This window comes from Frisingicoccus sp. (genome assembly GCF_048388605.1).
GTDB lineage: Bacteria > Bacillota > Clostridia > Lachnospirales > Lachnospiraceae > Frisingicoccus.
On record NZ_DBGCTU010000021.1, the window covers coordinates 57,672 to 100,531 of the forward strand.

Genomic DNA, 42,860 nt, shown 5'->3' on the forward strand with positions numbered 1-42,860 from the left:
CGTATCCGGAAAGATTACAGCAAAGCTGCCGGATCCGGGAACTCCTTTGGCAGGGAAGAAGACGGAAGATGAGGCAGAGAATTATAAATACGGCGTCGGCGGATTATTCGGCTATGCGGATCTGACAAGCGGCGCAAAAATCCGGCAGTGCGAAAACCATGCGGATGTGTCGTCAAATCTTTTTGCGGGCGGTATTGCAGGCCACGTGTACGGTTCTTTTCTTGCGTCAAAATATGATTATAATCATCCTGACCTCATGTCCAATCTTATAAATTGCAGAAATTATGGCCTTATTTTATGCACCATCGGCCATGGGGATAATGAGAATCGGATTGAGGGCCGGTATTTTGGCGGTATTATCGGTTATGCCAATAAAGTTTTGATTTATGAGGCCTCCAGCGCTTCAGGGCGTGCGTCAGGCTTTGAATATTCAAAAAATGAGTATCAAAATCTGCTCAAGGGCCAGTACGTGGGCGGTATTCTTGGGTTTGGCTCGGACTGCCTGCTGCTTGAATGCAGCACGGAGAGTAAGGGCTACATTCTCGGCTCAGATTATGTGGGCGGCATCGTGGGCGGATTGACACGGCATGCGAACAGCTTCAGCCGAATCGGCGGCGGTATCAGCGTTACGACCAATGCCGGTTATGTGATCGGTTATAATTATGTGGGCGGCATTATCGGAAAAAACGACGGCAGCAACAAGGTGGAAAACTGCGTCAATAACGGTGTGGCGGCGGGCTACACGTCCTATATCGGCGGCATTGTCGGCTATAATGGTGAAAAGGCGACGATCAGCAACTGTGTCAGCTATATCTCTGATCACAGCGGCGGGATTTTTGATCAGATCGTCAATACATGGGAGGCCACCGGAAGTTATGCGGGCGGCATTGCCGGCTATAATAACGGAACGGTAGAATTTAAAGGCACAAATGGTCAGATCACTGTAAAATCCGTGTCCGGCATCGTTGTCGGCCAGGATTATGTGGGCGGCGTTGTCGGTTTTAATGATACAAATGGTTATCTGGATGTGAATTACACGTTGATCGGCGGACGCATTTATGCCTATGGTGACTGTGTGGGCGGTTATATCGGTTTAAACGCATCAACAAAAATATTAACGGATGATATTGAAATCAAGCCTACCAGTGTGCGCGGCAGATACTGTGTGGGCGGCTGCATCGGCGCCAATGTGGTCGAATTAAAAGAGGATGCCACGATGGGCGGTTTCCATACAAACAATAGACTTGGAAGTTTGACGGCAAAGGCATTTGCCGGCGGTGTCATCGGTTATCAGAGGACTTATACGGCCGAACAGCTTTCAAATGGGGGAAGTATGCTTGCCTATATGCAGCAGAACCGGGGGAATATTTTGCCTCGGCTGGACGAAAAAAATCTGCCGACGGCAGTTGTGGCGTCAGAGAATACATATCGATTGATTTTGACGGATAAGAACAATAATGAGAATTCTCTGTCCTCAGTCCTTAACAATTTGTCTATTTCTGCCCGGATGTATGTGGGCGGCGTATTGGGCTATTGTGAGAGCAGCAGTAAATTGACAATAGTGAATTGTAAAAATGGCGGAGCGATTTCTAAAGTTTCCGATGCAGAGTTTGGGAAAGGCGCGGATGGCGTGGGTGTTGCCCAGTATCTGGAATACAGCGGTTCGGCGGTATCGAATGTCGATTCGGATATCAAAACAGATATGGCCGGCGGCATTATCGGGGCAAACCTTACAAATCAGGTGATTGACCACTGTGCGAATTCGGAAAGTCTTACCGGTTTCACCTGTCTGGGCGGTGTGGTCGGTTTTAATGGCGGCGGCGTTTTCAACTGTGAGCTGGCCGGAAACTTCGGCAGTGCCAGTCAGGATTATGTGGGTGGTATTGCGGGACTGAATATTAAAACATCCTCGATTCCGCTGAATTATAAAGATGTGAAAGAAAAAGAATGGAACAGTTATGTTCCGGGGACGATTGGGGCCTGCCGGGTCAATAGCGGCGTAACGGTCACCGGGCGGAATACGGTGGGCGGTATTGCGGCTTATAACCTTTCCGGCGGCGTGATTCAGGACAGCTTCTGCATTGGCAATATAACAGCCCGTGGAAATTATGCCGGAGGCATTGCCGGGCGTAATAACGGAGCAGTGCTTGTCGCAGAGGATAATCATACGGAAAAACGTACAATTTCCGGTCGGAACGGCCAGGGTATCGGCGGCCTTGTGGGCTGCAATGAGGCATCCGGCAGTATTCAGGTATCCGGAAAAGGCGACGTCACCGCGGTAGGCAGCGGCGTGACGGTTATCGGCGGAATGAATGTGGGCGGTTTGATCGGCGAGAATAACGGAAGTTTTGGAACGGATGAAGGAATCCTTATATGTAAAGCGGCGGACGTTCATGCACTGCAGGGAAATGCGGGCGGTATTGCGGGAATTTCCTCAAATGATATTCTAAATGCTAAAAATGCTTCCGGGCAGGTGACAGCGGATAACGGCCTGGCGGGCGGCATTGTAGCTTCCAATCCGGCCGGTGGAAAAATTGTATCCTGCGTCAATGAAGGAAATGTAAACAGTAATCTCGGTTATGCCGGAGGTATTGCGGCGGAAAACTGGGGAACCATTCAGGGATGTTCTGTGGGAACAGCGGCTCAGAGGATTACTGTCCGAAGCCGGGGTACGACCGAGGCCGGAGCTGTGTGTGCAGTGAATCATGCGGAGGCCGTGATTGACAACAGTTCTCTGGTTTCAGAAGCTAATGTAACGCTTGATGGCGACGGAAAGGTTTATGGCGGCATAACTGGCCTGAATGAGGGAACTGTGAAAACGATAACTCTTACGGTTATGCCGGACATTGAAGCTAACGGCGCGACTGGGCTCTCCGTTGGCGGCGCAGCCGGAGTTAATCAGAATTATATTGAGAATATTACGGGAAAGGGAAATTTTGAAAAATTCAGTAATTATCGCTATGTGGGCGGTATTGCGGGAGAAAACAGAGTTGGCGCTGAAATTATCAATAGCAGCTATGCCGGCGCGATGACGGAAAGTTCGGGGGCTTCCGCGGGCAATTGCTACGGCGGGATCGCCGGAATTAATGCCGGAGAGGTTTCAGCTTGCAAGACAGAAAATCTCACGATGAATATTCAGGGCGCTTATAGGGCCACGCCGACAAGCACGGCAGAAGAAAAGGAAGTTTTGGCTTCCCATACGGGCGGTATTGTCGGCAAAAATGAGACGGATGCCATTGTCAGGAATTGTTCTGTGAATCCGACTGGCGGCAAAATCACGGTGGCAAACGGTATGGCCGGCGGCGTGGCAGGCTATAATAAGGGAACCATCATCCGCTGCGGCGATGAGGATACCGTGAATAAGATGAGCGGTTATACAGGCAGTGGAAGTGTCGATGCTTTATGTGCAGGTATGAATATCACAGCCCATGGCGGCTATGTCAGCTGGGGGGATAATAAAAATATAGAAGACCTTACATATAGTAACATGGATTCTGTTTCAGGAAAAAGAACAAGCCTGATTCTTTCCACAAAAGGCAGTCTGGGCGGTATCACTGCCTATAACGGGCCGACGGGAAAACTGGAGTACTGTGCCACTGGCGACTGGTTTTTAAACAATAAGTCGGGGGATATCGGCGTGGGTACCGGCGGCGTGATCGGAATGAATGAATCTGAGGAGGATATGAAGTATCTGGTGAATCGGGCGTTCGTGGGGCGGCAGCTTCAAAAAGCGGATACGAACCGGTTTGCCGGCGGCATTATCGGCAATCAGAGCAATTCCACCACGGAAGGTTGGATATTGTCCCATTGTGTGAATTATGGAATGGTTTATGGATATAATTCCCATTATTGCGGCGGCATTATCGGCCAGTGGACCGGCACCGGCGGCAATATTGAAGAGTGCCGGAATTACGGCGGGCTGCAGACAACCTATGCGACTGCCTGGGTTGGCGCTTCGGCGGGCATCGTGGCACAGCTTTATCATGCCTATGATGGAAATACCTATAATATTATCGGCTGCGGGAATTTTGGAAGTATTTATGGGAAACAAGGATACTCTTACACAGATTTGGATAATAATGTTGCGGCGGCAAATGACAGCGCGGGAATTCTCGGAAATGTAACAACTTATCGAAGGGCTGCCGAACAGGCGCAGAATTTTACGATTCAGGTATTGGATTGTGTCAACGGGCCGGGAGTAAAAATCTATTCCGCTTCTATGGCGTCGGGCATAGTGGGGTTTTTCTCTACAGATAATCCGGATGAATCTGGTGTCACGAATTCCACAGGGAATGTTCAGCTTCGGATTGAGCGGTGTCGGAATTTTGCCTCCGGATTGTATGCGCTGCGGTATGCGGCGGGTATATTTGGTGATCGGTATGGACAAGCTGGAGGCCGCAGTACAACGATATATGATTGCTATTCGGTAAATGATGCGGAAAGATCGAATTTTCCGATTGTATCACTTACAAGAAGTGGTATAAGCTTCCCAAATCTCACGGACAGTCGGAATAACTATTTCTTTGATGATTTGGATGGTGCAAGCAGTTATCAGATATCATTTTCTCTGGCAGAAGGAAAAGAAAACGCAGTGCAGAGCAGCGGTAATATTTCGCGGTGGGCATATACCAATGGAAATGCAGATTTGTGGCGTGCAGGCGGTGACCGGGTCTATATTATGCGTAATCAGAAAAGCGGCAGATATTTTGTGGCTTATCTGATGAAGGCAGGCAAAACCGGCAAAGATATTGAAGGCAAGGACTGCTATATTGACCCGAAGGACGGAGGCATTTATAATTCGAACACCAATGAGAAAATTGCCAAAATCTTATTTGAACTTCCAGCGGGTGCGGCGAAATATACAAAAACAAATGAGTTGGTTACTTCCGGCGATCTATTTTACACCTATGTCCGCGAAGGCTGGCGCACATTGGAGGGTGCGGCCGATGATGGAAACGGCGGAAAGAAGCTGACAGCGCCGCAAGGGGTTAAAGCGGAGATTGTTAACGGCAAGATTGCGCTTGAAATAACCCCGGATACAAATCCGGATAGTTGGGCAGAAGCGGGCAGCAAATGTGACCCGTTTAAATATGAGGTGGCCATTTATGTCGGTGGAAATCTTGTCGGCACCGAATATCTTTATACGGAAACAGGAAGTGTCCCGATACCGGCAAGCTCCGGAGGCGCAGTTTTTGTTCAGGTTCGGGCGGTGAGCATGTTTGGGGATGTAGACCCATCCGATTATACGGCAGCGGGAAATATTGATGAAAAAACCTTACTGCCGACACCGGATATTCGTGCGGAGATTGTTTGGAATCAATCCCTGAATGATTATCGGTATGAGATATCGCTGAATAATCTGGAGGACTATCATACGCGGGCCGGGGACAATTGGATTGTAACTGCTGAAGTGTCCGGCAAGAAAATTGAATTGTCAAAAGATAAAACGACAGTGCAGGTAACAGGAGATGCAAATCAGCAGCAGATTACTGCCCAGGCGGTGCCGCGTGGGACGACAGAGTACATTGCATCGGCCAAGGTGTCAGTAGCGGCATTTATGCCGGCAAGTTATAAGCCGGATACGCCGCTGAAAAGTTGGGATGCATCAGATCCTAATGAGCCGGAGGCTACGCCGTCTGTCAGAGTGGAGGGAACTACTCTGGATAACTTGAATGTTACAGTTTCCTTGACGCATTCCGGACGGGCATTGACCACACCGCCGATTTACCGGGCGGATCTGCTGGGTACATGGAAGAAGGGCACGACGGAGGAAAAAGAAAATGTTGTTTTTGCCAGTCAGGATATCCTGGTGGCTTCAAAAGGAACAGCCTCTGTAAGTTTTACGAATCTTCCGGAGTATATGAAATATGTATCCGATCTGCGGGTGCGTATCTGGTTTGCGGAAACGGGCCTCGGGCCGGTTTACGGCTGGCATAAAGTGGATACTGAAGCCGATGCAAATGTTGTTCAGATGACAGGGTTGGATAAAAGCGATAAGCCGGTTTATGAGTATGTATATTCGGAAATTCTTGAAAAGGAAAAGAATGATTATTTTAAAGATTATCGTTATCTTTCTGCGGACGCAATCCTCACCTGGCTTCCGGCGCCGGAGCTTTGCGGCGTGACGGATGGCGATGGCGGTGAGCTTGCGCCGGAATATGACGGCGATGGTAATCTGCAGTACACCTTCTATTGGGATGCGGATAGGGCTTTTGGTGAGGATGCCAAATATGAAATCGCTCTTATGGGCATCGATGAAAAGGGCCACTCAGTCTTGATTGATACGTCGGCCTGCCAGCCGGTGAAAGGAAGCTATGAGGGTGAAAATGCATGGGCCCTTACTGTTCCGGCGGAAGATTGGAACTTTAGGGAAGTCAAATTGGTGGTTACCCGGGTGGGCGATGCGGCAAAACAGGAAATCGGACTTTCCTCGGAAGCCTCTTATAAGGTGCGTCAGCGTCTGCCGGAACCGGAGCAGCCGGTCATCCGCATCATCAGTGTGGATGAATTGGATTACACGGTCACATGGCCGGCCATTACGCCGGAAACGGGCTGCGGTTCCTACCAGCTCTATGGGCAGATTTATAATGAAACAAAACACAGCTATGATACGCCGTTCAAACTGGGAGATGCAGTCGCTGTGAATGGCGGATCAGAATATACGAAACAACCGGTGAACCTTGAAGTTTATGCGGGAGAGCAGATGCGTTTCTATGTGGTGGCTCAGGCAGCAGCGGATTCCACGGATTATGTGGACAGCGCGGCGGGCATCACCACTGATTTAACTGTGCCGGAACGTATCGCAGCGCCGAAAGTTGATTGGACGACTTCATGGACTTATGACAGAAATCAACCGTTGACTATTCATAATTTTGAATCGGGGGATACCCAGAATGGTTTGACGGTAAAATTGAAGGCACAGGATAGCGCAAGTATTCCGCCGGGCGGCAGCGCTTATCTGATGCGGGCTTATATTTATGAGACGGAGGATGCGGCAAAAGCGGCGATTCAGGCGGCATCCGGCGGCAACTCAGAGCTGACCGGTTATATGACCGGTTATCCGGCGGTAGAGGATGTTATTTCACCGGTAGAAATGGAAAAAGCCGAATCGGATATGGATTACCGGCATACGATGCAGGGACTGGCCGCGGCCTATGCGGGAAAATGGGTTGTATTCCAGGCAAGAATCTCTTCGGGCAGCGGTAATGTCAGCTCTCATTGGGTGACTGCCGAGACGCCGAAACAGCTTCCATATGTCAAACTGGATACGGCGCAGATACAGTCTGAGCGGATATGGAATTCGCTTACGGCGAAGGTCAGCGAGAATCCGAATATTCCGCCGAGTGAGGTTCCATGGAGCGCTGAGCAGACGGCATTTTACTGGAAGAGTCAGGACTATGCGGATGTATGCTATGTGGATATTACGGAAAAAACAACCGATGGTACAGGCATTTTGCATCAGTATCGGATATATGAAATCCAGGCGGATGATGGAAGCCCGATGGTGACCGTATCCGAGTGGGGCGATGACGGCAATGGGAATATTCAGTGGAATGGAGTAGCCGGACAGAGTATTCAGGCCGGACAGTATATTTATCCGCTGACCGGATATGCGCAGCCGGGAACCAATCCGGACGGCACCCGGAAGATGGCCGGAGGCTATCAGAAAACGGTGGATGGTTATTATACCTTTAATGATGTGTCATCTCATTATGAGTTGACGACTTACGCTTATATTCAGGCGAATCTGCAGGCGGACGGCAGTTTCCGCTATACACTGGTATTGCCGGATACAACCTCAGTAAAGGCTTCCGCGAAGGAAGATGTGGCCGGTTATATTTTGCCGGGAAGTGAATGGAAATACAGCAGCAAGGTTGCATTTCGGATGGACGTTCTCGCCAATGAGGCAGAGGACGCAAATAAGAGCCCGGCCTATGTGGGCTCGGATGAAAATTCGGTTGAATTGAATTAAATTCGGAATGAGAAAGGAGGGAGAGAATGTGCTGAGGCATGGATTTGAAAAGCTGAAAGAGAATAAGAAGCAAGGCCTTTCTCTCCCTTTTGTGGCATGTGCCGGCGCATTTCTTCTTGCCTTTGCTCTGGCGTTGGTTTATACGGCGGGGGTGATGCTTTCCAATGCAAATCACAAACTGGCCGAAGAACGCTGCTATCAGTTGGCGAAAAGTTTTGCCGGGGTCGTTGGGCAGGAATTGCAGAAACCGGCAAGTGAGAGCAGTTTCCGCCAATTTGCAGATAAATTTCTGAATAGTTCTTCCTATAATGTCTACAATCCGGATTACCCGGAAACGGTTTACCATTATATATTGAAGTCCGGGGAAGATGCCGATTATGGAGAAATATCTCTTCGGCTCCGCAAAGAGATCAATGATAATGATTCGAAGTCTCTGGCGAGTACCATCGAGCCTCCGGAACCTGGCAGTGGGACAAATTATACGAAGAGAATTAAAGAACTGGAGCAAATAAAATTTCAGCGGTATATTTTTACGGTGGAAGTGGTTGCCGCCTATGAAGGGCTGACCTATAATTATGTCACCGAGTATTTCAGGGAAGACCAGTATCCTATTACATTCCGTTATAATAATGAGACTATAACATGGGATAAAAGTGACAATCAATGGGAAATCGGTAATAATACGTCCGGTGTACCTTGTAACTTTGATGCCGATCCGGATGCGGAGATTACCTATACTTATGATACAGAGCATCCTCAAAGCACCCGATTCCTTCCGGTGCATAAGGAAGGAGGTGCTTCCTCATGAGAAGACGGCGAATAAACAGTCGTTCCGGCGAAACTATTGTGGAAGTGATGGTCAGCGTTCTTATATTTTTGATGCTCATGGCGGTTCTGCAGGGGGCAATCATGTTTTGCAATTCTGCCCAGAAAAAGAGTCAACAGATTCGGCAGGATACGGCGGAAATTTGTGAGAAATTGCAGTTGGCCACCGCTGAGGGTAACGGTTCCGCAAACTTTGATTTTTATGCCACATCGGCGGATGAGAGTGTCATCGGTGATAATGTATTTTCAATTTCTGCACCGAAGCAGAAGAAAACCGTATCTTATGGCGCTGCCGGGGAAACGTCGTCAACCATCTTTTATATGTATGGGGGGACGGCGCCATGAAAAAAATAAGACGCAGAAGAGAAGGCATGACGCTGGTGGAACTCATTGTATCTCTGGCGCTTTTGAGTATCCTGATGGTGATGGTTGTGGGGGTGGTAAGCCCGGCGGCCAAAACCTTTGCCCGGATGCAGCAGCTCCAGTTTGCCCAGCTTGTGCTGGATAATGTGGAGGATGAGATCAAATCCCAGCTCCAGGATGCGGCGGGCAATATTAAGATTTATAATATATCCGATGATGAAAACCCGGTGAGTGTACCGGGTTCAGCCAGCGGCGCTGTGCTCGAATATGTGAACACGGACAGTTATGTGGTGCTGATGTCGGCGGGTGGCTGCGAAGAAACGACTCTGATGCGGGGCGGACAGGCCACCGGGACAGAGTCGGCGGCGGCAGGACGGCTGCTCCTGCGTTATTACTGGCAGAAGGTGGCCGGTTCCGAGACAACCGCTTATAAATATAATTATATCGAGGGCAGTAAGCCTGTGGCCCGGGCAGTTCAGCAGGTTTTTGCCGATAAATACTATATGAAAAGCTATCTGAAGCTGACATTTTCTTTCCCGAATAGTGTGGGCGAGAAGGATGAAGTGAGGTATATCAATGTACATGCGGAGCTGTACCGGGATGAAGGAGACCTTCTGGCATCGGAGGATTTCGTTGCGGATCTTCGGTATAAGGCTACACGCATCGATGATGTGACGGCTACCGAAGAATAAAAGAATATGAATGAGGCAACGCACTGTCTCATTTATAGATAAATGAAATCATAAAAGAGAGGAGATAAAAACATGTTAAAAAAATTATGGAACAAGAAAAATGACAAAAAAGGTTTTACCCTTGTAGAGCTGATTGTTGTGCTGATCATTCTTGCAATTCTGGCCGCATTGTTGATCCCTGCTCTGACAGGCTATATCGATAAGGAAAAAGAAAAACAGATTATCGCTGAAACACGGCAGGCGGTTATGGCGGCACAGACATTGGCAGATGAAGAGTATGCAAAGGGAAGTAGTACTATAACATTTAATGATACTGCAGTCACACTTCCTGATCCTAAAACAGCAGGTACAGTATATGAGTGTGAGGTTAAGACGCTTGGTGAAGTGAAAGGTGAGATTACTGGTGTAACCATTGCGGGAGGAAAGATAACTGCTTTGACCTATACGAAAGCGGATAAGAAATGTGCATATACCAACGGCGCTACAGTAGAATATAATGTTTCTAATACCACCCCGTAACTATTTCTAACAAAACATAAAAAAGGAGAGCGCACTGATGCCAGACAACCGGTCCGAGGGGACGATACATAAGACAACTAAATATGTTTTTACCGTCCGCGTGCTGGAAGTGCTGGTGATCGTGCTGCTCGCCGTGATTGCGGTCATACCCGGAGTGCTGCACATTATGTACCGTGCGGATGCTCAGGTAGCTCTGGGAAATGCGAGGCTGGTGCGTACAGCGCTCGATATGACCGGGTTGGAAGCTTATGCGGACAACCGTCCTCTCAGTAATCCCGCTTCAAAAAGCGGGATTACTGAGGAGGCTTATCAAAATGTGCTTCTGACAAGCAAAATACCTGGGGATTTTTGGGTGACGCAGGTGGATGAAAGCGGATATGAGGTGCTTCGTTTTATTTACCGGGAGGGCGATTATATCGTTATATGCCAGGCAGACCCGGTGTCCTATGAAGTTCTGCGCGCCGAGACTTATATTGATACAAGGTCAAATGAGGAATAGCAAATGATTGCATGTCTGGAATTTATTTTATGGGTGTTCCGTTTTTTTATGGGCGCCTGTGTTTTTAGTTTTATCAATGTAGTGATCTGCCGTCTGCCCCGCGGCGAGAGTGTGGTAAAGGGGCGCAGCCACTGTATGGAATGTGGGCATGAGCTGGCTGCGGTAGAATTAATCCCACTGGTGAGTTATATTGGACTGAAAGGAAGATGCCGTCAATGCGGCGTGCATATTCCAATCCGAGATTTTATGGTAGAATGTACAGGCGGCGCGGCATTTGTGCTGTGCGCTGCTTTTTATGGTATAGGAAAGACGGGAATCATCTCTCTTCGGGGATTGGTTGTTTTTCTGTTTTTGGCGGTTTTGATGGCGGTGGCAGTTATTGACTGGGATACCCGCATCATTTATGACAGGTTTCATTTAGTGATAGGCATACTTGGGGCGGCAGCAATATGGCTGTTCCCGGAGATTTCATTGATCAGCCGGTTGATCGGCTTGCTGATCATCTCTGTGCCGATGCTGGTGCTGGCCATGGCGATTCCCGGCGCTTTCGGCGGCGGAGATATCAAGCTGATGGCAGTCTGCGGATGGCTGCTTGGCTGGAAAGCCAATGTATTCGCCATGTTTGCCGGGCTTCTGACGGCCGGGCTTTACTGCGGCGTCATGCTGGCAAAAAAGAAGTTAGGGCGGAAGGACCATTTCGCCTTCGGTCCCTTTCTGGCGATCGGCCTGGCAATAGCCGCTTTTTGCGGTGAATGGATAGGAAATTTGTATTTATCTCTTTTATAGGGAAGGAGTGTAGACATAGATGGCGCAATTTCGATATAAAGCGAAAAATATGGAAGGCAAAATGCGCCGCGGGGTGATGGAGGCCGTGAGCGAGAAGGCATTGCAGCAGGACCTTAAAGAGCAGGGCTTCTATCTCATTTCAGCGAAGAAAGCAGGGGGCTTAAGAGGACGTAAAAAGTTCACCTCCAGACAGCTGGCGGAATTTAACCGGGAGCTTTCCAGCCTTCTGACGGCGGGCGTCAGCCTGGTACGGGCCCTGGATATCATTTCGGAAGAGGAGGGCGTACCGGCCTTTGCGAAGGAAGTTTACGGGGAAATGCTTTCCGATATTAAAAAGGGTATCAGCCTGTCGGATGCGATGGAAAATCGGAATTGTTTTCCGGGTCTTATGCGGGGAATGATCCGCTCCGGCGAGGGCAGCGGTAATCTGGATGAGGTTACGGCGCGGTTGGCCGTTCATTATGAAAAAGAAGCGATTTTGAATCAGCAGGTGCGCTCGGCGATGATGTATCCGATGGTACTGCTGGTGATGTGTGTTGTAATCGTGTTGATCATCGTCACCTTTGTACTGCCCCAGTTTGAAGAATTATTCTCCCAGATGGAGAGTCTTCCGCTGCCGACGGAGATGGTCATGGCCTTTTCCCATTTGCTTGTGGAGCGATGGTACGTGGTGCTTGTGGCGGTGCTCATCATTATTGCGGTGAGCCGGGTTATTCTCGGTTTTCCGAGGATAAAAAGAGGAATGGACTATATCAAGGTACATGCGCCGATATTCGGGAGGCTGAACAAGGTCATTTATACGGCCCGGTTTGCCCGGACGCTCAGCAGCCTTTATTCCAGCGGAATGTCGGTCGTCAATTCGCTGAAGCTGGCGGCGGAGACCATCGGCAATCAATATGTGGAGGAACAGTTTGCCCAGGTATCGGTGAAGGTGCGGAGCGGCGTGCCTCTGTCGGAGGCGCTGCAGGATGTGGATGGGCTGATGAAGAAGCTTGCTTCGACGATATTGGTCGGCGAGGAGAGCGGACGGCTGGATACCATGTTGGATTCCATTGCCCAGTCGATGGAAATGGAGGCCCAGGAGGCAACCAAACGGATGGTGACCCTTTTGGAGCCATTGATGATCTGTGTGATGGCCTTGCTTGTTGGATTTGTGGTGGTTGCGGTCATGCTGCCGATCTATGAATCCTATGGAGCGATTGAAAATGCAAGATAGAGAAAGGAGGATGGGGTTCGATGAGTCAGACAGTGATTATATTTCAGGATGAGAGTATCCTGGCGGTCGATGGCAAAGAAGGATTAAAACCCCAGATCCAGCGTACATATAAGATAGAACTCAGCGGGTATGGCGACCCTTTTGCAAGATGGCGAAATGGATTGGAACAGTTGAAGGCGAAAGCGAAGGACCTAAAAAAAGTCCGGTTGGTGCTGCCTTCCAGCATGTGCCAGGTAAAATCCATGCGGCTTCCTTATGCGAAGGGGAAGGAACTGGATGCTATGGTAAAGCGGGAAATGCAGGAGAGTTTCCGCAGCGAGATTTTTGATTATTCCATTATTCAGAGTAGTCCGGGGCAGGGCGTATCTCTGGTGGGCGCCAGTGTGGAGAAGGATGTGCTGAAACAGTTTATGGATATGTGCCGGGACCTTCAGATTGAGGTTATCGGCGCGGCGGCGCCGATGGAGGCTATTCAGCGAATTCTTTCAGAGCAGAAGGCGGGCAGCGGGCGCACGGCCATTTACCTTTTCTTTGAGGAAGAGGGGCTGACCAGCATCCTTATGGAAAATGGACAATATAAATATTCCGGTCGGAGCCGTCTTTTTGCGGAGCCGGGGACTCTGGATTTCGGCACAGAGATCATGAGGAACGTATCAGGAATCCTTCAGTTTCAGACGGCGTCGAAAAGTGAAGCGGTGGTGACGGATCTCTATTATGCGGGATGTGAGGAAGCGGATTTTGAGGTCAGCATTGAGGATCTTCACACATTAAATCTGACGGTACATGCCTTTGGAGAGATTGACGGCGTGCATATGCCTGTAGGACATAGGACTTCGGATTGGCTGCTCTGTATCGGGGCAATGATGAACGGAGTGCGGGGCCGCCGCAGCATGAATCTGGCGGCATTTTATCAAAATGAAGACGCCGGCGATACGGAAGGCGGAAAAAGTATATTACGGCAGCTTCTTCCGGTGGCAGTCGTATTTATTCTCTGCGCTGTCATCTTTGGCGTGGTGCAGGTTCGAAAAATCTCTCTGGAAAATAAGCTTCAGGAGAAGGAAAACTGGATCGCGGAAATGTCGGTTTCCGAAGAGTATCGGGAAGCGCTGGCTTCTGAACGGCAGGTATGGCAGATCGCGCAGACGATCCGGGAGATTGAACAGCTTCAGGAAAATCTGGCGACCTATCCGAAATTTGATGCGGAAACCCTGGCCGAAATTGAGGGCGCGGGCAGCGGCCTTGATCTGAAGATACGATCTTATGATGCAGAGAGCGGAGAGTTGAATTTCGACGCCAACAGTTCGGATGTTATAGATATTCCGGGATATATTATGAATCTGGAGCGGACGAATCTTTTTTATAAAGTAGATTATACGGGTTACACGTATCAGGACGGCGTTTATACGCTGTCGCTGGTCTGCACCATGGACAGTCCGCAGACGGGAGGGGCAGAATGAAGATGAAGATAAGTTCGAAAGATATGAAATTACTGGTCGTTGCCCTTTCTGCGCTGATCGTGGTGCTTATGTTCCGGCTGGCGATTTTTCCGGCGATGGATGCCTATGAGGCCGGGAAGATTGAATATGAAGAAAAAAACGCTCAGGCGGAGGAGATACAACGGATTCTCGATGCGAAACCGTCCAATGAAGCTAAAATTACTGAAGGATTGGGCAGACTGGATGAAATGTCGGATGATTGTTATGAAATGATGGAGAACCGGCAGATTGATGAGCTGGTGACAGGGGCGGCCCTGGATCATTCCCTTTTCCCGTCTTATTTGTCCATTTCGGAGCAGACGGTGGCGGTGGCTCCGGCCTATCTTTACAGCGCCGACGGCCAGACGGTATCGGATGCGGCGGCCGATGATGGTGCGCTGACCGCAGCGGAGGCAACGGCAGCCCTTTCCGAGGGAGAGACAGAAGGCAACGGTACGGATAATATGGAGACAGAAAACGGTCAGACAGAAGGCGTAGGTGCAGAGGCGGCTATAGGCATGGCTGAGGGCGCCGTGCGGAAGGTTGAGGCATCGATTTCCATGAATGGAAGCGAAAGCAACATGAAGGCTTTTTTGAATGATATAGAGAAAAATTATCCGGCGGTTCATGTGAAGTCATTTGAAATGTCTGAGAGCCTGTATATGAGTACAGAGCTTCGGCCGATCACAGAGACACAGATGAATGTCGTGCTTGAAATTTATATGTACAGCAGACCGGTGGAATAACAGGAGGCAGAACGTTTTGAAAAAGAATCTCAGAATCGGAGAGATATTAACGGAGCTCGGTTATGTAACTGAGGAACAAATGAGAGAGGCGCTGGCCTATCAGCGGGAGCACCGGGATAAACGTGTCGGACAGATTTTGGTGGAGCTTGGATTTGTCACGGAGTATCAGGTGCTGGAAGCCATGGCATCCAGGCTTGAGCTGGAGATTGTCGATGTATCGGCGCTGGAGATTGATCTGGCGGCGGTTGCCATGATCAGCAAGGATCTGGCGGAGAAGAATCTGCTTCTTCCTGTCCAGGTGAAGAGCGGCGTCCTGCAGCTGGTGACCAACGATCCTATCAACTATTTTGCCCTTGAGGAAGTACGTCAGCAGACAGGATGTTATCTGAAGATCATGCTGAGTGAAGAAAAACCGCTGCGTCAGGCTGTTTCCTATTATTTTGCGGAGGCCGGCGCCAGAGAGGCGGCCAAACAGGCCAATGCCGGTTTCGGCGCGGAGGAATTGGAAGATATCGATCTGACCGAGCTGGGCGACGATGAGGAAGTGCCGATCATCCACCTTCTTAACAGTTTGGTGGAACGGGCGATTAAGAGTAATGCCAGTGATATTCATATTGAGCCTTTTGAGCGGGAGACAAAGGTTCGAATGAGGATTGACGGGGTGATTCTTGAGTATGTGACCTTGCAGAGAAACGTCCATCAGTCGCTGATCGCCCGCATTAAGATTATGGCGAATCTGGACATTGCGGAGAAACGGATTCCCCAGGACGGTCATTTCCGTGTGCGGACGGAAGAGGGCTATGTGAATATCCGTGTGTCGCTTATGCCGACGGTGTACGGAGAGAAGGCTGTGCTTCGTGTGCTGGCATCTTCGGTGCCGTTGGATTATGCGGGCCAGTTTGGAATGGATGATTACAGCTACCGCCAGTTCCTTCCGGTACTGAGCAGTTCCAACGGGATCATTTATATTACCGGCCCTACGGGCAGCGGCAAGTCCACGACCCTTTATATGATTTTGGAGTATCTGTCCTCACGGATGGTCAATGTGTCGACGATTGAGGATCCGGTGGAGAAAAATGTACCGGGAGTTAATCAGACCCAGGTGAATAATGTGGCGGGGCTTACTTTTGATGTGGGTCTTCGGGCGCTGCTCCGGCAGGATCCGGATATTATCATGGTCGGAGAGACCCGTGACGGCGAAACAGCGGGAACTTCCGTGCGTGCGGCCATCACAGGTCATATGGTTTTGTCCACGCTTCATACAAATGATGCGGTTTCCAGCATCGTGCGTCTGGCGGATATGGGTGTGGAGACCTATTTGATCGCCAATTCGCTGACAGCCCTGGTGGCGCAGCGGCTTGTGCGGAAGGTCTGCCCGAACTGTGCGGGAAAGATGGAGACGACCGAGGAAGAACGAAAGATTTTGGGCGAAGATGTGCATACGGTATGGCGGGGCATGGGCTGCCATCAGTGCAATCATACCGGTTATAAAGGAAGAACGGCCGTCCATGAGATTCTTACCATAGATGCAAATATCCGCCGGATGATCAGCAATCATGCGACAGTGGAAGAGATTACCCAATATGCGGTGGAGCATCAGGGGATGCGGACTATCCGGCAGAGTACGCTGGAGCTGGTGAAGGCCGGTGTGACGACGCCGGAGGAAATGTTGAAGATAACTTATGAATAGCAGACGCAGAGGGAGATGCAGGCTATGTATACGATGGAAGATATTATTTTACTTGCGAGAAAAGCTCAGGCTTCGGATATCCATATATCCGAGGGCATGCCTCTTTTGTTCCGGATTCACGGAGTGCTGACCCCGGCGCCTATCCAGCCGGAGGCCGGTGAGACGGCGGAGATTTTGTACGGCCTGCTCAGTGAGGCCCAGAAGAATTCACTGCTGGAAGGTTATGATAAGGATTTTGCCCTTCAGACTTCCGACGGAGGACGGCAGAGAGTGAATATCTTCCGCCAGAAAGGAAAAGTGGCGGGAACAATCCGGCTTTTGAATGACCATATTCCAACGCTGGAAGAACTGATGCTTCCCGATAAGCTGTACGATCTGGCGGCACAGCCGAGGGGCCTTGTGCTGGTGACCGGCCCTACGGGCAGCGGCAAATCCACGACTCTGGCTGCTATGGTGGAATATATCAATCGGACGCGGAGCGCCCATATTATAACCATTGAGGATCCGATTGAATATGTCTATGAAGGAAAGAAGGCCCTGATTCATCAGCGGGAGACGGGCAGTGACGTGGTAAGCTTTGCGGCGGCGCTGCGGAGTGCCCTGCGTGAAGATCCGGATATTATACTGGTGGGAGAGATGCGGGATTATGAAACCATTTCCGCAGCTCTGACCGCGGCAGAAACCGGCCATCTTGTCCTTTCAACGCTGCATACGACCGGTGCGGCTCAAACCATAGACCGTATCATTGACGCCTGCCCGGCGGAGGTACAAAATCAGGTTCGCATCCAGTTGGCGGGCGTCCTTAAAGGCATTGTGACTCAGTGCCTGTTGCCGCGTTCCGACGGGCGTTCCAGAATCGTGGCGACGGAGCTGCTCCTTGGAACAGATGCGGCCCTCAACCTCATGCGGGAAGGCAAGACCCATCAGCTCGGCAATGTTATGCACAGCGGCGGTGTCATGCACACCCTGAACATGGATCTGGCAAGACTGATGCAGCAGGGCTATATCACCCGGCAGACGGCAGAAGAATATACAAATGATAAGAGAGAACTGATGCAGTATTAGCAGAAGAATATTGGATGTGAAAAAGAGAGTATCTCCAAAACTGGAAAAGAATCGGGAGAACTCTCTTTCTTATTCAACGGGGGTGTGGGATTTCTGGTTGAAAATAGCAAAATAATATAGTAGAATGATAATGCTGTTTAGGCAGATGGTCATTCGGAGGTGTTATCTTATGGGATTATTTAATTTTTTTAAAAAAGAGAAAACGGATGTGGAGCAGTATTATGAAGAGAGAGCAAAACGGGAAGATGTGAATGGGACTGCTGGTCCATATTCCGGTTTTCGGATTACGGTAGAAGATGTGTTTACGATTACCGGCCGGGGGACAGTTATCACCGGCAAGGTGGAGTCGGGAAAAATTGCGGTTGGAGATGAGGTAACACTTCAGAGGGTTGACGGAAGCAGCCGGAGGGTTGTTATTATTGGCATTGAACAGTTTCGGAAAATGATGGATACAGCAGTCGCCGGAGATAATGTGGGGATTCTTCTTCGCGGGCTGTCGAGAAGTGATATTGGTAGGGGAGATATTTTATATGATTAAAATGGGCGGCGAGACCGTGCTTTTATATAATCTGAATAATGAAAAGGGCCGGAAGATTCGTTTTCTTCTGGTGCGCATGGGGATGAGGATACGGGTTGTTGAGAAAGAAGATTACGGAAAACCCATCGGTCTTCTGGCGGGAATGAAGGATGTGACTCTGGAGGATGAAAATGCGCCGGTGGAGGATTTTGAGGATGAAATGATGATTCTTCGGGGATTCTCGGATAAGCGGCTGGACATGTTTTTAAAGGGAATGCGCCGGGAAGGCATTGAACGGGTGGATCTGAAGGCAATTCTGACGCCGACAAACTGCCGTTGGAATTCATGGCAGCTTTATAAGGAGATCCGGGAAGAGCATGAGACGATGAATGGCGCAAAATGATTGAAATATTGAAATAACCGGCAGACAAACGGGCCGTGATATGATAAAATCAATAGTTAGGAATTAACAGGAGGCAGATGTTATGGAAGAAAAAGAAGTGGTATCTAAAAACTTTATAGAGCAGATCATCGATAAGGATTTGGCGGAAGGCCATACGCGTGTTGTGGCGACCCGTTTTCCGCCGGAGCCGAACGGTTATCTGCATATCGGACATGCAAAATCCATTTTATTAAATTATGGATTGGCACAGAAATACCATGGACATTTCAATCTCCGTTTTGATGATACGAATCCGACAAAGGAGAAAACGGAATTTGTGGAATCGATCATCAAGGATGTCGAGTGGCTAGGCGCAAAGTATGACGGCGAGGTGCGTTTCGCATCGAATTATTTTCAGGAAATGTATGAAGCGGCGATTAAGCTCATTAAAAAGGGAAAGGCTTATGTATGTGATCTGAGCGCCGAGCAGATTCGGGAATATCGAGGAACTTTAAAAGAACCCGGAAAAGAAAGCCCATACCGAAACCGTACTATTGAAGAAAATCTTGCCCTTTTTGAGGGAATGAAAAACGGCGAGTTCCCGGATGGCTCAAAAGTTCTCCGGGCAAAAATCGACATGGCTTCGCCGAATATGAATATGAGAGACCCGGTGCTCTATCGTGTGGCCCGGATGAGCCATCACAACACGGGAGATGCCTGGTGCATTTATCCGATGTATGATTTCGCCCATCCGATTGAAGATGCGATCGAGGGCATCACCCATTCCATCTGCACGTTGGAATTTGAGGATCATCGTCCGCTTTATGACTGGGTTGTCCGTGAACTTGAATATGAAGAACCGCCAAAGCAGATCGAGTTTGCCAAGATGTATCTGACAAATGTGGTTACAGGCAAACGTTATATCAAGCGATTAGTGGAAGAAGGTATTGTGGACGGTTGGGATGATCCGCGCCTTGTAACGATCGCCGCGCTGCGGCGCCGTGGATTTACGCCGGAATCCATTCGGAATTTTATGGAGCTGGTGGGCGTATCCAAGGGCAACAGTTCGGTGGATTATGCGATGCTGGAATATTGTATCCGGGAAGATCTGAAGATGAAACGTCCTCGGGTGATGGCCGTTCTCGACCCGGTCAAATTAATTATCGATAATTATCCGGAAGATCAGATCGAATACATGGATGTGATGAACAATCAGGAAAATGAAGCTATGGGGACGCGGCAGGTGCCGTTTTGCCGTGAACTTTATATTGAAAGAGACGATTTCATGGAGGAGCCGCCGAAGAAGTATTTCCGTCTTTATCCCGGCAATGAAGTGCGCCTGATGAATGGCTATTTTGTCAAATGCGTGGATTACAAAAAGGATGAAAATGGAAATGTCACAGAGATTCATTGCACCTATGATCCGGAAACCCGCAGCGGCAGCGGCTTTACGGGCCGTAAGGTCAAAGGCACCATTCACTGGGTGGCTGCGCCGACGGCGGTGAAGGCGACGGTACGGCTTTATGAAAACCTTGTTGATGAGGAAAAGGGCGTTTATAATGAGGATGGTTCTCTGAATTTGAATCCGAATTCATTAAAGGTTTTGGAAAACTGTTATTTGGAGCCGTCATTGGGCAAGGCAGAAAGCGGCGAAAGCTTCCAGTTTGTCCGCAATGGTTATTTCTGTGTGGATGAAAAAGACAGCACTCCGGAAGCATTGGTATTTAACCGAATTGTTTCGTTAAAGAGTTCTTATAAACCCGGAAAATAGGCATACGGGCAGAGAGTAGATAACGGAGAGTAAATATACGACAGAAAAGGGATGTGAAGCGGGGAGCTGACATCCTTTTTTTGATGGAAAGGGCCGACACAGATAAAATAAATTAAAAAAGAGAGATTTCAAGAGAAAAGAAGAGATAATTAAAGATATACGAGAATATACTTAAAAATATGGGACTTTTACAGGTTGCATATTGGCGCATAATAAAATATTATATATCCAGTGGTTAGCACTCGAAGAAAGTGAGTGCTAATAAAGCAAAAACGCATTGTCAGGAGGAATTTAGATATGAAATTAGTACCATTGGGCGACAGAGTCGTATTAAAACAGCTTGTAGCAGAAGAGACAACAAAATCCGGTATCGTTTTAACCGGTCAGGCTAAAGAAAAACCGCAGGAAGCAGAAGTTATCGCTGTGGGTCCGGGCGGAGTTGTTGACGGCAAAGAAGTAAAGATGGAAGTTTCTGTCGGACAGAAAGTTATTTATTCCAAATATGCCGGAACAGAAGTAAAACTTGAAGGTGAAGAATTTATTATTGTCAGACAGTCAGATATTTTAGCTGTTGTAGAATAATTTTATTTTATATTGGATTATATTGGAGGTAGACAGATATGGCAAAAGAAATTAAATATGGCGCAGAGGCAAGAAAAGCTCTGGAAGCCGGTGTAAATCAGTTGGCAGATACAGTTCGTGTAACATTGGGACCAAAAGGAAGAAACGTTGTTTTGGATAAATCCTTTGGAACTCCGTTGATCACAAATGATGGTGTAACGATTGCAAAAGATATTGAGCTGGATGACGCATTTGAAAATATGGGCGCTCAGATTGTCAAAGAAGTTGCAACAAAAACAAATGATGTTGCCGGTGACGGTACAACAACAGCGACAGTTCTTGCACAGGCGATGATCAACGAAGGTATGAAGAACCTGGCTGCCGGCGCAAACCCGATCATTCTCAGAAAAGGTATGCAGAAAGCAACTGAGTGTGCGGTAGAGGCCATTAAAGATATGAGTTCCACTATCGACGGCAAAAATCAGATTGCCAAAGTTGCAGCAATTTCCGCAAGTGACGAACATGTGGGCGAAATGGTTGCCGAAGCTATGGAAAAGGTATCTACCAATGGTGTTATTACGATTGAAGAGTCCAAGACAATGCAGACCGAACTGGAATTAGTTGAAGGTATGCAGTTTGACCGTGGATATCTGTCCGCATATATGGCGACCGATATGGATAAGATGGTTGCCGAACTGGATAATCCATATATTCTTATTACAGATAAGAAAATCTCCAATATTCAGGAGATCCTTCCTGTTCTGGAGCAGATCGTACAGACAGGCTCCAAACTTGTGATCATCGCTGAAGATGTTGAGGGCGAAGCTCTGGCAACACTTGTTGTGAATAAATTAAAAGGTGTATTCTCTGTGGTTGCCGTGAAAGCACCTGGCTTTGGCGACAGAAGAAAAGCTATGCTTCAGGATATCGCTATCCTCACAGGCGGTACAGTGATCTCTGAGGAACTCGGCTATGAATTAAAGGATGCCACAATGGATATGCTCGGACGTGCAAAATCCGTTAAAGTTGAAAAAGAAAACACGATCATCGTTGACGGAATGGGTGATCCGGAAGCTATTAAATCCAGATGCAGCCAGATTCAGACTCAGGCCAGCGAGACAACATCTGAATTTGATAAAGAAAAATTGCTTGAAAGACTTGCAAAACTTTCCGGCGGCGTAGGCGTGATCAAAGTCGGCGCTGCAACGGAAACAGAAATGAAAGAAAAGAAACTTCGTATGGAAGATGCCCTGGCAGCTACCCGTGCAGCCGTTGAAGAGGGTATTATCTGCGGCGGCGGTTCCGCATATATTCACGCTTCCAAGAAGGTTGCCGAACTGGCTGCCAAACTCAGCGGAGATGAAAAGACAGGCGCTAATGTGGTTCTTAAAGCGCTTGAAGCGCCATTGTTCCATATCGCGGCAAATGCCGGCCTTGAAGGCGCTGTGATCATCAATAAAGTTCGCGAGAGTGAACCGGGTATCGGTTTCGACGCACTGAAAGAAGAATATGTAAATATGATCGATGCGGGCATTATCGACCCTGCAAAAGTAACACGAAGCGCGCTTCAGAATGCTACAAGCGTTGCTTCCACATTACTCACAACAGAATCCGTTGTCGCAGAGATCAAATCCGATAATCCGATGCCGGCAATGCCACAGGGCGGCATGGGAATGATGTAAATCCATCGACCATTTGTGTAAGCATAAAAAAATAAAATCGGGGAGACACTCTAAACATCCATTGGGACGGCCGGAGCGTCTCCCTTTTTCAGATCCCTATTAGCAGAACTTAAGAAAGAGTTTAGTAATTATTATGATAACCTTATGTTGACTTTTGTCGGAAGAGTTGATATACTTTAGAAACCTATAAAATAGTGAGAAAGAGAGGATGATAAGAATGGGTACAATTATCGGTGAAGGCATTACCTTTGACGACGTGCTTCTTGTTCCGGCGTATTCGGAAGTAATTCCAAATCAGGTAAACATTCAGACACATTTAACTAAGAAGATTGTTCTGAATGTGCCATTAATGAGTGCAGGTATGGATACTGTAACAGAACATCGTATGGCGATCGCGATGGCCAGACAGGGCGGTATCGGTATTATTCATAAAAATATGTCTATTGCGGCACAGGCAGAAGAGGTTGATAAGGTAAAACGTTCAGAGAACGGTGTTATTTCCGACCCATTTTCATTATCTTCCGAACATACATTGGGAGACGCGGACATGCTGATGGCCAAATTCCGTATTTCCGGTGTTCCAATCACGGACAATGGCAAGCTGGTCGGCATTATCACAAATCGTGATCTGAAGTTTGAAACAGATTTTTCCAAAAAGATTTCCGAGTGCATGACTTCAAAAAATCTGATCACGGCGAAGGAAGGCGTAACGCTTGAGGAAGCGAAGGCGATCCTGGCAAAGGCCCGTGTCGAAAAACTCCCTATTGTGGATGATAATTTCAATTTAAAAGGTTTAATTACAATTAAAGATATTGAAAAGCAGATTAAATATCCGTTATCCGCGAAGGATTCTCAGGGCCGTCTGCTCTGCGGCGCCGCTTTGGGCGTTACCCAGAATATTCTGGAGCGGGCGGAAGCTTTAGTGAAAGCCAAAGTGGATGTGGTCGTTATCGACTCCGCCCACGGACATTCCGCCAATGTGCTCAACTGCGTTCGTATGCTGAAGGAGGCTTTTCCTGATCTGCAGGTGATCGCCGGTAATGTGGCAACGGCAGATGCGACCCGGGCTTTGATCGAAGCCGGTGTTGACGCTGTAAAGGTTGGTATCGGACCGGGTTCTATTTGTACGACCCGTGTAGTATCCGGTATCGGTGTGCCTCAGATTTCCGCGGTTATGGATTGCTATTCTGTGGCTAAAGAATATGGTATTCCGCTGATCGCTGACGGCGGTATCAAATATTCCGGCGATGTGACGAAAGCGATTGCAGCCGGAGCTGATGTCTGCATGATGGGCAGCATGTTTGCGGGCTGTGATGAGAGCCCTGGAGATTTCGAACTTTATCAGGGAAGAAAATATAAAGTATACCGCGGCATGGGTTCCATTGCCGCCATGGAAAACGGCAGCAAAGACCGCTATTTCCAGGCGGATGCCAAGAAGTTAGTACCGGAGGGCGTTGAGGGCCGTGTGGCTTATAAGGGCCTTGTTGAAGATACCGTATTCCAGTTGATCGGCGGTCTGCGGGCAGGTATGGGCTACTGCGGTACAAAGAATATTGAGGAACTGAAAAATAATGGCCGTTTCATTAAGATCAGCGCGGCATCCCTGAAAGAAAGTCATCCGCATGACATTCAGATCACAAAAGAAGCTCCGAACTACAGTGTGGATTAATTGACGCTGCTGCATAGTATAAAATAAGAATGAATTTAAGGTGTTGTCAATCGGCAGCACCTTATTTTTCTTACGGAGAAGATTTATTGAAAAGTCAAATTATATGGTATAAAATGGGATGTAGAATTTTGTCGCTGAAGGAGAGAGGGTGGATGACATCAGGAATAAAAAGAAAAAAATAAGAAAGATAAAGCGTGTAAATGAGGAAAAACTGCGTTTGTTTGCGATTTTAGGATGTCTGTTACTGATTATCCTCATTATATTCGGATTGATCTTCAGGGCATGTCATCGGGATGACCGGGTAAGCCCTTATGGAACGCCGGATCCGGCCTATGATGACGGGCGGCCGTATATTGATGTGCAGCTTTTGACTCCGAATGAGTATTCAAGGCCGTGTATACCATCCGATGGTGTGCGGGGCATTGTCATTCACTATGTGGGTAATCCGGGAAGCAGCGCTCAGTCGAACAGGGATTATTTTGAGGGATTAAAAGACAGCGGGGAAACCTATGCCAGCAGTAATTTTATTGTCGGACTTGAGGGCGAGGTCATCCAGTGTATTCCTACGAATGAAATTGCCTATTGCTCAAACGAACGCAATTCAGATACGGTTTCCATAGAAGTCTGCCACGAAACAGCGGACGGTAAATTTAATGATCATACATATAGTACGCTGGTCAATCTGACAGGGTGGCTCTGCATGTATCTGGATGTTTCGCCGAAAAATGTTATCCGGCATTATGATGTGACGGGAAAGATCTGTCCGAAATATTATGTGGAGCATGAGGAAGCCTGGGACACTTTTATTGACGATGTGAAGGTGTGGATCCGAACTGAGAAAAGCCGTCAGTGATCCGGTTGTATAAATCATGGGAATATGGTACAGTTTATATAATAAATGGAGGTTGATGTATGAATCAGACAGTGAAAATACCAGAAACATATTCGATTCTGGAAAGGACATATATTGAGGAACTAAAGTCCGAAGCATGGCTTTTGAAACACAAAAAGAGCGGGGCCCGCGTGGCTGTATTGTCCAACGAGGATATCAATAAGGTATTCCATGTGGCTTTCCGCACGCCGCCAAAGGACAGTACAGGCGTGGCTCATATTTTAGAACATTCGGTACTTTGCGGTTCGGAGGAGTTTCCGGTGAAGGACCCTTTTGTGGAACTGGTGAAGGGCTCTTTAAATACCTTTTTAAATGCCATGACTTATTCGGATAAGACGGTTTACCCGGTGGCAAGCTGCAATGATACGGATTTTCAGAATCTGATGCATGTTTATCTGGATGCGGTATTCCGTCCGAATATTTATCAGCATAAAGAGATTTTTCTTCAGGAGGGCTGGCATTATGAGCTGGAAAGTGTGGACAGTCCTTTAAAATATAACGGCGTTGTATACAATGAAATGAAAGGCGCATTTTCCTCGCCGGAGCAGGTGCTTTTCCGCAAGATCAGTCAGACGCTTTATCCGGATACGACCTACGGCGTGGAATCCGGCGGCGACCCGGTCAATATTCCGGATTTGAGTTATGAACAGTTTCTGGATTTCCACAGACAATATTATCATCCGTCCAATGCCTGGTTCTATCTTTACGGCGATATGGATGTGGAAGAAAAATTGCGTTTTATTGATGAGCACTATTTGAGTCATTATGACAATATTACCGTGGATTCGGCCATAAGGATGCAGCAGCCTTTTGAGAAGATGCGGGAAGTACGGGCTTCCTTTGCCGTCAGCGATGATGGGGAGCTGAGAGAAAATACCTATTTAAGTTACAATGTGGTTGTCGGCACAAGTTTGGACAGAGAATTGTATCTGGCTATGCAGGTACTGGAGTATGTGCTCATGTCCTCGCCGGGGGCGGTGCTGAAAAAAGCCCTTTTGGAGAGCGGCATCGGCAAGGATGTTTTTGGGGAACTGGACAACGGCGTTTTGCAGCCGTATATGTGCATTATTGTAAAAAATGCGGAGGCAGAGCAGAAAGAGGCTTTTCTTAAGATCATCCGGGAGACATTGACGGGCCTTGTTGAAAAAGGCATTAACCGGAAATCTCTGATGGCGGCGATTAATTATTATGAGTTTAAGTATCGGGAGGGCGACTTCGGGCGGTATCCGGCCGGACTTATGTACGGCCTTCAGATGATGGACAGCTGGCTTTATGATGAAACAAAGCCGTTTATCCATATTCAGGCCGGCGATACCTTTGAAAAATTAAAGGAAAATGTGGATAAGGGCTATTTTGAACAGTTGATCCAAACATATCTTCTGGATAATGATCACAGTTCTCTGCTTATTCTGGCGCCGGAAAAGGGACTTACTGAAAAAACAGAGGCGGAGACGGAAGAAAAGCTGGCTGCATATAAAGCCGGTTTATCGGAAGCTGAGCTGGAAGCTATGGTGCGGCAGACGAAGGATTTAAAACGATATCAGGAGGAACCTTCTCCGGCAGAGGATCTGGCAAAGATACCGATTCTTGAGATTAAGGATATTGAGCCGAAGCCGCAGCCGTTTTATAATCAGTATAAAGAAATTCAGGGCTTCCCGGTGCTCTGCCATGATGTGGAGAGCCGCGGGATCGCCTATGTCAAATGGGTATTTGATACAGGCTGTGTGCCTTTTGAAAAGATACCGTATATCGGCCTTTTATCTTCGGTTTTCGGCAATGTGGATACGGAAAAGCACAATTATACGGAGCTGGCCGATGAGATCAACATTCATACCGGCGGAATACGGGTAAATACGAATATTTACACCGAGCAGGGTAGCACCGATATTTTATATCCGAAAATGGAAGTCGTTATGAAGGCGCTTGTCCCTGAGTTTTCGGACGGTATAGAATTGATGGCGGAGATTATGTCGGAGAGCAGGCTGTCGGATACGAAGCGGCTGAAGGAAATTATCGGCCAGCTGAGATCCCGGCTTGAAATGATGATGAACGGCAACGGCCATATGGTGGCCGTGAACCGGGCAACCGGCTTTATATCTCTGGCGGGAATGTACAGGGAATATGAAGAAGGACTGGCTTATTACCGGTTTATAGAGGAACTGGATAAGCATTTTGATGAGCGAAAAGAAGGAATTGTCGGGGCTCTGAAAGAGACGGCGATGCTCATTTTCCGAAAAGAAAATCTTTTGATGGATATTACCTGCTCCGGGGTTTCCTTTGAAGCTCTGGCCGGGGAGATGGCGGCGCTTCTCCATCCGATTTTAGATGAAATGAGCGGACGAATGTCTGAGTCAGACGGACAGAAGTCTGCAGTGAACGATCGGGTGTCCGGCGCGGATAATAACGATCTGAAAAAAGAGGACGGCATATCGGCGGAGGTAAAATCCGCATTGCGCCGGTCGATGGAGGGAATTCAAGCGGAAGCCTATACAACCGCGGGTATGGTGCAGTATGACGCCTGCGCCGGAGATTTTTCCAAAGCGGGTTATGCCTACCACGGCGCTTTAAATGTCTTAAAAGTGATGATGAATTATGATTATCTCTGGATCCGGCTGAGAGTTCAGGGCGGAGCCTATGGCTGTATGTGCGGTTTTTCGCCGAACGGTACCGGTTATTTTACATCCTATAGGGACCCGAATCTGCGGGAAACCTATGAGGTTTATGAGGGCGCTGCGGATTATGTGAAAAACTTTGAAGCGGATGAACGGACAATGCGGAAATTTATCATCGGCGCGGTCAGCGGAATCGATATTCCATTGGGCGCTTCGGATAAGGGGGCGCGTTCTCTGGGCGCATGGCTTTCCCATACTTCCTATGAAAAGCTGGAAAAGCATCGCTATGAACTGCTTCATGCGGATGTGGAGACGATCCGCAGCCTTCATGGGATCGTGGACGCCGTGGTTCGCGCAAATCTTCGGTGCGTTGTGGGAAATGGGTCAAAAATACAGGAAAATAAAGACATGTTCCAGAAAATAGAACCTTTGGCTGGAGCCTGATAAGGAGAGTACGCAATGATAGAAAAAAAGCATTTTAAATCCGGCTTTGTCACGCTGATCGGGCGCCCGAATGTGGGCAAATCCACGCTGATGAATCAGCTGATCGGACAGAAGATAGCCATTACATCCAATAAGCCTCAGACAACGAGAAACCGGATTCAAACCGTCTACACAAGTGAGGAGGGACAGATTGTCTTTCTTGATACGCCCGGAATCCATAAGGCGAAAAATAAATTAGGCGAATATATGGTGACGGTGGCTGAACGGACGCTGAATGAAGTGGACGTGGTATTATGGCTTGTGGAGCCGTCCACCTTCGTGGGGGCCGGAGAGCAGCATATTATTGAACAGCTTAAAAAAACAAAAACACCGATTCTTTTGATCATCAATAAAATGGATATGGTAAAAAAAGAAGAATTGTTTGAAGTGATGAAGGTATACGGCGGTTTGATGGACTTTGCGGAAATTATTCCATGCTGCGCCTTTACCGGTGAAAATTGTAAGGACGTTATTGCTTCAATTATGAAATATCTGCCGGAAGGGCCGAAGTTTTATGATGATGATGTGGTGACGGATCAGCCGGAGCGGCAGATCGTGGCCGAACTGATCCGTGAGAAGGTACTGCGGCTGATGGATGCGGAAGTACCCCACGGCATTGCCGTTTCCATAGAATCCATGAAGATGCGGCGCCACGGACATATTATGGATATTCATGCGACGATTGTCTGCGAGAAGGATTCTCACAAGGGCATGATCATCGGAAAGCAGGGGCGGATGCTTCAGCAGATCGGGCAGAACGCCCGGTTTGAGATTGAAAACCTGCTGGACACAAAGGTCAATCTGCAGCTTTGGGTGAAGGTGAAGAAGGACTGGCGGGACAGTGATTTTTTGATAAAAAATTTCGGTTATGATAAAAATGAGTATTAGGTGATAGGATGATAGAATCGACGGCGGTCACCGGGATGGTGATCGGGACTTCTCCGGTAAATGAATATGACAGGCGGGTAGTGTTGCTGACGAAGGAGCGGGGAAAGATTACAGCCTTTGCCCGCGGGGCCAGACGCCAGTACAGCGCCATGCTGGCCGGAACACAGCTTTTTGCCTTCGGCACTTTTCGGGTGATTGAAGGCAGAAATGCCTATACCCTTGTGTCCGCGGAAATTTCAAATTATTTTGAGGCCATTCCCAGAGAACCGCTGAGGGCCTGTTATGCGTCCTATTTTCTGGAAATGGCCGGATATTATGCGCGGGAAAACAACAATGAAGTCGAGCTGTTAAAGCTTCTCTATCAGACACTGCGGATCTTGTGCAGAGATTCGGTGCCTCCGGCGTTGATCCGGGTCATTTACGAGCTGAGGATCTTTGTTGTTAATGGGGAATATCCCGAGTGCTTTCACTGTATATGCTGCGGGACGGAGAAGGGACTGGAACATTTCAGCCCGGGAAGGAACGGCGTTGTCTGCGATAAATGTCTCCCGGAGGCCGGGCAGGTGCTGCCCTTAAATCCATCGGCCCTCTATGCGGCCCAGTATATTATTACAGCGCCGATTGAAAAGCTGTATACGTTTAATGTTTCATCGGAGGTTCTGCATCAGCTTCAAAAAATGATGGAGCATTACATAAGGGAGCATATTGACAAAATATTTAAATCCCTGGAAATTTTGAATATTATGGAAAATGTCGGGGGATTTTGAAGGAAATCAATTTTGGGCAGCTTGTTCCCATAAAAAATCTTGAAAAAAGAATGGATAAAGGATACAATAAAACAAGCGAAAAGAATTGAGTGAGGTATAAACATTATGGAAAAGACAATGGAAAAAATTGTTGCTTTGGCAAAGGCAAGAGGATTTGTATATCCGGGCTCTGAGATTTACGGCGGTCTTGCCAATACATGGGATTACGGCAATCTCGGCGTGGAGTTAAAAAATAATGTAAAACGTGCATGGTGGCAGAAATTTATTCAGGAGAATCCATATAATGTCGGCGTTGACTGTGCGATTCTTATGAATCCTCAGACATGGGTAGCTTCCGGCCATCTTGGCGGATTCTCAGATCCGCTGATGGACTGTAAAGAGTGCCACGAACGTTTCCGTGCCGATAAGATCATCGAAGATTTCAGCGCTGAGAATGGGATCGAGCTGACAACCTCCGTGGATGGATGGTCCAATGAGGAAATGCAGAATTTTATTGCAGAACATAAGATTCCATGTCCGACCTGCGGCGCCCATAATTTTACTGAGATCCGTCAGTTCAATCTGATGTTTAAGACCTTCCAGGGTGTTACGGAAGATGCAAAAAATACAGTTTATCTGAGACCTGAGACAGCCCAGGGGATTTTTGTAAACTTTAAAAATGTACAGAGAACATCCCGTAAGAAAATTCCTTTCGGTATCGGGCAGATCGGTAAATCCTTCAGAAATGAAATCACACCGGGCAACTTTACGTTCCGTACCCGCGAATTTGAGCAGATGGAACTGGAATTCTTCTGTGAACCGGATACGGATCTGGAATGGTTCGCATACTGGAAAGATTTCTGTATCAACTGGCTCAAATCTCTCGGCATGAAAGAAGAAGAGATGCGTGTTCGGGATCATGATAAAGAAGAATTATCCTTCTACAGCAAGGCGACTTCCGATATCGAGTTCCTCTTCCCGTTTGGATGGGGCGAGCTTTGGGGTATTGCGGACAGAACAGATTATGATCTGACACAGCATCAGAATGTATCCAATGTGGATCTGACTTATTTTGATGATCAGAAAAAAGAAAAATATATTCCATATGTGATCGAACCGTCATTGGGAGCGGACCGTGTTGTTCTGGCTTTCCTTTGCGGCGCTTATGATGAAGAAGAACTTGAGGGCGGCGATATGCGTACAGTTCTTCATTTCCATCCGGCGCTGGCACCGGTGAAGGTTGGCGTCCTGCCGTTATCCAAAAAATTAAATGCGGGCGCTGAGAAAGTATTTGAAATGCTCAGCAAAAAATATAACTGTGAGTATGATGACAGAGGGAATATCGGCAAGCGTTATCGCCGTCAGGATGAGATCGGTACGCCATATTGTGTGACCTATGATTTCGAGTCCGAGGAGGACGGCTGCGTGACTGTCAGAGACAGGGACAGCATGGCGCAGGAGCGTATTAAGATTGAGGAGCTGACAGCATATTTTGAAGAAAAGATGCAGTTCTAATCCTTGACTAAAACGGGGTTATGTTATAAGATTAACATATAAATTGTATTTAATAAAATACAAAATACAAAATAAAATAATCATTTAGGAGGAATGACCGATGAACAAATGGGTCTATATGTTTACCGAGGGTAATGCCAACATGCGCGAACTCCTTGGCGGTAAAGGCGCAAACCTTGCTGAAATGACAAACCTTGGACTTCCGGTTCCGCAGGGTTTCACAATTACAACAGAAGCTTGTACACAGTATTATGAGGATGGACAGGCTATTAATGATGAGATCATGGGACAGATTATGGAAGCCATCACTAAGATGGAAGCCATCACGGGCAAGAAATTTGGCGATAAAGAAAATCCATTGCTTGTTTCTGTTCGTTCCGGCGCAAGAGCATCTATGCCGGGTATGATGGATACGATTCTGAATCTTGGTTTAAATGAAGAAGTTGTTGAAGTTTTATCCGCAAAATCCGGAAACCCACGTTGGGCATGGGACTGCTACAGAAGATTCATCCAGATGTACTCTGATGTAGTTATGGAAGTAGGTAAAAAATATTTTGAAGAACTGATTGATAAGATGAAAGAAGAAAAAGGCGTAACGCAGGACGTTGAACTGAATGCGGACGATCTCCATGAACTTGCAAATCAGTTTAAAGCAGAATATAAAGAAAAAATCGGCGTTGATTTCCCAACAGATCCGAAGGAGCAGTTGATGGGCGCGATCAAAGCCGTATTCCGTTCCTGGGATAACCCGCGTGCAAACGTATATCGTCGTGATAATGATATCCCTTATTCCTGGGGTACAGCCGTTAATGTACAGATGATGGCTTTTGGTAACATGGGTGAGACATCCGGTACCGGTGTTGCGTTTACCCGTGATCCTGCGACCGGTGAAAAACATCTGATGGGTGAATTCCTTATGAACGCTCAGGGCGAAGACGTTGTTGCCGGCGTTCGTACACCGCAGAAGATCGATCAGTTAAAGGAAGTTATGCCGGAAGTTTACGAACAGTTCGTAGGCATCTGCCATACTCTGGAAGATCATTACAGAGATATGCAGGATATGGAATTTACCATTGAAGACAGACATCTCTATATGCTGCAGACACGTAATGGCAAGAGAACAGCTCAGGCTGCTTTAAAGATTGCGTGTGACCTTGTTGATGAGGGCATGATCACAGAAGAAAAAGCGGTAGCAATGATCGACCCTCGTAACCTGGATACACTTTTGCATCCTCAGTTTGATCAGGCTGCATTGAAAGCGGCTGTTCCTGTAGGAAAAGCCCTCGGCGCTTCTCCGGGAGCTGCCTGCGGTAAGATTGTTTTCTCCGCGGATGATGCCAAAGAATGGGCTGCAAGAGGCGAAAAGGTTGTTCTTGTCCGTCTTGAGACATCACCGGAAGATATCGAAGGTATGAAAGCTGCTCAGGGTATTCTGACAGTCCGCGGCGGTATGACATCCCATGCAGCGGTTGTTGCCCGTGGTATGGGTACATGCTGCGTATCCGGATGCGGCGATATCGTTATGGATGAAGCGAATAAGAGATTCACACTGGCCGGAAAAGAATACCATGAAGGCGATGAAATCTCCATTGACGGTACAACAGGTAATATTTATGCCGGTATCATCCCTACAGTGGATGCTACGATCGCCGGAGAATTCGGTCGTATCATGGGATGGGCCGATAAATACAGAGTACTGAAAGTTCGTACAAATGCAGATACACCGGCTGACGCTAAAAAGGCCCGCGAGCTTGGCGCAGAAGGTATCGGCCTCTGCCGTACAGAGCATATGTTCTTCGGCGAAGGCAGAATTGATGCTTTCCGTGAAATGATCTGCTCTGAAACCGTTGAGGAAAGAGAAGCAGCTCTTGCAAAGATTCTCCCGTATCAGCAGGGCGATTTTGAAAAATTATACGAAGCTCTTGAGGGAACTCCGGTTACTATCCGTTTCCTGGATCCGCCGCTTCATGAATTCGTTCCTACAGAGGAAGAAGACATTGAGAAACTGGCTGCTGCTCAGGGCAAGAGCGTTGAGACAATTAAAGGTATCATTCAGGGTCTCCATGAATTCAACCCTATGATGGGACATCGTGGATGCCGTCTGCCTGTAACATATCCTGAAATTGCCGTAATGCAGACAAGAGCAGTTATCCGTGCAGCGATCAATGTTCAGAAGGCTCATCCGGATTGGACAATTGTTCCGGAGATCATGATTCCGCTGGTTGGCGAAATTAAAGAATTAAAATATGTAAAGAAATTTGTTGTTGAGACAGCCGATGCTGAAATTGCTGCATCCGGTATCGACCTGAAATATGAAGTTGGTACGATGATTGAGATTCCAAGAGCTTGTCTGACCGCCGATGAGATTGCTACAGAAGCTGATTTCTTCTGCTTCGGTACAAACGATCTGACTCAGATGTGCTTCGGTTTCTCCCGTGATGATGCCGGCAAGTTCCTTGATGCTTATTATGAAGCTAAGATCCTTGAGAGCGATCCGTTTGCTAAGCTCGACCAGAAGGGTGTCGGCAAGTTAATGGATATGGCTATCCAGTTAGGAAAACCGGTAAATCCAAATCTTCATATCGGTATCTGCGGCGAACACGGCGGAGACCCATCTTCCGTAGAATTCTGCCATAAGATTGGTTTGGACTATGTTTCCTGTTCACCATTCCGTGTGCCGATCGCAAGACTGGCCGCAGCACAGGCAGCAATCGCAGATAAATAGGATAATGGAATAATGTTAAAGGGCAGCACAGTTTAGCCAAAAAAACTTGCCCTAAAATATGAAATAAAGACCTTGTACAAGTGGTTTACCATTGTATGAGGTCTTATTTTTATTCATATTGCAAGACGGGAAAACTTAACATCAATAGTTTTTCTGGCTTATTATTAAAACAGGTGTTATAATGTGGCATGAGAATGGAGAACCGGGCAGTAACATTTCCGCAGACCAGGACGATATTGGACGGGGTGAACGTGCCAGGCATACAGCTTGATGATATCCAGGCGATTTTGAATATGAGGGATGCATGGAAGTATCTTTTAAATACAATAAAGGAACCGCTGACGTTTGAATATTGGTGCAAACTCAATGAGTTTATTGCCAGAAATGAAGCCCTTGAATGGGGAAAGCTGCGCACAGGAAATATTGGCATATCAGGGACAGAGTACCTCCCCCCAATTCCCAAAAAGCAGGATACGGAACAAGAACTGCAGGCTATCTTGCGGGATGATACAACTGCTACAGAGAAGGCGCTAAACGCATTTACATGGGGAACAAGAGGACAGTTCTTCTGGGATGGAAATAAACGGACAAGTCTTATGCTTGCAAACAAGATTTTGATAATGGCGGGAGCAGGGATATTGACAATTACAGATAAGTATATAGAACAGTTTAATATTCTTTTATTGGAGTATTATAACACGGGTAAAAAGGATGAACTGAAAGATTTTTTGTATGAAAATGCGATACACGGGATTACTGAAAACGTATAATGCAGAATCTATTGTTAAATTTTCACAAAAAGCATACATGTAAATGCAGTATTATTGACAAAAATATCAAAGAGTGATAGCATAATATTAATGAACGAATAGAAAAAACAAAAAAGGAGTGGTAATAATGCCATATTTAGCAATGCAGGACTATGCAAAAATGTATTATGAGATTCATGGAGAGGGGCAGCCGATTATATTTATGCACGGGTGGTCCGGATCGACACAGCATTTGAAACCGATCATCGATATTTTGAAAAAGGATTATCAGTGTATTTGTTATGATCAGAGGGGCCATGGCGCGTCGTCCAGGCCGACAAAGGGTCTGACCCTTCCGCAGTTGGGTCGTGACCTGCGGGAGCTGATCGAGTATTTGGATTTGCATGATGTTATTTTGGTCGGCCACTCCATGGGCGGTGCGACCATTTACAGTTATGTGCAGCAGTTCGGCTGTGATCGAATCAAAAAGGCCGTTGTTATTGATATGAGTCCGAAGCTTTTGAGTGACGATGAATGGAAGGGCGGCTGTGCCCAGGGACAATATGTCTATGCTGATTTAGAGAGTGATATGGAATTGCTCGAACAGAATATTGCCGATTTCATGTGGCGGTTTTACCGCATCGTTTTACCGGCTATGGCGGCGTTGCCAGAAGCGTTGAAGGATCTTGTCGCACCGGGACTTTTAGGTGTTAACAGTGAACATGTTCTGACCTGTTTGTGGCATTCCATGTTTGTTATGGATTACCGTCCGATTGTGAAAGACATTACGGTTCCTCTGCTTTATATGATACCGGAATTAGGTCTTTACCCACAGGCATCGCCGGATTTCCTGAAGGAACATTCCAGCGCGGATGTCGAAGTGATTCCTTTCCCTGGCGTTACACATATGCTTCCGGTTGAGGTGCCGGACAAGGCGGCTGCAGCAATCAAAGCATTTATTGAAAAATAAGACATTGAAAAAAGAGGGCGTCCCACAAATATGAGTTTTTAATTCCCATATGGAAGGATGCCCTTCCTTTTTTCACCCAAAATGGCGCTGAGGGTTTATCTTTTCAGTGTCATTTCCGTAATTTGTTAGTGCAGAAAAATGGTTTACTTCTTTTTTGGTTTCAAATATAATGTGAATATACAAATGAAGAAAATATAAATATACGTCAGGTAATCTCCCTAATATACAAAAGCAGGAAAATGTAAATGTGAGAAAAGGAGAAAATATTATGTACCTTAAAACATGGGAGAACCTGGATATTACCGATGATTTCCTTTTTGGAAAGGTAATGCGGAATCCGGAAATCTGCAAACAAATGATTGAGGCTATTTTGGATATCAAAATTGAACGTATCGAATATCCGGAAGAGCAAAAAGTTATTGATATGACTGCTGATTCCAAGAGTGTGCGACTGGATGTCTATGTTAAAGATACGAAGGATGTTATTTACAACATAGAGATGCAGCCGGTAAAAAGAGATAATCTGCCGAAACGAAGCAGATATTATCAGGGGATGATTGACTTAAATCTTATTGAAAAAGGTGATTCGTACAAAAATCTTAATCAAAGTTATGTTATTTTCATTTGTTGTTTTGATTTATTTGGACGCAATCGATGTAAATACACATTTGAGAATCGCTGCATTGAGGAGCCGGATATTCCACTCGAAGACGGTACACTAAAAATTTTTTTGAATTCCAAAGGCGATTTATCTGGTTTAAATGCAACTCTTAGAGCATTCTTATCATACATAAATAATGGCACATTATCCGAAAATACATTTATCACATTGTTAGATAATGAGATTAAAAAGGCCAGGGAAAATTTGGAATGGAGGCGAGAATATATGACATTATTTATGAGGGACCAGGAAAACCAGGAACTGGGACGAGCGGAAGGAAGACTTTTAAATAATATTGCTCTTGTTCGAAAGAAATTGGCTAAGAATTTGTCTGTTGAAGCTATTGCGGATATTCTTGAAGAAAATATTGGAACTATTGAACAGATAGTAAATTTGGTCCATACATTTCCAGAATTCAGCGATGAAGAAATTTTAAAAGAAATGCAGAAATAACTTCAAATTTGGAGATATAAAATGAATATATTTGATGGTGTTTTACAATTTCAAGGTACATGGAGAACTTATCAGAAGCGGGTATTGGACAATGGTGAAAAATACCTTGCGGATGGAAAAATACATATTGTTGCCGCACCGGGGTCGGGGAAGACAACGTTGGGAATTGAGTTGATTCGAAGGCTTGGCGCGCCGTGTCTTATTTTATCGCCGAGTATTACCATCCGGCAGCAATGGCTTGAGAGAATGGCAGAAGGCTTTTTGCAGGAAGGTTATGCCGTGGAAGAATGGTTTTCAAATGATCTGAGAAACATCCGCCCCGTGACGGTGATCACCTATCAGGCGCTTCACAGTGCGATGAAGCATTATGCGGGCGTTTTAAAAGAAGAAACGGAAAGCGGTGAAGAAGACCGGGGAGAAGTGGTTGATTATCAGAATTTTGATATTTTTGAGGCAGTAAAGGCAGCGGGGATTCGGACGATCTGTCTGGATGAAGCTCATCATTTGCGCAGCGAATGGTGGAAAGCGCTGGAAAGTTTTATCAAAGAAATGCCGGATATGGCTGTGATATCGCTGACAGCGACACCGCCCTATGACAGCACGCCGGCCCAGTGGAAGCGGTACACGGATTTGTGCGGTCCTATTGATGAAGAAATCTTTACCCCCGAACTGGTGAAGGAAGGCAGTTTATGCCCTCATCAGGATTATGTATATTTTAACTGGCCGAAGGATGATGAAATTCGCATCGTTAAGGAGTATACGGAGCGGACAAAGATTGTCGTTGAAGAGTTGTCCCATGACAGAGAATTTATCCGTATGGTTGCCAATCACAGAGGAATTCTTGATCCGGAAGAATACAGCGAATTTTTCTTAGATCGGCCGAAATATTTTTCATCGATCTTAATATTCCTGCATGCGGCCGGAGTGCCTTTTTCCGGATATCTTATAGAACTAACCGGTACAAAGGGAAATTTCCCGAAATTAGATAACGGCTGGATGGAAACGCTTTTGCAGGGCTTTTTATATGAGGATACGGAGGCTTATCCCTGCGATAAGGTTTACCGGGAAGAATTGATCGGGCATCTGAAATCCGCAGGGTGTATTCATAGAAATAAAGTACAGCTCACCAATAATGATAAAGTCGCAAAGCTTCTTGTTTCCAGCAAGGGAAAGCTGGACAGCATCAATGATATTGTCGAGGCCGAATATGAGAGCCTTGGCAGCGAGCTGCGCCTTTTAATTCTATGTGATTTTATAAAAAAAGAAATGCTGTCGATGGTCGGCAATGCGGATAAAACGCCGGGAGAACTTGGAGCTGTTCCCATATTTGAATATATCCGAAGAAGGGAACTGCGGGGCGTACGCCTTGGCGTTTTGAGCGGCAGTGTGGTTATCGTGCCTTCGGATGCTTATGAGGCATTAAATCCTTTGTTTGGAAAATATGGGTGCGAAGGCAGTCTGACACCGCTTGGTGATACGGGCTACAGCAGGGTGTCGGTCAAAGGCAGCGGTCATCATATCGTTTCCATGATCACGGAATTGTTCACCTGCGGGCAGATCAATGTGCTGGTGGGGACAAAATCTCTGTTGGGTGAGGGATGGGATTCACCGTGCATCAATTCTCTGATCCTGGCGACCTATGTCGGTTCCTTTATGCTCAGCAATCAGATGCGGGGAAGGGCTATTCGTGTTTTTAAAGACCAGCCGGATAAGACAAGCAATATCTGGCATCTGGCCTGTGTGTTCCCGACCGGGCTCGAAAGCAGCGGAGAACTTTCAGGGGATTATGAAACTTTAAAACGGCGGTTTGAAGCATTTCTGGGAGTATCTGCCTTGGATGGGGTGATCGAAAGCGGCATTGAACGGCTCGGCCTGGAGAAAAATCTGGATTCCCGAAAGGATATCGAGAGATGTAACCAAAGGACAATGAAAATTGCCGGTGACAGAAAAGGACTTCGGGAAACCTGGAAAAATGATTTAAAGGTTATCTATGATGATATGCGGGTGGAAGAGGTCGAGGAAGTTGATAAAAAAATATTGGAACCCGGCTATCTGTTCCTGAATGCAGTCGTTATTGAGATTATTTCTGTTATTTTATTTATTTTTTCAATTCTGATCCGCGCTTTTGGGAGTGCATCGGCAGAAAATCTTTTTTTGCCGGGGATTATAATCTATATCGCAATGGCGGCGTCTTTTTTCGGAATATGCAAATATGGCTATCGGATAGGAAGTTTGTGTACGCCGCAAAAAAGGATGAAAAAAGCGGCCTGCGGCATACTGGATGCCCTGATGCAAACCGGGAAACTGGAAGAACCACTGCATTGCCGGGTGATGACTGAGGAGGCCGAGGCGGCTGTTTTTACCTGTTTGAAGGGCGGAAATACAAGGGATAAAACATTATTTGCGGAATGTCTGGAGGAATTTTGGGGCGTTATTGATAATCCGAGGTATTTACTGGTTTTGAAGAAAGGGCGGTGGAAGATGAGCGAGTCCTATGCGATTCCGGATATTTTTGGGAAGAAAAAAGAAGATGCGCTCTGTTTTGCAGCCTGTATGCGGAAGGCCATCGGCCCTTATGAGGCCGTTTATACAAGAAATCCTGAGGGACGGGGACTGCTGCTCAAAGCCAGAACAAAATCCTTTGTGAATAAAAATGATAAAATCCTCCATGGGAAAAAACGTGTTAAAGGTGAATTTGAGTAGGCCGGTCACCGGCATTTATATAACAATACAATTCAGGAAGAAAATCGTCACTTGTTTTATAAAGTGGCGTTTTTTCTTCCAATTTTTGTTAATTTCTCTATCTTTGTTACAATCTGACAAAAATTCGTTATAATAATTTAACAAAAAATAAATCACTTTTAATTGACAAAGTATCAAGAATGTTATATCATGTTATATAAAGATATATAACGTTATAATACATATTGTACAGAAAACAAATGTTAAAGGAGAGATTACATGGTAAAGTTTACTGCGGCAGGTTATGTCTGCATTGATTATTATCCTGATTTCGACAATAGATGCTATGTAACAGGTAACGGCGTTGATGTTCTTTTCAATCTCCTCGATATGCGGAATGATGTGGCATCCTCAATTGTTTCGGCGGTTTCGGATGATGATTATGGTAAGATGTCTCTGAAAGCTTTTAAAGAACGGGAAATTGACTGCTCTCACCTGGAGATCATTCCGGGAGGACAGACACCTCGGGTACCATTACATTTGATCAATAATGACCGCACTCATGGCGAACCGGTTCGGGGCATTATGGCCAATTACGAATTTTCAGATGAGAGCATTGATTTCATTTGCCAGCATGATATGATGCACACCGATTTTACCGGGCGGCTGATACCGCGGCTGGAGGAAATACGAAAACGGGGCGTTAAAGTATTTTTTGATTTGAGCAACGGAGTAGATCATCCGGATACGAAGTATGTTTTGAGTAATATCGATTGCGGACTGGTATCCTTTGAAGATAATCTGGAAGAGGGCAAAGAGTTTTTGAAATATGCCTGTTCTCTTGGAACAAAGCTGATGATCGCTACTTTTGGAAAAAACGGTTCCATTGCCTATGATGGTTCCAGATTTTATAAAGGGGACATTGTCCCGGTGGAAAATGTTGTCAATACAGTGGGCGCTGGAGATTCCTATTTTGCCGGATTTATTGCGGCGCTGATTGACGAAAAACCGATTTTGGACTGCATGCACAGCGGCGCAGAGAGAGCTGCTCAGGTGATTTCGGTTTTTGACCCTTATTTAACAAAATAAAATGTAAAGGAGTAGATAAGTATGGTAATTGATATTCATTCACATCCGGTATTGCTTGACGAAATTAATGGTAATATGGAAGATTTTGAATTTCGCAGAAAAGAATTCGGCGTATTTAAATCAGGTATTACGCCATTAGATTTCGAATTGACATTGCTGAAAGATGCAAAGATTGACAAGGTTGTATTTCTGCCGGAGGATTATTCGACAGAAATCGGACGGCCAATCGTGAGCAATGATGAGATGGCGCAGATCGTTGCAAAAAGTCCGGAGCATTTTATTGGATTTGCAGGCGTCGATCCGAGACGGGAGGATGCAGAGGAAGAGTTGATCCGGGCCTTTGACGAACTGAAGCTGGCCGGTTTAAAATTGAATCTTTCGCGGCTGCATATGTATCCGGATAACGACTGTCTGGCACCGCTTTATAAGATTTGTCAGGATAAAAATAAACCGATCATGTTCCACGCCGGATACAGTTGGGAGCCAAACACCCCGGCAAAGTTTTCGGAGCCGATCCGTTTTGAGGATGTGGCTGTAGAATATCCGGATCTGCGTTTTTGCCTGGCCCATATGGGATGGCCATGGTGGCAGGAAACCATTATGATGCTGATGAAATATCCAAATGTTTATGCGGATACATCGATGGTTTATATGGATTCACCGAAAAATTATTATGAGCATTTGTTCTCTGTCAATATGAATTTGAACTGGCTGCAGAATTGCTTCCAGGATAAGGTGATGTTCGGCTCGAATACTCCGAGATTCCGCCATGTGAGAAGTTTGGCCGGCATTAAAAATCTTCCGCTTCGGGAAGACGTTATGGATGCGATTTTAGGTGGAAATGCAGTGCGTTTCTTAGGAATGGAGGATTAATATGGTTAAGCTTGTAGAAAATCAGGTTATTTCTCATAAAGAGTTTGAGATGATCAAAATTACGGATGAGGTAAAAAAAGCCGTGGAAGAGAGCGGCATTAAAAACGGTTTGGTTGCTGTTATTACAAAACACACCACAACCGGCATTATGGTAAATGAAGCGCTTCCATGCGTGGAAAAAGATATTGAAATGCAGCTGGATCGACTGGTTCCGAATGATTATCCGTATGTGCATACCCACATGCTCCCAACCTATGGAACCTGTTCAGGCAATGCACCGGGACATTTAAAAGCCATGTTGGCGGGAAATCATTGCCTGTTTCCGGTGATTGATGGAAAAATGATGACCGGCAGTGAACAGAATATTTATTTTGTTGAGCTGGACGGTCTGCAGATTCGTAAATATTTTATTGAAGTAATTGGCGAATAAGAAATTCCTGCATAGATAAAGGCCGTTCCGGGGTGAGGGGGAAAGTAAATGATTTTTGGTCTTAATTTTAGTTTTTTAAGTAAGTATTGGTTTTATTATGCTGATGGTTTGAAAGTAACGCTGGAATTAGCATTCTGGACATTGATTCTTGCAACGGTTGTCGGTGTGGCACTGGGAATGATACGTGTGCAGAATTATAAGATTATCAGCTCGATTATTGACGGTTGGATCAACTTTATCCGAGGCGTACCGGTTATGGTACAGATATTCATTGTTTATTATGGTATAGCAACGTCTCTGCCTCAGTTTTGGGCAGCGGTTGTTTCTCTGACAGTTAACAGTTCGGTTTATATTGCCGAACATACGCGGGCAGGTATGCAGGCGGTAAATAAAGGTCAGATGGAGGCGGCACGGTGTATCGGAATGTCAAAAATGCAGGCAAACTGGTATATCATTATCCCGCAGGCAATTAAAAACGTATTGCCGTCCTTATGTAATGAGTTTATCTTGCTTATTAAAGAGACGTCAATTGTATCGGTTATCGCGTATACGGTAAATCATAGGTACCGTGCCAGTTTTTCTAGTTTCTGAGATAATCAACTCTGAAAAAACTAAGTTTTTTAGAGGAGGATTATCTCATGGATAAATCAACACATCAGATC

General features: G+C 46.6%; 32 protein-coding genes (1 of these 32 only partly in view). All 32 read left to right on the top strand.

All coding sequences use genetic code 11. The features are described 5' to 3' along the window. Positions 1-7,972, top strand: partial view of a prepilin-type N-terminal cleavage/methylation domain-containing protein gene (locus tag ACMN7X_RS04110; protein ID WP_418746222.1) — the 3' portion only. It extends 1,847 nt beyond the left edge of the window; only the last 7,972 of its 9,819 coding nucleotides appear in the window; its start codon lies off the left edge, out of view; it ends in the stop codon at positions 7,970-7,972. A 28-nt stretch (positions 7,973-8,000) separates the two neighbouring features. Beyond that, positions 8,001-8,780 (top strand): hypothetical protein, encoded by a 780-nt coding sequence (locus tag ACMN7X_RS04115; protein ID WP_418746223.1) that lies wholly within the window; start codon positions 8,001-8,003, stop codon positions 8,778-8,780. Further along, positions 8,777-9,142 (top strand): hypothetical protein, encoded by a 366-nt coding sequence (locus ACMN7X_RS04120; protein ID WP_418746224.1) that lies wholly within the window; start codon positions 8,777-8,779, stop codon positions 9,140-9,142. Before ACMN7X_RS04115 ends, ACMN7X_RS04120 begins: the two co-directional genes overlap by 4 nt. Next, positions 9,139-9,852, top strand: a complete 714-nt coding sequence (locus tag ACMN7X_RS04125) for a PulJ/GspJ family protein (protein WP_418746225.1) — start codon at positions 9,139-9,141, stop codon at positions 9,850-9,852. The genes ACMN7X_RS04120 and ACMN7X_RS04125 overlap by 4 nt, the downstream gene beginning before the upstream one ends. A 72-nt stretch (positions 9,853-9,924) precedes the next feature. Next, the gene (locus ACMN7X_RS04130; RefSeq protein ID WP_418746226.1) at positions 9,925-10,371 is read left to right on the top strand and encodes a prepilin-type N-terminal cleavage/methylation domain-containing protein; all 447 of its coding nucleotides are present in this window, start codon (positions 9,925-9,927) and stop codon (positions 10,369-10,371) included. Between the two features lie 37 nt (positions 10,372-10,408). Next, a complete protein-coding gene (locus tag ACMN7X_RS04135) occupies positions 10,409-10,870 on the top strand; it encodes a hypothetical protein (RefSeq protein ID WP_418746227.1) in 462 nt (153 codons plus the stop codon). A 3-nt stretch (positions 10,871-10,873) separates the two neighbouring features. Beyond that, positions 10,874-11,656 (top strand): prepilin peptidase, encoded by a 783-nt coding sequence (locus ACMN7X_RS04140; RefSeq protein WP_418746228.1) that lies wholly within the window; start codon positions 10,874-10,876, stop codon positions 11,654-11,656. Between the two features lie 19 nt (positions 11,657-11,675). Then, a complete protein-coding gene (locus ACMN7X_RS04145; protein WP_418746229.1) occupies positions 11,676-12,872 on the top strand; it encodes a type II secretion system F family protein in 1,197 nt (398 codons plus the stop codon). A 20-nt stretch (positions 12,873-12,892) separates the two neighbouring features. Next, the gene (locus ACMN7X_RS04150; protein ID WP_418746230.1) at positions 12,893-14,329 is read left to right on the top strand and encodes a hypothetical protein; all 1,437 of its coding nucleotides are present in this window, start codon (positions 12,893-12,895) and stop codon (positions 14,327-14,329) included. After that, entirely contained in the window at positions 14,326-15,093 is a 768-nt protein-coding gene (locus tag ACMN7X_RS04155; protein ID WP_418746231.1) for a hypothetical protein, read from the top strand. The genes ACMN7X_RS04150 and ACMN7X_RS04155 overlap by 4 nt, the downstream gene beginning before the upstream one ends. A gap of 16 nt (positions 15,094-15,109) precedes the next feature. Beyond that, positions 15,110-16,783: a GspE/PulE family protein gene (locus ACMN7X_RS04160; protein ID WP_418746232.1), complete on the top strand. Its 1,674-nt coding sequence runs from the start codon at positions 15,110-15,112 to the stop codon at positions 16,781-16,783. Between the two features lie 24 nt (positions 16,784-16,807). Then, on the top strand, positions 16,808-17,848 hold the full coding sequence (locus ACMN7X_RS04165; protein ID WP_418746233.1) for a type IV pilus twitching motility protein PilT: 1,041 nt from the start codon (positions 16,808-16,810) through the stop codon (positions 17,846-17,848). Positions 17,849-18,017: 169 nt separating this feature from the next. Next, positions 18,018-18,386, top strand: coding sequence for an EF-Tu/IF-2/RF-3 family GTPase (locus ACMN7X_RS04170; RefSeq protein WP_418746234.1), 369 nt, complete (start codon positions 18,018-18,020; stop codon positions 18,384-18,386). Next, entirely contained in the window at positions 18,379-18,768 is a 390-nt protein-coding gene (locus tag ACMN7X_RS04175) for a DUF3783 domain-containing protein (RefSeq protein WP_418746235.1), read from the top strand. Before ACMN7X_RS04170 ends, ACMN7X_RS04175 begins: the two co-directional genes overlap by 8 nt. 82 nt (positions 18,769-18,850) lie before the next feature. Continuing rightward, positions 18,851-20,518, top strand: coding sequence for a glutamine--tRNA ligase/YqeY domain fusion protein (locus ACMN7X_RS04180; RefSeq protein WP_418746236.1), 1,668 nt, complete (start codon positions 18,851-18,853; stop codon positions 20,516-20,518). 297 nt (positions 20,519-20,815) lie between these two features. Then, positions 20,816-21,100 (top strand): co-chaperone GroES, encoded by a 285-nt coding sequence (locus ACMN7X_RS04185; protein WP_132090948.1) that lies wholly within the window; start codon positions 20,816-20,818, stop codon positions 21,098-21,100. Between the two features lie 38 nt (positions 21,101-21,138). Further along, on the top strand, positions 21,139-22,761 hold the full coding sequence (gene groL / locus ACMN7X_RS04190; protein ID WP_418746237.1) for a chaperonin GroEL: 1,623 nt from the start codon (positions 21,139-21,141) through the stop codon (positions 22,759-22,761). Between the two features lie 217 nt (positions 22,762-22,978). Beyond that, on the top strand, positions 22,979-24,430 hold the full coding sequence (gene guaB / locus ACMN7X_RS04195) for an IMP dehydrogenase (protein ID WP_418746238.1): 1,452 nt from the start codon (positions 22,979-22,981) through the stop codon (positions 24,428-24,430). Between the two features lie 148 nt (positions 24,431-24,578). After that, entirely contained in the window at positions 24,579-25,283 is a 705-nt protein-coding gene (locus ACMN7X_RS04200; protein WP_418746239.1) for an N-acetylmuramoyl-L-alanine amidase family protein, read from the top strand. 59 nt (positions 25,284-25,342) lie between these two features. After that, the gene (locus ACMN7X_RS04205) at positions 25,343-28,378 is read left to right on the top strand and encodes an insulinase family protein (RefSeq protein WP_418746240.1); all 3,036 of its coding nucleotides are present in this window, start codon (positions 25,343-25,345) and stop codon (positions 28,376-28,378) included. 15 nt (positions 28,379-28,393) lie between these two features. Beyond that, positions 28,394-29,305, top strand: a complete 912-nt coding sequence (gene era / locus ACMN7X_RS04210; protein WP_418746241.1) for a GTPase Era — start codon at positions 28,394-28,396, stop codon at positions 29,303-29,305. 8 nt (positions 29,306-29,313) lie between these two features. After that, positions 29,314-30,072: a DNA repair protein RecO gene (recO, locus tag ACMN7X_RS04215; RefSeq protein ID WP_418746242.1), complete on the top strand. Its 759-nt coding sequence runs from the start codon at positions 29,314-29,316 to the stop codon at positions 30,070-30,072. A 105-nt stretch (positions 30,073-30,177) separates the two neighbouring features. Continuing rightward, the gene (locus ACMN7X_RS04220) at positions 30,178-31,566 is read left to right on the top strand and encodes a glycine--tRNA ligase (RefSeq protein WP_418746243.1); all 1,389 of its coding nucleotides are present in this window, start codon (positions 30,178-30,180) and stop codon (positions 31,564-31,566) included. 100 nt (positions 31,567-31,666) lie between these two features. Further along, complete coding sequence (gene ppdK, locus ACMN7X_RS04225; RefSeq protein WP_418746244.1) at positions 31,667-34,291, top strand: pyruvate, phosphate dikinase; 2,625 nt, start codon at positions 31,667-31,669, stop codon at positions 34,289-34,291. A 194-nt stretch (positions 34,292-34,485) separates the two neighbouring features. Continuing rightward, positions 34,486-35,061, top strand: coding sequence for a Fic family protein (locus ACMN7X_RS04230; protein WP_418746245.1), 576 nt, complete (start codon positions 34,486-34,488; stop codon positions 35,059-35,061). 127 nt (positions 35,062-35,188) lie between these two features. Then, positions 35,189-36,010 (top strand): alpha/beta fold hydrolase, encoded by an 822-nt coding sequence (locus ACMN7X_RS04235; RefSeq protein WP_418746246.1) that lies wholly within the window; start codon positions 35,189-35,191, stop codon positions 36,008-36,010. 268 nt (positions 36,011-36,278) lie between these two features. Then, on the top strand, positions 36,279-37,124 hold the full coding sequence (locus ACMN7X_RS04240) for an Rpn family recombination-promoting nuclease/putative transposase (protein ID WP_418746247.1): 846 nt from the start codon (positions 36,279-36,281) through the stop codon (positions 37,122-37,124). A 21-nt stretch (positions 37,125-37,145) separates the two neighbouring features. Continuing rightward, positions 37,146-39,827 carry a DEAD/DEAH box helicase family protein gene (locus tag ACMN7X_RS04245; RefSeq protein ID WP_418746248.1) on the top strand — a complete coding sequence of 894 codons (2,682 nt, stop codon included), beginning with the start codon at positions 37,146-37,148 and terminating at the stop codon, positions 39,825-39,827. A gap of 258 nt (positions 39,828-40,085) precedes the next feature. Beyond that, a complete protein-coding gene (locus tag ACMN7X_RS04250) occupies positions 40,086-40,895 on the top strand; it encodes a PfkB family carbohydrate kinase (protein ID WP_418746249.1) in 810 nt (269 codons plus the stop codon). Between the two features lie 21 nt (positions 40,896-40,916). Then, positions 40,917-41,768 carry an amidohydrolase family protein gene (locus tag ACMN7X_RS04255; RefSeq protein WP_418746250.1) on the top strand — a complete coding sequence of 284 codons (852 nt, stop codon included), beginning with the start codon at positions 40,917-40,919 and terminating at the stop codon, positions 41,766-41,768. Between the two features lies 1 nt (position 41,769). Then, entirely contained in the window at positions 41,770-42,198 is a 429-nt protein-coding gene (locus tag ACMN7X_RS04260) for a secondary thiamine-phosphate synthase enzyme YjbQ (RefSeq protein WP_418746251.1), read from the top strand. A gap of 48 nt (positions 42,199-42,246) precedes the next feature. Next, positions 42,247-42,789, top strand: coding sequence for an amino acid ABC transporter permease (locus tag ACMN7X_RS04265; protein ID WP_418746252.1), 543 nt, complete (start codon positions 42,247-42,249; stop codon positions 42,787-42,789). Positions 42,790-42,860: the final 71 nt, after the last annotated feature.

Coding starts and splice junctions, on each gene's coding strand:
- ACMN7X_RS04245 (WP_418746248.1), top strand. CDS start 37,146: ATGAATATATTTGATGGTGTTTTACAATTTCAAGGTACATGGAGAACT.
- guaB (WP_418746238.1), top strand. CDS start 22,979: ATGGGTACAATTATCGGTGAAGGCATTACCTTTGACGACGTGCTTCTT.
- ACMN7X_RS04235 (WP_418746246.1), top strand. CDS start 35,189: ATGCCATATTTAGCAATGCAGGACTATGCAAAAATGTATTATGAGATT.
- ACMN7X_RS04130 (WP_418746226.1), top strand. CDS start 9,925: ATGTTAAAAAAATTATGGAACAAGAAAAATGACAAAAAAGGTTTTACC.
- ACMN7X_RS04260 (WP_418746251.1), top strand. CDS start 41,770: ATGGTTAAGCTTGTAGAAAATCAGGTTATTTCTCATAAAGAGTTTGAG.
- ppdK (WP_418746244.1), top strand. CDS start 31,667: ATGAACAAATGGGTCTATATGTTTACCGAGGGTAATGCCAACATGCGC.
- ACMN7X_RS04120 (WP_418746224.1), top strand. CDS start 8,777: ATGAGAAGACGGCGAATAAACAGTCGTTCCGGCGAAACTATTGTGGAA.
- ACMN7X_RS04175 (WP_418746235.1), top strand. CDS start 18,379: ATGATTAAAATGGGCGGCGAGACCGTGCTTTTATATAATCTGAATAAT.
- ACMN7X_RS04255 (WP_418746250.1), top strand. CDS start 40,917: ATGGTAATTGATATTCATTCACATCCGGTATTGCTTGACGAAATTAAT.
- recO (WP_418746242.1), top strand. CDS start 29,314: ATGATAGAATCGACGGCGGTCACCGGGATGGTGATCGGGACTTCTCCG.
- ACMN7X_RS04155 (WP_418746231.1), top strand. CDS start 14,326: ATGAAGATGAAGATAAGTTCGAAAGATATGAAATTACTGGTCGTTGCC.
- ACMN7X_RS04185 (WP_132090948.1), top strand. CDS start 20,816: ATGAAATTAGTACCATTGGGCGACAGAGTCGTATTAAAACAGCTTGTA.
- ACMN7X_RS04125 (WP_418746225.1), top strand. CDS start 9,139: ATGAAAAAAATAAGACGCAGAAGAGAAGGCATGACGCTGGTGGAACTC.
- ACMN7X_RS04205 (WP_418746240.1), top strand. CDS start 25,343: ATGAATCAGACAGTGAAAATACCAGAAACATATTCGATTCTGGAAAGG.
- ACMN7X_RS04250 (WP_418746249.1), top strand. CDS start 40,086: ATGGTAAAGTTTACTGCGGCAGGTTATGTCTGCATTGATTATTATCCT.
- ACMN7X_RS04140 (WP_418746228.1), top strand. CDS start 10,874: ATGATTGCATGTCTGGAATTTATTTTATGGGTGTTCCGTTTTTTTATG.
- ACMN7X_RS04165 (WP_418746233.1), top strand. CDS start 16,808: ATGTATACGATGGAAGATATTATTTTACTTGCGAGAAAAGCTCAGGCT.
- ACMN7X_RS04135 (WP_418746227.1), top strand. CDS start 10,409: ATGCCAGACAACCGGTCCGAGGGGACGATACATAAGACAACTAAATAT.
- ACMN7X_RS04145 (WP_418746229.1), top strand. CDS start 11,676: ATGGCGCAATTTCGATATAAAGCGAAAAATATGGAAGGCAAAATGCGC.
- ACMN7X_RS04180 (WP_418746236.1), top strand. CDS start 18,851: ATGGAAGAAAAAGAAGTGGTATCTAAAAACTTTATAGAGCAGATCATC.
- ACMN7X_RS04265 (WP_418746252.1), top strand. CDS start 42,247: ATGATTTTTGGTCTTAATTTTAGTTTTTTAAGTAAGTATTGGTTTTAT.
- ACMN7X_RS04220 (WP_418746243.1), top strand. CDS start 30,178: ATGGAAAAGACAATGGAAAAAATTGTTGCTTTGGCAAAGGCAAGAGGA.
- ACMN7X_RS04150 (WP_418746230.1), top strand. CDS start 12,893: ATGAGTCAGACAGTGATTATATTTCAGGATGAGAGTATCCTGGCGGTC.
- era (WP_418746241.1), top strand. CDS start 28,394: ATGATAGAAAAAAAGCATTTTAAATCCGGCTTTGTCACGCTGATCGGG.
- ACMN7X_RS04230 (WP_418746245.1), top strand. CDS start 34,486: ATGGAGAACCGGGCAGTAACATTTCCGCAGACCAGGACGATATTGGAC.
- groL (WP_418746237.1), top strand. CDS start 21,139: ATGGCAAAAGAAATTAAATATGGCGCAGAGGCAAGAAAAGCTCTGGAA.
- ACMN7X_RS04240 (WP_418746247.1), top strand. CDS start 36,279: ATGTACCTTAAAACATGGGAGAACCTGGATATTACCGATGATTTCCTT.
- ACMN7X_RS04170 (WP_418746234.1), top strand. CDS start 18,018: ATGGGATTATTTAATTTTTTTAAAAAAGAGAAAACGGATGTGGAGCAG.